We start from the raw sequence: 57,173 nt of genomic DNA, 5'->3' as shown, positions 1-57,173 counted from the left end.
TGGATCGTGGAGACCGGGGCGGACGTGGTGGAGGTGGCGGAACTGGTCTATGCCAAGCATACCCGCCAGCCCCTGCGGTGGGTGCTGGCCGCGCCTGAGGCGTCGGACATCCACAGCGTCCAGGACCTGGAAGGAAAACGCATCGCCACGGAAGTCGTCAACATCACGGAAGATTACCTGAAGAAACACGGCGTGACCGCGAAGGTGGAGTTTTCCTGGGGCGCTACGGAGGCAAAGGCCCCGGAACTGGCGGACGCCATCGTGGAAATCACCGAAACGGGCGGTTCGATCCGGGCCAACAAGCTTCGGATCATCGATACCCTGATGGTGTCCACCAACCGGCTCATCGCGAACAAGACGAGCTGGCAGGATCCGGACAAGCGGCGCAAGATCGAGAACATCGCCCTGCTGCTCAAAGGCGCCATGCTCGCCGAGGAGATGGTCGGGCTGAAGATGAACGTGAAGCGTGCCGACCTCGACGCCGTGTCCGCCCTGCTGCCCGCGCTGCAGAACCCGACCATATCCCCCCTGGCCGATCAGGAGTGGGTGGCCATCGAAGTGATGATCGAGGAGCACACCATCCGGCAGCTGATCCCGGCGCTCAAGCGGGCCGGCGCCCAAGGCCTGGTGGAATATCCGCTGAACAAGGTGATTTACTGACGGTGGCCGCACCATGGATCAGAAGCTTCGAAAGGCCGACGCCCCCGGGGTGAAGTCAGCCGTCCGCGCCATGTCCGGTTACACCCTGGTCCAGCCGGACTGCCCGGTCAAGCTCAACCAGAACGAATGCCCCTTCGACGTGCCTGCAGAACTCAAGCGGGAGATCGTGGACGAGGCCCTGGCGAGCAACTGGGGCCGCTATCCAAGTTTTGTGCCCGACGAGGTCAAGGCGGCCATCGGCGAGCGGCACGGGCTGGATCCCGAGCACATCCTGATCGGAAACGGCTCCAACGAACTGATCCAGTCGATCTTCCAGGCTGCGGTCTCGACGGACGATGCAGTGGTGCTGCCCGCACCGACCTTCACCCTGTACGCGCTCATGGGCAGGATCGCGGGCGCTGACATAAGGACGGTACACCTCAAGCGCGATTTGAGCTTCGACGTCGATCGGCTGGTGGAAGAAAGCGCTCATCCGGACGTCAGGCTGGTGGTGCTGTGTTCTCCGAACAACCCCACCGGCTCGATGATATCACCGGACGATACGGCGCGGATTGCCGAATCGACCACGGGCCTGGTCGTGGTGGACGAGGCCTATTACGAGTTCGGCGGCGTATCGTGCATTGAACTGCTGGACCGTCATCCCAACCTCTTAATCACACGTACTTTCTCGAAAGCCCTCGGCGCGGCCGGCCTTCGGCTGGGTTACCTCGTCTCCGATCCTGCCGTGGCGCGGGAGATCGAGAAAGTCAAACTTCCCTACAACGTCAACATCATTTCCCTGATCACGGCACGAATGCTGATCGGCCAGGATGTACTGATCGAGGAACGTGCGTCGTTGATCCGGTCGGAAAGGCAACGGGTCTTCGAAGCCCTGCGGGACCTGCCGGGCATCAAGCCCTATCCTTCCCACGCCAACTTCGTCCTGTTCGAGACGGACCGGTTGGTCGCCGGGGTTTTTCACGGCCTCATCGAACGGGGCGTGCTCATCCGCGACGTCAGCCGCTATCCCATGCTGGAGCGGGGCATGCGCGTGACGATCGGACTGCCGGAAGAAAATGACGCCTTTCTCGAGGCGCTGCGGGAAGTGCTGGCCACGCAAGATTGAGTGCGTTCCCCCGAAGTCGGACGATTCCACATGCACGTCAGACAAGCCGTTCCAGAAGACACCGATAGCCTGCTCGAACTCATGAAGGGGCTGGCGCGATACGAAGACTACATCGACCAGTTCGCCGTGACGCGGGAGAGCATCCTCGAGCACGGTTTTGGGGATGAGCGGCTGTTCACCGCGTTCGTCGCCGAACACGAAGACGATCTCGTCGGGATGGCGGTCACCTATCCGATCCATTGGACCTACACGTTGCGACCGAAGCTCGTGCTCAAGGAACTGTTTGTCGCCGAGGCTGCCCGGAATATGGGCGTGGGGAAGGCATTGATGGCGTCGGTGACCGCGCATGCCCGGTCCATGGGTGCGTCCGAAGTAATCTGGACAGTCATGACCGGAAACGCCGACGCCGAGTCGTTCTACCGGTCCCTGGGGGGGCTGCCGGATCTGAAGTGGAACAACTGGACGCTGAGACTCGATACGTAGTGGTCGGCGGATCGGTGATCGCCAGCCCAAGATCGCCAAGATCGCAAGTCCAAGGTCGCCCGCTCATGATCCCCGGCAGTTACTTTTTCCGCGACCTTAGCCTTGCCTGAACGATGTAGATCGCGAGCGCCAGCACTCCACCGTAGATCGCGAAGGCGGGCGTATCCGCGCCTTGCTCGCCCAACATGAAATTGATCGCGCCGCCGGCCAGGATGCCGAACATCATGGCGACCAAAGCCTTCACGAACGCGGGCATTTGGGGCCGGGATCTGCGTTCTGTCATTTTGAATCCTCCTTTTTCACATCCTCCAATTCCGCTAGCCGTTCCTGTTGGGCCATCTCCAGCAGTCACTCCGGGAGTTCGGCAAGGTACGCGTCCACCTCGTCCGGGGCGTTCCTGGTCGGCTAGGCCTACTCATCGTCTAGGGCGATCGAGTAGGAGGTCATGGTCTTTATCTTCATGCTCGCCGCACTGGTGAATTGAACCACATCGCAGAAGGCGTGGGCCTGGTCCGAGTTCGATCGGATCACACCGTTGACAGCCGCCTCCCGGCCATGGGTGATGATGGATTCGATGACCAGGTCGCTCGTTCCAACGCCTTTCATCGCTTCTAGCAATGCGCGGATATTGTCTTTTCCCTCGATCACGCTGTCACCCACTAGGTTCCAGACGATATCGTCGCTCATCGGCGACAGGACCCCGTCGATATCGGCGTGCGCGAAGGCGGAGATGAAGTCACGCAACAGGGCCTTTTTCGGCGCGTTCTTGCAGTCGGGTTTAACGGTGATGTTGGGCATGACCTGGCCTTTCGATAATGGACCTGACATTCAGAGATTAGTAGACCGGCCCAGCAGACAGTTATCGACCGGACCAGCAAACTGTTTCAGTGTTCGATCAACGAATGCACGGCCTGGCGAACGGCGGACCACGTCACGGAACCCGGTACCATGAACTCGTGGTGTCCGGCGTTCGGGATGATGACGTGCTCGACAGGGTCACCGGCCGCGCGGGCCGCCGTGGCGTAGGCCTCACCCAGTTCGGGTGGAACGACCCAGTCGTGTTCCGTGCTGATCATAACCTGCGGAAGGCCCAGGGGCAACAAATCCGCGGGAGATCCGCACCTGAATCGCCCTTCCACGCGCTGCTCAAGCTCTTCGGATGATACGCCAGTACACCCAAGCAGTTCCGATACGACGCCTTGCCGGCACTCCGCGTCCGCTTGAGGAACAAATCGCTTCAGATCACCGGGGCCGCCCAGTACGACGGTGCCGCGCAATGGCAACGGGTCCGCGGTCCAGAGCGGGCTTTCCTCAGGCAGCCGGTGGCGTGCCGCCGTCCAGAGGGCAAGGTGTCCGCCCGCCGAGTGACCGATGGTGATGACGCGATCCAGGTCGAGGTCGTGATCCACGGCCAGCGTGCGCAGATGGTCCGTCGCACTCCCGGCGTCGAGAAAGGTCCCCGGCCATCCGCCGCCTTCCTGGTCCACGCACCGGTATTCGACGTTCCAGGTCGCGACGCCCTCGTCCCGAATTGCGTCGGCCAGCGCATCCGCGTTGCGCAGGTCCGCGTAGACCGAAAGCCAGCAGCCACCGTGCAGGACCACGGCTAACGGATACGGACCTCGCCCGGCCGGCAGCCGCAGTTCACCGAATTGGGGCGGCTCTGAACCGTAGGACGATCGGACATCCGCGGGCTTGCTCGGAAGCACGTTGACCCGGTCGGGGGTCACGAAGGGATGATTTTCGGAGGTGTATCTGGCGGTCATGATGGGAGGGTAGCGAGGAGAGTTACGACACAGATCGAATGTACAGGACACATACCGGTGTCGCCCGTCACGGTAGAATCCGACCCCGCTCCTCTGGCGTGGGCATCCTGCACGCGTCGCGCCTGCCGAACCAGCGGTACCGGTTGCGCGCGACGACGCGATATACGAAATCGCGCAGGGGACGTGGAAAAACGTAGAGCACGGCAATTAGCCGCCATGCACCGCCCAGTCGTACCATGGCGTGCAAAACGGCATTGGACTGTTCGAAACACCTGTCTGTATCGTGGAAAATGAATGATCGGGGTTCGACCGCCTCGCGGCCGGCCTGGTAGTCACCTGCCTTGCCGCCCTCGGGCTGGCGGTCCCCGTCCTCGCCGTCCACCCCCAGCAAGCGTCGGGCGGTTTCGCCCTGCAGTGGCGCGTACCGAAATCGGTGCCGGCTATCCGACCACAGCATAAAGTCGACGAACCGGTTGCAGAGGCCGCACACGCCATCGAAAAACAGGATCGGATGCCTGTGTTCCGACTCGCTATGGGCGGGCTCGTTCACCGGGCCCAGGTCTTGTTCTCGAGGACCGACTGGGTCTCGTAGATCGAACCGCCTCGTTCCGGTCCGGGCAGGGGCATGCGTACGGGCAGGTCGGCCATGCGCGGCGCGTTAGTCGGTTCGCCCCGGAGCAGGTTACCGTTGAAGGCTTCCCAATCGCCCGCTCCGGTGAGCGGCCAGGCGTCGGCGGCAGCGTACTGGAACAGAAGCAGGCGCCGCGGCGCGCCGGAATAGTTCGGCGCCGATCCGTGCAGTGTCCGGACGTGATGGATGGATATCCCGCCCGCGGGCACCTCCAGGGCAACGACGTTGTCCGGCGTGAAGTCGGGATCGTTCACCGCGCCGCAGAACCGTCCGTCCTGGTGGTGATCGTAGGTGGGACCTTTGTGGGAACCGGGAATCACCAGCAGGGCACCGTTGGCTTCGGTCATCTCATCGATGCAGACGCCCACGGCCAGGATGTCGTCGTTGGTGTGGGGATAAAAGGACCAGTCCTGGTGCCACTCCACCGGGCTGCCGTAGTCGGCGGACTTCATGTTCAGCTTGTTGCCGTTGGTCCGGATGCCGTCGCCGATCAGCTGCGCCACGATGTCCAGGATGCCGTCGTGCTTGATGGTGCGCATGTACACGTCGTGGTGATCGATCGGACTCTTGAGTCGACGCACCTGCGGATCGTGCGCCGAGTGACCGGGTTCGAGATCATAAAAATCCGTGTGCTCGCTAAAGGCGGCGGCCTTCTGGACGAATTCGTCCGTCACCCGCTGCAGGTCCGCGACTTCTGCATCGGAAAGTACTTTGTCGACAGTCAGGTAACCGTTCTCGTGGTAGAATTCAACCTGCTCCCTGGATATCATTTGGACCTCCGTAATGGGACTTTCGTCGTCCGCTCTTCGGCCTGATATCGACCGTCCCGCCCGCTCTCCGCGTTGTTCGTATTCGATGCTGCTCACTCTCAGCAGTACCGCTCCTCGTTCGGCCGCGGCAGGCGTTCTTCGACCGGCAGCAGGACCGGCCCGCCGCGCCGTGGATCGGAGAGATAGTAGTAGGCCGTGCTGGCGTAGTCGTTGCTCAGCTTGTTCGCATGGCCATGCTCGATGGACATGCGGAAACTTTTCTGAAACCGGATCGGATCTTCAATGTGATACCGGTAAACGGTGTTCTTGCCCTTGAATCTCCAGTCCGGGTTGCCGCTGTAAAGAATGATTCCGTGGTACGGCGCCTGGAACTCCGTCGTCGGGCCGTACGCGCCGTGATACCAGTCTTCGGTGCCCGTGCCGTGCAGCGAGGGCGGCCACGCCTCGCCGTCGATGAACATCATGTCGTCGCCTTCGCCGTACCAGTCGTTCGGGTTCCGCTGAAAGCAGTCGATGTCCAGGTGGGCGCCGCAGTAGATGCCGTCTCCCTCGACGTCGCAGATGACGTAGTTTTCCTTGTCGCTCGTATTCAGCCAGCGCGGGTCGTTCCGGTATTCGTCGGGCTTGAGTCCTTCCTCGAAGGCCCAGCCTTTCGTATCGGCTTCCCTTCGCCACTGTACGTGAAAATACGCCTGATCCGCCACCGCGTCAACGGTGGGATAGGCCTCGCAGTCGATGTAGAAGTAGTGGAAGTAGCCCTCATCGCCCTGGTTTTCCACTTCCAGCACGGCCTTTTCCTTGAATGGCATGGGCCACCATGCGTTGAATCCCTTGCCGTCCTGCGGGCTCATCTGCAGCGGGGCGGTGATGAAATCCTTGCGCATGCCGTGGCCCAGGCCGAAGAAATCGCCGATGGGACACTCCACGCTCGGTAACGCGCTGCCGTCCCAGTACATGCGCAGCACGATGCGGCGGCAGTAGTCCTCGGACGGGATCCCGAGCGTCATCCAGATGTGCTTGATGCAACCGGGCCCGTCGATCTGTCCGATGACGCGTTTCTCACCGGCCTCGATCCGCCAGGCGTCGGTGTTGGCGCCCGTCGTGTCCCAGCTCGAAATCCGGTGGCTCCTGTACGTGCGCAGCGTGGGCAGCGACGCCAGGCTGGTCTGACCGATCATGGATCCTCCTTTGTGCCGTACCGCGGCTCGTCCGGGCGCAGCAGTGCCGAAATTCGTCCGTCACTCTCCGTATTCAGGTTCGTCCGGCCTCGGCAGACGTTCTTCGACCGGCAACAGGCCGGGGCCGCCCCGCCGCGGTTCGGACAGGTAGTAGTACGCCGTGCTCGAATAGTCGTTGCTCAGCTTGTTCGCATGACCGTGCTCGATGGAAATGTGGAAGCTTTTCCGAAACCGGATCGGATCCTCGATGTGGTATCGGTAGACCGTGTTCTTGCCCTTCCACCGCCACTCGTCGTTGCCGCTGTAGAGGATGATGCCGTGATAGGGCGCGTTGTACTCGTCGGTCGGGCAGTAGGCGCAATGGTACCAGTCCTCGGTGCCGGTCCCGTGCAGCGACGGAGGCCACGCCTCGCCGTCGATGAACATCATGTCGTCGCCTTCGCCGTACCAGTCGTTCGGGTTCCGCTGGAAGCAGTCGATGTCCAGGTGGGCACCGCAGTAGACGCCGTTGCCTTCGACGTCGCATATGACGTAGTTTTCCCGCTCGCTCAAGTTCGCCCAGCGCGGATCGTTCCGGTAGGTTTCCGGCTTGAGTCCTTCCTCGTAGGCCCATCCCCGGGTGTCGGCTTCCCGGCGCCACTGCACGTGAAAATACGCCTGGTCCGCCACCGCGTCGACCGTCGGGTACGTCTCGTAGTCGATGTAGAAATAGTGGTTGTATCCCTCGGTCCCCTGGTTCTCCACTTCGATCACGGCCTTGTCCCTGAAGGGCATGGGCCACCAGGAATTGAACCCCTTGCCGTCCTGCGGGCTCATCTGCAGCGGCGCGGTGATGAAGTCCTTGCGCATGCCGTGGCCGAGACCGAAGAAATCGCCGATGGGGCACTCCACGCTCGGCTCCGCGCTGCCGTCCCAGTACATGCGCAGCACGATGCGGCGGCAGTAGTCCTCGGCCGGCAGCCCAAGCGTCATCCACAGGTGCTTGATGCATCCCGGTCCGTTGATCTCGCCGATGACGCGTTTCTCGCCGGCTTCGATGCGCCAGAAATCGGCGTTTTCTCCGGAGGTATTCCAGCTGGATATCCGGCGGCTGTCGTAGTCACGCATCGAAGGCAGCGACGCCAGGCTGGTCTGACCGATCATGGATCCTTCCTTTCAGGTTGATAAAGATACAATGAGTATACAAGACGTAACTTAGACGATCATCTCGGCCGACTCACCACTTCGGCATCCCCACCGTCACCAAAGCCTCGGTCACCTGCCCTAAAGGCCGTCCGCCCACGGTCAGGCTCAGCGCCACGGGCTGCCGCCGGCATCGCGTGCCATCCGGAACGTGCAGCACCAGGCGGATCTCCTTCTGTTCCCGCGGTCCCAGGGACAGGGTCACCGTCTCGCTCTGCCAACCTTCGGGGCCCACGAGGCGAATGCGGGCCGGCTGGTCCGTGGGGAAAGGATTGAGCACCCAGCCGCTGAACTCGATGGGTCCGCCCTCCGGTGAGTGGGCGCGATAGGGCACCAGCTTGCCGCCCTGGGACTCGGCGCCGAAGTGGGCACCGTCGTCCTCCAGCAGCATGAGGGTGGTGTGCACGTCGTCGAAGGCCTCCGCAGCCCGGCCGATCTCGGCGTACCATTCGGGTGACGTGCGGTAGGGACGGGTATGGCCCGTGATGACCAGTTCGGGCTCGAAGCGTTTCAGGTCTTCCAGGAACCGCTTGTAGCAGCCCAGGTCGAGCCCGTTCTTGTAGACGTGGTTGGTGAACATGCGCGCGCCGGCCTGGTAGCCCACCCCGCCCTCCGCGTCGAAGAAGGCCTGGTCGCCCGTGTGGGCCACGCGGGTTCCGTCGATCTCCATGCAGATCAAGGTGGCGAAGCGGGTGTGGCCCGACATGGGGTACAGCGTGATGGGGATGTTCTCCCATTGGACGGTCGTCCCGTTGGGGATGTGCCTACCCACCCGGATCGGCTCGTGCCAGAGACAGGGCCGGTCGTACTTCACCGGGTGCTCGAGCAGGTCGCTGAACTGCGTGCCCGCCAGGACCTCCGTCCCGTAGAGACGCTGGAGCATGGGGATGCCGTTGACGTGGTCGTCGTGGAAATGAGAGACGAGGGTCGCGTCGATCCGCTCGATCCCGAAGCGCTTCCTGAGCCCACTGATCCCGTGCAGGATCGGGCGGCGATTGGAAACGTGCGACTTGGCCGGCCTGAAAATGGTTTTCACGTTGTAGCCGTAGTCGATGGACATGACCTTGCCCGTGTCGCTGAGCACGAAATGGGTCTCCGCGCCGGCGTACTTCGAGCGGTAAAGGTGGGGCAGGACCTCTTCGATATCGTCCTCGTCCGGGTCCTCCATCGGTTCGGCGACCCCGGGCTGGATCTCCTCGAGGCGCTTCAGGTTCGCCTTGAAGGCCGCGATGGCGCCGGTCGGGTCCTCCACCGGGTCCCCCAAGCTCGGGAGCAGCCGATCCGCCCCGGCCTCGAGCAGGCGGTTGACGGCGTGGTACAGGTTCCACGTACCGGTGTAGTCGTTGTAGTCGTACTGCAGGGGCGCTAGGCGGGTCGTCTTCCCGGTCCCGCAGATCACCTCGCCGACGAACCCGATGCGCCGGCCATCGATGGTCACGACGTAGCTGCTCGCGCCGTTCGTCATGCCGGGCGTGGGCACGACCTCCCACGAAAGCCCCGCGATTTCGCGCGTCTCGTAATCCATCAGCCAGCCGTCGACCGGCACGGACCGGATGGGCGAGAAGCGGTCCCACCGGTTGTCGTAGGAGTTCCAGTGCTGCCGTTCTCTGAAGTGCTGTTCCGGGTCGACGAGATACTCCTGGTCCCAGTATGGTCCGAGTATCCGGACCCCCTTCTCGCGCAACCTGATGGCGCCGTCCGTGTGGTCGCGGAAGTGGTGGGTAAGGAGGACCGTCACCGCCCTGCCGCCCGCGATCTCGTCGAGATGGTCCGCGGCCTCGCCGGTGCCGGCGTTGACCAGCACGACGCCCTGCGGCCCTTCGACGGCATAGACGATGCAGCTGTCCTGAAATCGGTAGATACCTTCTTCGATTCGTTCCCAGTGGGAAGGCATGGGGAAAATCGCTCCTTGGTTGGTTTCGGCCGTTCGTCCCGGTCGTCGGCCGGGTCGTCTTCCGAGTCTGTGGTCTCGGTCAGTGGCTGCCCGGTTTGACGGGATTCTGGCCGGTTTGACCGGTTCCCAGGTCACGCGGCGGAAACGCCACGCACAACCTCGTCCATTATGCACGTGAACGAACCCGCGGGCAACACTTACCGCATGACACCGGTACAAATGTATTGTAATCCGTCCCTGAAACGTATAAGTTCAATGCAGCGATTGCTTTATTCCCCCGGAAACCGATGCGCGCCGGTACGGATTCCGGGCCGCATTCGTACGGAAACCGATACGTGTTCCCGCCACTGCCGGGGTCCGATCTTGGCCGATGTCGAAACCCTATACGACCGCTACTTCCTCGAATACGCCACCTACGTCGTCAAGAACCGGGCGATTCCGGAGATCGACGACGGCCTGAAGCCCGTTCAGCGCCGCATCCTGCACACCCTCTTCGAGATCGATGACGGCAAGTACCACAAGGTGGCCAACGTAGTCGGCCAGACCATGCGGTTCCATCCCCACGGGGACCAGTCCATCTTCGGCGCCCTGGTCTCGCTCGCCAACAAGGACCTGTTCATCGACAAGCAGGGCAACTTCGGCTCGGTGCTGACGGGCGGCCAGGCCTCGGCCGCGCGCTACATCGAATGCCGGCTCACGCCCCTCGCCCGGGAGGTGCTGCTCAGCCCGGAGATCACGGAGTACGTGGACTCCTACGACGGACGCGCCCGCGAACCCGTGGTCTTCCCGGCCAAGGTCCCGGTGGCGCTCATCCTCGGCGCCGAGGGCATCGCCGTGGGCATGTCCACCCGCATCCTGCCCCACAACCCCATCGAGGTCATGGAAGCCCAGGTGTCCTGCCTCAAGGGCGAACCCTTCCTCCTGTATCCCGACTTCCCCACCGGCGGGCTCATGGACGTAAGCGAATACGAGGACGGAAACGGGCGTGTGTATACCCGTGCGCGGCTGGAGCCCCGGGACAACGGCGTGGTCATGGTCCGCGCGTTGCCCTTCGGCGAAACGACGGAAAGCCTGATGAAATCGATCGAGGAGGCGGCCCGGGCGAAGCGCATCGCGGTGTCCGGAATGACCGACTACACCACCGGCGACGTGGAGATCGAGATCCGGACGGACCCCGACGCGGAAAACGCGGAAATCGACGACATCCTGCGGGGACTGTACGCCTTCACGTCCTGCGAGGTCGCCCTCACCGCCAACCTGCTGGTCATCTCAGGCGGCCATCCCCGCGTGATGACCGTGACGGACATGATCCGGCACAGCACGAACCGGCTGCGGGAGATCCTCGAAGCGGAACTGAAGATCGAGGAGCGGGACCTGCGCGCCCAACTCCGCGCCCGCAGGCTCGAGCAGGTCTTCATCGAGAACCGGATATACAAGGATATCGAGGACATCGACAACATCGAGGGTGTATACGCCGCCGTGCGCGAGGCCATTGCGAAGTATAGCCCGGTTTCGACCACGGCCCGCGCCGTGGACCGGGGCATGATCGAACTCAACGAGGCGCCGCCGGAGATCCGCGACGCGGCCCGCAGCCTGCTGACGACCGTCTACCGCAGCCTGGATTTCGAGCACTACGGACCGAGCCGTGAGATGATCGCCCGGAACCTGGACGCGGTCGGCCATGGACCGGAGCCGCATCGACGCCTGGTGCGGTCGCTTTTGGCGGCGATCCAGCACGAACTGACCGCGACGCGGCGCATGGCCGCCGTGGAAGACCTCATCACGGCCGACAACCTGACGAAGGAGGACCTGGACCGGCTCCTCGACATCCCGATCCACCGCATCACCCGGTACGGTATCGACCGGGCCGAAGCCGAGATGCGGGAGATCGAAGGCCAGCTCAGGACGGTGCTCCACAACCTGCATCACCTGACGGATTTCGCCATCGATTTCCTGGAGCAGCTCATCCGCACCTACCGAGACGAGCATCCCCGCCGATCGGAGGTCAAACCCTTCACGCCGGTGCAGGAACGCGACGCCGCGGCCCGCGACCTGGTGCTCCGTTACGACACCGAATCCGGGTACATGGGCTACACCATCGAGAGCGGCCGGCCGCTCTTCAACGTCTCCCTCTACGACCGGGTCGTGATCGTGCGTTCCGGGGGCGTCGCGGGCGTCCACAATACCCTTGACAAAATGTATGTCGATCTCGATATCCTGTACTGCGCCATGGAGGAATCGGGCCGTGTGTTCACCGTCGCCTACCGCGATCTCGAAGGCTTCGCCTGCATCAAGCGCTGCACCATGGACCGCTGCCGGATCAACCAGCTCTACGAACTCGTGCCGGGTGATTCGGAGTTGCTGGATTTCACGGCGGAGGCTGATCCGGAGATTGTGTTGAGTGTTTTGGGTGCGAAGGCCGGGGAGGAGACTCGCGAGATCCTCAAGGCGAACGATTTCTCCATACGAAGCCACCGGGCGAGGGGCGACCGGATCGAGCGGACCGATATCACGACCGTGGAGTTTGTGACCAATAGCAGCATCAACCAGGAAAGGTGATCTACATGTCTTCATGGAATCTGTTGAGCTGGAACGTGAACGGGGTAAGGGCGGTGGCGAAGAAAGGCTTCATCGAGTGGCTCAAGGGGGAGGCGCCGGACATCCTGTGCATTCAGGAAACCAAGTCCCAGGAGTCGCAACTGGACGCCAAGATCACGGATGTCGACGGATATACGAGTTACTGGTCGGAAGCGGAGAAAAAAGGATACAGCGGTGTGGGGGTATACACGCGCCACGAACCCATCAGCGTCGAGAAGGGGTTCGGCGAGGAGCGGTTCGATTCGGAAGGCCGGACCCTGGTGTTGGAGTACCCCGATTTCACCCTGTTCAACGTGTACTTCCCGAATGGCAAGCAGAACGCCCAGCGGCTGCAGTACAAGATGGATTTCTACGACGCGATACTAGCCCACTGGGAGTCTCTCCGCGCGGATGGCAAGAAACTCGTCATCTGCGGCGACGTGAACACGGCCCACCAAGCCATCGACCTCGCCCGCCCCAAGGACAACGAGAAGATCTCCGGTTTCCTCCCCATGGAACGCGAATGGATCGACAAAATCGTCGATAAGGGCTACGTAGATACATTCCGGCAATTCGACGAAGGGCCGGACAACTACACCTGGTGGCACCTCATGTCCGGAGCGAGAAAGCGGAACGTGGGCTGGCGCATCGATTACTTCTATGTGACTGAAGACCTGATGCCCTCAGTCTCCAACGCGTGGATCATGCCGGACGTCATGGGGTCGGATCACTGTCCGATCGGGATTGAGGTGGGGGTGGGGTAAGGGTTATCGGAAGGGATTCGGAAACCTGCTACGGCTTCCCAGTACTGGGCAACTGCAAGGCGACGTCATCGAAAGTGTAAACAATACTCAACTCGTCGCCTGCGGCAGCCAGCTTTTCTGCCTTGCACACGATCAGGGCATCGGCGAAGTCCGCCTCCGTCCTTCGAAAGGTCTGCAGGGCGCTCCAGACCACCTCGTCATCCTCAAAGCACAAATTTGCATCTTGCAGCAGGTTATTGACCAAATCGATCAGGTCGGCCCGGGTCGCGCGATATCGGCGGCCGGCTAACGTCCACACCGTTTCCGCCAGTACAACGTCCGTAATGAGCACGCGCTCGCCGCCTTCAATCACGCGACGCGCACGTGCAGCCTACGCCTTGTCGTCTTTCAGGAGATAGCCCAGCAGGACACTGTTGTCGATGGCGATCAAGGCGTCTGAACCCGCTTCCCTTCTATCGCGTCCTGACGCGATTCCTCTTCTAAAACCGTCGGATCGCCTTCGAGATGTGCCAGGCATCCCCAGGCGCTACCGGGCTCCTGGCGGACTATGGTAATGCGGCCGTCGGCCACGAAGCTCCGGCACTCGTCGCATGGCTTGATGCCGACTAAACGGCACTGTTCAGCCGGAAGCGTAATCTGTCGATTGGCGCTGATTTTGGGCATGTTACGCTCCAGTGATTTGGATCGACAAACAGACTATCAGCAAGATAAAACACGAGATAATCCGGTTTCTCTATGACCATTTACTATAGAAGACTCGAGTTTCTGCGTATATCGCACCGCCGATCTTACGGTGTGGATGTCCATTTAAGTTAGCACTCGTAACTCAAACTTGTAAAGGTCATGAATTATGAACACAGGTAATTCACGAGATACAGAAAAGCTCCTGGATGAAGTGTTTTTCAAAGATGATAATATAAAAAGCAGGTTATTCGGTCTTGAAAGAACCGAAATTAGCATATACAAGCTGATCGACCATTCCTACAAGAGGATGTCGGAGTTCGATGCCGAGTTCCGATTTCTGCGGAGGGTAGTCTATGGACTGGGTACTGCGATCATCGGCGGGTTGATAACCATCATATTCCAACTGTGGCGGGGCTGAAAGGAATCTTCTTATGGTAGACGACAAAGGTCGGCTGATTGACCCACGAAAGGCAGAGATACTGAAATGCAAGATACTGGATCTGTTAACCGACGAAGAGATCGAGGTGCTTGGTATTGAGGTCGAGATCAGACTGAAGAACGGATATCAGGATAAAGTCTGGTATGCATGGAAGAATCCACTTCCATCTACATGACCGTCCGTGCCGGTGATGCACGGGCGGCGCAGTCTGCACTTTATTGAAACTTGGGGTCGCCCGTTCAGCATCTCACTCCGACCCGTTATTCGCGCCGTCCAACCTGCCCAGCGCCTCCTCAAGCGCAGCGGCCAGGACCCTGGGTTCGTCCGTCCCGATGCGGCAGGACTTTCCGCTCTTCATCTTCAGTTCCACCGCCTCCAGTCCCGATACGTTGTATAGCCAGCCCCGCGGCGTAAGCCGGATCCCCCAACCATAGAGCCAGGAGTTTCTGACCGGATGGCAGGACTCGATCTGATCCAGGGGGAACCGCTTCCGGATCAGGCCGATGCCGAAACTGATGCGGAGGTCCTGGTCATCGATCGTGACGGTCAGGTTGTGGAACAGCGCGAGGACACCGAGCAGGAAAATCAATATCATCCACGCGAGGGGTGCCGCTCCGGCCAGCCATGTGGGCAGAATGACCAGCGGCAGGATGGCGATAATGATGACGACGTTGACCGTGCCGAACTGGGTGTGGCGATAGGTGCTCATTGCATTTCATCCTGCCAGGGTTTGATCCAGAGACCCGCCAGCCTGCCGTCCCGGTCGAGGACGACGCGCACTTCGGGTGGCCGGGACGCGGCCCCGTACCGCCCTTTGAAGCGGTGGATCAGCAAATGCGGCTGGCTGTCCATGTATCGGGTTTCGATGTAGTCCAGGCCCTCGAAGGCACCGAACAACAGCCGGATGGTCTGGTGGTTCTGGCGTTGTACCTCCGCGGTAAAGCCCACGCGAAAGTACTCGGCGGCCTCCTCCGTACTCAGGATTTCGAAACGGCCCTGTTCGTGGCCCTCGAGGATTCGTGTGGCCAGCTGCGCGGCCCGATGGTGCTGATCGGACTGGACGGGTACGCTGGCCACGGGCTGAGGGGCGATGGTGCCCTGCAGGAGCTGTCCCGTCGCACCGGTGGCCACCTCGCCCACGGCGATGGCGGCGATGAATGTACCGATCGCCCAGCCACCGGCGACATTGCACGATACGGCAAAGCCTCGGTACATCAGAAGCACGATCCAGACCAGCAGCAACACCATCACCGTACCAATCGCAGTGAGGCCAGCAAGCTGTGCGACCGAGAAATCAGAAGCACCCTGTGCAATCAGAGAGGTCGTGAGGTCGCGAAAGGGCGGTGACAACACGATGAGGGCCACGAGCAGGCCGGGCGCGCGCGCCAGTGCCTGAGTGCCGAAGACGTCGATGAGGCGCACGCGACTGCGGCTGAGTCCGCGGCCGGCGAGGTAGAGCAATGCGCTGGGTATGATCCACGCCGTAAGGCCCTGCGTTATGGCGAGCCAGATTGGCGTCGGCGTCGAAAGCTGGAAGGAAATCGTGCCCGTGTATCGGTAATCGAATGCGCCGCCGAGCCAGGCGGTCAAGACGATACATGCCAGTCCCCAGGCCAGCGCCGGCCCGCCGGCCAGGTAGTGGAAGGGATTGAACAGCCATGTGCGCCACGTGCGCTGGACTGAAGTCGTGCGTTTATGGGAATCGAGGGTGTGGGAAGCGTCCAAGACTGGCGTCCTTCTATCTATTGCGAGAAGCTACTTGCTTCGCCGAGTTCTTCCTCTGGTCGATCAGCCGCCGCCAGCGAATCCAGATGCTCGACCAGGTCATCGAGGCGGTTCCGCAGCGTGGGGTAGGAGACGCCGTAGTGTTCGGCCATGTCCTTGAGATTGCCGCCGGTCTGGAGGAAGCAGAGCACGAAGGCCTGATCCTCCGGGGCAAGCCGGGCTAACGGAGGCAGGTAGAAACCGCCTATCACGGCCGTATCGCACTCGGTGCAGTCCAGGCGGGTGACCTTCACCGCCGCGGCACAACCCGGGCACTGGGCGGGTAAACGCGGGTTCGGAATCCGATCCGTATCTTTATTCAAATCGCTATCGCTGGTCATAGGATATCCACGATTCGTTGTTCTTTCTCACTTTCGTTAAAAAGATAAATCAGTGTTCATATAAACGCAAGTGGATTTTATATAAACCAAATTTAGATTTTAATTATAGAAAATCAAAATCGTATTTGTGATGCGATGAGATGATCGCAAACATGATCTCCGCCGTGCCAACCGCCTTTAAATAAAGTAAAACACGAGATATCTCGAGCGCGTTACTACTGAAACATTTATAGGGCGTTGATCCGGAGGATTCACGGCGCCGATCCTCCAAGGTGGACTTCGGTACGAGCGAGTCAGAGAGCAGAATGCAACCCGAAGGCGTTGTCCGCGCCCGGTTTGCAATTCGGTATGATCAATGAGTCTCAATACTAACCCAAAAGGACAGGTGCGATGAACAATCCAAATAGCAAACGACCAACCGGCGGAACCGGGATGAGTTCGCGGGAAATCGAGGCGTCCATCAGGCGGATCGAAGATGATCTGTATTTCGGGTCCGACAACATCATGATCCGCCTGACCAGGATCGAGGAGAAGCTGGAGCGTGTCGTCACACGTGACGACCTGAAAGCATTCGCCACCCGTGATGATCTGAAAGCGTTTGTCACACGTGACGATCTGATGGTATTTGCCACAAAGGAAGATTTGAAGGCGTTTGCCACGCGGGAAGACCTTGCAGAATTGAGAACGGAAATGATCGCCCTAGTTCACACGCAATTTCGATGGACAATCGGCGTTGTTGTTTCCTGCATGGGGGTCATCTTGGCCGTATTGAAGCTAACCTGAACACACAGAAGTAATTGGGAGGGCCTCTAGACGCAAATGAACCACTCAAAAAACAAACGCAGGACCGGCAATACCGGGATGAGTTCACGGGAAATCGCGGAATCCATCAGGCGGATCGAAGGCGATCTGTACTACAGTTCAGACAACATCAAGATCCGATTGACCAGAATCGAGGAGAAACTGGAGCATGTAGCAACGCGTGACGATCTGGGTGTACTGAGAACAGACATGGAGCGGATGAGAACGGACATGCTGGCCCACTCGAATACGCTGTTTCGATGGTCTATTGGGATTTTCGTAACGGGTTTCGGCGCAATCTTGACCGTAATGAAGCTAACGTGACCGGGCAAGGCGACGACCCGTCACATCTCCGCCGTTCCTACGACGGTATCCGAAAACACCACGTGTCCCCACATCTCGGGGATGTGCATGTTGACCTCGCCCTGCGGCGACCAGACCCAGTTGTCGCAGGGCACGCCTTCTTTCCGCAGATAGCCGTCCTTGTAGCGCTCGAACTCCCACTCGACCCGCGAGAAGTTGACCCGCCAGCTGTCTCCTGCTTTCGGAGGGCAGTCCACCCCGGCGTACTCGGCCATGCTGGTCCAGGGGAAGGCGATCTCGGTGGACCAGCCGCGGTCCACGTCGTGGGAGCAGTTGACCGTTCCGTCGATGTGGACGGCGTGGCGCACGCCCTCGAAGTCCCAGTCGTGGTCGGCTTTCCCGCCCTTGTTGTAGGGCTTGGGCAGGTACAGGTCCCACACGGCGTTCAGGGGGTTGATCTCAAACTCCATGTAGTGGTTGGTGTCCCCGTCGGGATCGATGAACACCTCGAAGTCGTTGTCGTGGCAGATGATGGAATCCCGCTTGGTCAGGGTGCCCCAGACGTCCGGTTCCTCCATGTCCGCGGCGACGTAGAAGTACTCGTCGTCCCAGAGCATCATGGCGCGCGTGCCAAAGCGTGGGATGGGCTTGAGGTCGCCCTCGATGTCGACGAAGAGGTCCGTGCGAGGCGCCCGGATCCAGGACGGATCGCTCAGCTTTCCGTCGATCACGATGGGTCCGCAGGTGCGGTAACAGGTGTAGGTCTTGGGGACGATTTCCGGTGATGGTGAATCGGACATGATGGTTCTTTCTATTGGGTTGAAGGTGACGATTCAGTTGCGAATTGGACGACGTGCGAACCGCGGACTCAGGTCCGTGGCTCAGGTTCGCATGCCCGACTGCGACTCGAATCCCAGCAGACGCTTCAGGGTCGGCGTCGCCCGTTCGACGACTTCGGGGCTGGCCAGCCTGAACTGGTCCTGCTGGGGCTTCATGAACGAGCGGCAGAAGAACCCCAGCAGGATCATCCGGTCCTCCCGGGTTCGATTGGCGCCGCTGCTGTGCCAGGTCGCGCCGTGGATGATGACGATATCGCCCCTGCGGGCGTCCAGCTGGATGACGTCGTCGTACGATGCCTCAGGATCGGGAGGGGTTCCGCGCTTGTAGCTTCCCGGCACAAGCCGTGTCGCCCCGTTTTCCGGCGTGAAGTCGTCGAGCACGTAGATCGTATTGGAGCAGAATGCGAACGGAGGCGCGGGCTGCGGGAATCGGCCAAGCGGGAAGTCGACGTGCAGACCGCCGGCCGGTGCGCCGGGGCCGATGAGATTGACGGTAAAACTGCTTAAGATACAATCGTCGCCGAGCAGGTGTTCGTGGAGCGCAAGTACCTGGGGCAGCTGGATCATCTCCTCGTAGATGCGGCCCTTGTTGACCAGGTTCCACACCCGCTGCGCCTGCCCGTCGAAGTAGACGTGCTCGCCATCGTCCCTTTCCGCTGCGGCCAACTCGGCCGAGCGATCGCGCAGGGCATTGGCCTGATCCGGGGTCAACGCCTCTCTGAGCACGACATAACCGTGTTCGTCGAGATGGGCCTTGGCGTCCTCCAGCTTCATCCGGGATGCTCCTCCGGGTTCATCTACGATGCTCCGAACGGCCGCGCCCGACTCCTTTTGTTGGCTTGAGTTCTACTGGCTCGCGCCTTCGTACGGCACGGAAATGCCTTCGACGAACTCGGGCTCGTCCATGTCGGCCGTCATGTAGACGTGGCTGCCCTTCCGGTCGCTCGTGGTCCCCGCCATGTGGGCGCCGCTGGAGTCCAGAGAGATGATCTGCACGCCGCCCACGCGCTGGGAGTCCAGTTCGTTCATGTCCCGAAGCCCCTCGGCCGTCGCCTCTTCCAGCGACATGCCCATCTTCATGTAGGTCACCACGTTCCGGGCCGCGCCGGTCCGGATGGCCAGCTCTCCCGTGCCCGTGCAGGCCGCGGCGCCGTAGCGGTTGTCCGCGAATCCGCCCGCGCTGATGACCGGCGAATCACCCAGGCGGCCCGGGTACTTCCATCCCCAGCCGCTCGTGCTCACGCCCACGCAGATGTCGCCGTTGCCGTCCTGCGCGATGAAGTTGGTCGTGCCCCCGGCCTTCTGCGGATCGACGGCCAGGTGGCTCAGCTTCCACAGTTCTTTGGTGTGCTGGAGTTCCTCGGGGTCGTCGATGCCGAGTTGTTCGACCACGTGCTTCGCGTAGATCTCGGGCATCTCGGGGTCCACGAAGGAGCTCTTCTCGAAACCCATTTCGCTGGCGAACCGCTCCGCGCCGTCGGCGACGAGAAAGACGTGGATCAGCTTCTCCATGACGCAGCGTGCGATGGAGATCGGATGATCGTAGCCCGTCACCGCGCCCACGGCCCCCACGTCGCGCGTGCGGCCGTCCATGATGAGGGCGTCCAGCTGGGGATAGCCGAGGATATTCGGATAGCCGTGCAGGCCGACGCTGCGGTCGGGACGGTGCACCTCCACCTCCCGGATGCCGATCTCGATGGCGTCCACCGCGGTCTTGCCTTCCCTGAGCGCGGCCACCGCCTGCCGGATGCCCACGTCGCCGTTGTTCGTAGCCATGACGATCATTTCGTAGTCCTTTTCACATGATGGTTCTGATCTGTGTTTTATCTACGAGATTGGAAACTCGATTTGCGACTCTTAAGATATCAGCGTGAGATCAGCGGCGGTAGGCTTATTTGGATGAACTTTGGAAGGAGTCAGACATGACCATGATATCCCGTGATCATTGGGCCTTCGGCGCCCAGATCATAACCGCCGCAGGGGTCCTGGTCATTACCGTTTTTGCGTTTGTCAATCAGCTGAACCAGGAATTCAGGGATGAAGTCCGTTCAGGCTTCTCGGAAATGCGTACCGGGATGGCTGCTATACGTACCGAGTTATCCTCGATGCGGGAAGAGAAACACGACATGAATACGCACCTGGGACGGGTAGAGTGAAAATTGCGGATATCCCAGGATCAGTAACATGGACCTGCGAGTCCGGTTATGAAAAGAAAGGGGGAAATATCGAACGGTGAACATTGGGATAAAAAACGGCCTGGAAACTTCGATCTGATGGCATAGGAGGTGATAAGGCATGGATACACGAGTGTTGACGAGATGCCAACAAAATCGGCGTTGACAATTTGCCAACGATGTGACTTGATTCATGTAGTCACCCATACCAGGTGGCTTGATGGATACAACAGTTGAAACGACGACTTACGGGTCGCTCTCGTTCTGTGACGAATCCCTCGAAACAACCACCCCGGATAGGTTAGGAACCAGATGATGACTGTAATAGATGATACTCCCGATATGAAACGTCGAATGAGCAGGTTGGAACGCAGGGTATCCAGTCTTGAAGATACTTCGAGTTCGATATTGAATCACATCCTCAAAATCGACAACCGATTGGTTGGAATCGAAACCAACGTGGCGGACCTGAAAACCAACGTGGCGGACCTGAAAACCAACGTGGCGGACCTGAAAACCAACGTGGCGGACCTGAAAACCAACGTGGCGGACCTGAAAACCAACGTGGCGGACCTGAAAACCAACGTGGCGGACCTGAAAACCAACTCGGAAGGGATCAAAGAGAAACTTGATCTTGTTAGTGAAATTGCATCCGCTAACAAAGAATCGTTAGTCCATACAGGGGATACACTGGATAGGATTTTGAAGATTCTCAAGAAATAACCCTACGCAAAATCTTTGAAGGGCTGATCGGGTATCTCGAGTCAAGAAAAGAGGAAGATGTCTAGGAATAGAAGGTTGACTCTCTTTGAAATGTGCGTGTGTGGTTTCCAAACAGGACGGATGACTAATTGATCATCTGGATTCGCATCGGGACGCTGGAATCCTACAATAAAGACGGCCGGGATTTCCGGCTGAAGCGGCGGCTGGAAGAGATCTCCGGGCAACCGTGCCTGATACTGCACCAGGAGCAGATGACGCCGGAGATCGTCGAGCCACTGAAGCCCCGGGCCATGCTGCTCAGCGGTTGCGGGACCTTCTTCCAGCATTTCAAACCGGAGACGTTCTACGGCTTCGAAGATACGCTGAACGCCATGGCGGACGTGCCCACCCTGGGACTGTGCGCCAGCCACCAACTCATGGGGTTCATGTTCAATGACGGCTTTCGCAACCTGACGAAACTCGAAGACGAGATGATGCGGCCGCTGCGGCCCGGCGAACCCGACGTGCTCGATCCCAATCCTGATGCGCTCGGCTACTTCTGCGAAGAAGGCTTCTACCCGGTGCGTCCGGTGAAGGCCGATCCGCTGTTCGACGAGCTGCCGGATCCGGTGGTCGTCCGGCAGTCGCACTACGCGGAGATGAAGACCGTGCCGCCGGATTTCGATCTCATCGCCTCGAACGAGAATTGCCGGATCCAGGCGATCAGGCACCGGGAGCGGCCCCTGTACGGCACGCAGTTCCACCCGGAATACTACGTCGACGTCTATCCCCACGGCCGGAAGATCCTGGAAAACTTCTTCCGTGTGGCCGGGGTGTTGTAATAGAACGCATGGCACTTGCCGCCTGTCGCGCCACGCCAGGTTCATTAGTGGTGCGTCCTTGCCGACTGTAGCAGCGGTCCGCCTGGCTCGCACACTTCACCCGTCGATACGACGCAGAGGAGGAGGCAATGTCCAAACAGCAATTCGGCATGGGCGAACTGGCCCGGTTTGCCGAGGAAGGCTATCTGCGCCTGGGCCGGGTGGCTTCCGAGGAACACCTGCAGGCCATGCGCGACCGCATCGACGACATCATGCTGGGCAACGTCCGCTACGAGGGCATGCCTATGCAGCGCGACACGGATACAGGCGAGTACGGCGAACTGCCGACCAGGACGTTCGAGGAAAGCGAGGATACGCTCGCTTACCGGCGCATCGACGACCTGCAGCTGGATCCGCTGTACCTGGGATACATGCAGCACCCGTTTTTCCGGGAGGTCACGGAGGCCCTCGTCGGCCCGAACGTCTCCATCTTCCGGGCCATGTTCATGAACAAACCGGCCGAGCACGGTACCCATCTCCCCTGGCACCAGGACGTCGGCATCGGGTGGGGGCTGGATGCAAATCCGGAGACGACCGTCTGGACCGCCCTCGATGCGGCGACGGTCGAGAACGGCTGCATGGAGGTGGTGGTGGGCAGCCACAAGCACGGTGTGATCAACGAGATGCATTTCCCGTCGGAGTCCGACCAGGCCCGGTACGCGCGGGAGGAAGATTGTATCTACCTCGAGGCGGAGGCGGGCGAGGCGATTCTCTTGAACAACCTGCTCCTGCACCGGTCGGCCCGTAATCCCACCGGCAACCCCAGGCGTGCCATCAGCATCGCCTACATGGATGCGTCCACGCGGGCGGTCAAAACCGGCGAAACCTTCCCCGTCATCTTCGGTGAAGGCGCGCTGACCGGCGGCGAGTTGATTAATGGCGCACTGGCCGAGAGCCCGCTGACCGATGGCCGCTGATCAATGGCCGCTGACCGATGGCCGCTGACTGATGGCCGCTGACCGATGGCCGCTGACCGATGGCCGCTGACCGAGAACGCACTTTGGGAGAACCGGCATTGAAACTGGAAGAGCGTGTCGCGCTCATCACGGGCGGCGGAACGGGGATCGGGGCCGCTACGGCGAGGCTTTTTGCCCAGGAAGGCGCGGCCGTCTGCGTCACGGGCCGGCGCGAGGCACCGCTCGAAGAGGTGGTCGCGAAAATCACGGAAATGGGCGGCCGGGCGATCCAGGTTTCCGGTGACGTATCCGTTACCGCGGATTGCCAGCGTGTGGCCGACGAGACGATTGCCGCCTTCGGCCGGATCGACGTCCTGGTGAATAACGCCGGGACGGCGACGTTGATGGACGCCGACGAGACCACGGACGAGCTCTGGGACCAGACCATAGCCACCAACCTCTCCGGCGCGTTCCGCATGATCCGGACCGTCCTGCCCGGCATGATTTCCCGGGAGGCCGGAAGTATCGTCAATGTCAGCTCGGTCCTCGGACAGTCGGGCATGAAGCGGTCGGCGGCGTACGGCACGTCGAAGGCCGGGCTCGATCAGCTCACGCGCATCCTCGCCGTGGAATACGCGGACCGGGGTATTCGCGTCAACGCCGTGGCGCCGGCCTGGGTGGATACCCCCATGACCGAGTCCGTGCAGGCCCATGCCGCCATGTACGAACGGCTGAAGAAAAAGCACCCCATGGACCGCTTCGGAGCGCCGGAAGAGGTGGCGCAAGCCGTGCTGTTCCTGGCTTCAGACCAGTCTTCTTTTACGACCGGATCGGTGTTGATGGTCGACGGAGGATGGAGCGCGGCCTGACGGAATGAGGTTGCGCAAAGTCGACGGCGGACGGAGCGCAGCGAGGTCGGCCGCGGAAAAATGGGCGAAATTACTGAAATCATGAAACTGACCGGAGACCGAAAATGGGTTTGAGAACGGCCGAACAATACCTGGAAGGATTGCGGGACGGAAGGACGATCTACTTTCGCGGGGAGCGGGTGCCGGACCTCATGGAACATCCGGAACTGCGCGTAGGCGCCGAGCACACGGCCCTGGACTATCACCTCGCGGAGGACGAAGCGCACCGGGACCTGTTCACGGCGATATGTCCCGAGACGGGTGAGCGCGTCAGCCGCTACTTCATCCCGCCGGCCAACACGGAGGACCTGCTGAAGCGCAGGGAGATGATCGAGACGAGCACCCGCGAGGGCAGCGGGGTGGTCCTGCTCATCAAGGAGATCGGCACGGACGCCCTGTTCTCGCTCCGGCTCGTCGCGCGGCAGATCGACGAGAAGCATGGCACCGGATACCTGGACCGCGTGAAGAACTACCACGCCGAATGCCGCGACCGCGACCTGAGCATGGCCGTGGCCCAGACCGACGCCAAGGGGGACCGCAGCCGCCTGCCGTCCCAGCAGACCCATCCAGACTACTATGTGCGCATCGTGGAGCGCCGGCCCGACGGCATCGTGGTCCGCGGCGCCAAGGCCCATACCACGGGGACCGCCTTCGTGGACGAAGTGGTCGTGCTGCCCACCCGGGCGATCTCGGAGGAGGACCAGGACTATGCCGTGGCCTTCGCCGTGCCCGTCAACACGCCGGGGGTCCGGCTCATCGCCAGTCCCTTCGGGTTCTCGGGCGAGAGCACCTATCACCATCCGGTCAGCTCGAAACACCACCTGGTGGAGACCCTGACCGTGTTCGACGACGTGTTCGTGCCGAACGAGCGCGTCTTCCTGGCGGGCGAGTGGGATTTCGCCGGGGTGCTGGCGAACGCCTTCGTGGAGTTCCACCGGTACACGGCCGTGTCCTACAAGCCGCCGCTCCTCGACCTCTTCATCGGCGCGGCCTCGCTGATCGCCGTGTACAACGGGGTGGAGAAGGCCAGCCACATCCGCGACAAGGCCACGCGGCTCATCACCTACACGGAGACGGTCCGCGCGTTGACCCGCGCGGCCGCCATGGACTGCAAGGTGGTGGACGGCATCGCGGTGCCGGACACGCTCACGACCAACATCGCCAAGTACCATTTCGCCAACAACTACCACGAGGCCGTGCGGGATGTGCAGGACATCGCCGGCGCCCTGCTGGTCACGGGCCCGTCGGAAGCAGACTGGCACAACGAGGAAACACGGGGCGACCTGGACCGCTACCTGGGCGGCCGCAAGGGCGTGCCGACCATGGACCGGATGAAGGCCATCAATCTCATCCGCGACCTCACGGCTTCGGATTTCGGCGGGTACCACGAGCTGCTGGCCATCCATGCCGAGGGTTCGCTCGAGGCGCAGAAGATCACCATATTCCGTGGATACGACCTGCTACGGTGCATGGATGTGGCGAAGAAGGCGGCTGGGATCGAGTAGGGCCATGAAAGTACTGATTTCGATAGTAAAGCGATTGATATCTACATAGCTTAAGCAGGATAAAACAGTGCTCCAAACTTAACGCAAAGGCCGTCCGCGTGATTCACCGGAGGAGATCCCATGCGCACGTTGTACCGCCTGTTGTCCCTGTTTACCCTGTTTAGCGCCCTGTTCAAGGGTGGGCCGACACGGGCCGGAAAGCACCTGGCCCGACGCCAGGCCCACAAGACTCTCGCCAGGTGGATGAGGTGACGGAATGACCTGCAATGGCCCGGTCATCATGAGCGGCCGCAAGCTGGCCGACGAGATGCAGGGCAGGCTCGTGAAAGAGACGGCCGAAATGCGGGAGCGGGGCGTGACGCCTGGGCTGGCGACGATTCTGGCCGGCGACGACGGGCCCAGCGCGACCTATATCTCCATGAAGCACCGGGCGTGCGAGGAGATCGGCATCCGGTCCATCCATACCCACCTGCCCGCATCCACTTCACAGGAAGAGCTGCTGCAGACCATCGGCCGCATGAACGAAGATCCGGAGGTCGACGCGATCCTGGTTCAGATCCCGCTGCCGGATGGACTCGACGAGGACGAAGCGCTGCTCTCCGTAGCGCCGGACAAGGACGCGGACGGGCTCAATCCCATCAACCTGGGCCGGCTGGTGATCGGCAGGTCGGGGCCCCTGCCCTGCACGCCTAACGGCATCCTCGCCCTGCTGGTCCATTACGGCGTGCCCATCGAAGGCAAGAACGTGACGATCGTGGGCCGCGGACTGACCATCGGCCGGCCGCTGGCTCTTCTGCTGTCCTTGAAACGACCCCACTGCAACGCCGCGGTCACCGTACTGCATTCGGCCGTGCCCGACATGGCCGCCCACCTGCGCGAAGCCGATATCATCATCGCCGCCGCGGGTTCGCCCGGTTTGATCACCAAGGACATGGTGAAACCCGGCGCGGCCGTGGTGGCCGCAGGGATCACGCGCAAGGGCAAGAAGCTCCTCAGCGATGTGGACGACGATGTGGCCGAGGTCGCCGGATGGATCACGCCCCGCATCGGGGGCGTCGGTCCCATGACCGTGGCCATGTTGATGGAGAATACGGTGATGGCGGCGCGTCGGCGGGTTTAGTGCTGCCCGATCTCCCGATGTGAGTCCGGCCTCTACGCGATCTGCGCCCAGTTTCCCAGGTCTACCTCCCCAGGCACAGGTTCCCGTCCCGAATAAAAGTGTTCCAGCGCACCCAGCGTGATCTCGCCGATCTCGAGGTGGCCAAAGGCGCCGGTTCCAGAGCTGTGGGGCGTGATGACCACGTTGGGGAGCGCGCGCAGCCGATGGTCGGGCGGCAGGGGCTCGGGCGTGGTCACGTCCAGCTGGACCTGGATTCTGCCGGTCATCGCTTCTTCGTACAGCGCGTCGTGGTCCAGGACGGATCCCCGCGAGGTGTTGACCAGCACGCCGTCGTCTCGCAATAGCCGCAGTTGCTCCGCGCCGATCATCCGGTCCGTCTCCGGAATGGACGGCGCGTGGACAGTCACCATGTCCGACGATTCGAAGAGTGTGTTCAGGTCTACCCGTTCCACGTTCATGCGGCCGGCGTCCCAATCGCTCAGATAGGGATCGCAGACGAGCATGCGGACGTTGAAGGACCGGAGCAGCCGGATCACCTCCCGTCCCACCATGCTGGCGCTGACGATGCCCACCGTGGCGCCGCGCAGGAACTGGTTCGACCAGTTCTTGTCCGGGTCCCGCCACATGCCCCGCTCCCGGATGTTGAGGGCGTCGTGAACCCACCTGCGGCTCATCATGATCAGCGCACCGACCGCGTGCTCCGCCACGTTGAGGGCGATGGCGCCACGCGCGCTGATGACGCGGATCCCCCTGGGCAACAGTTGGCCGGTTACCATCTCCGAAGTGAACAGGTACTTGACCGATCCAGCGGAGTGGACGACGATCTTCAGCCGGTCCGCCCGCTCCAGCGCGGCTGCGCTGATCGGCATGACGCCCCAACCGGTGACCAGCCCGTCGAAGCCGGCGATCCCTTCCTCCACCTCTGAAGCGGTCAACGCGCGGTCCGTCCTGTTTTCCACCACGTCGAAGCCGGCCAGTAACCGCCGGTAGGTCTCATCCTTGAAAACCCCGGCGGTGTGGGAAGGCGTTGGCAGGTACCAGATGCGTGGTTTGCTCATGGGAACTGTCCTGCACTCAGAAAGACGCGAAGCCGGCCGTCAGTCTCGTTTCCGTACCAGGTACCGGCAGTGGTCGTCTCCGGCTATCTTGTGCTCGTCCCTGCGCACCCCGGCATCGAGCGTACGCTCGAACAATTCCTGTTCGAACTGGCAGACCTTCGGGAAACGGCGCGCTATCTCGTAGATCGGGCAGTGATGCTCCACCAGGATGTACTCATCGTCGTCCGCGTGGGATTCGGCCATGTATCCCTCCCGGTCCCGGATTTCTGCGAGAACGCGCACCTGTTCCGAGACGGGTTTCCCGGCCATCTGTTGTTTGTATTCCGCTTCAAGCCGTTCCGTGCGCAAGGCGAAGAGGCTGTCGACCTTCTCCGGTCCGTCGGTTTCGGCGATCTGTTCGAGCAGTTCCACCGCGAGTTGGCCGTACCGTACCGGGAACAGGTGCTCAGCGGCATCCGTCAGGACGAAATAGTGGGCGGGCCTGCCCCGGTCCTGCCGTACGACTCGCGTCTCGACCAGGTCGTCGCGCTCCAGTCCGCTGAGGTGCTGGCGAACGCCCATCGAAGTGATCCCGATCTCCCTGGCGAGTTGACCGGCTGTCATTTCGCCCTTGCGTTTGAGCAATTCCAGGATCTGACGGCGGGTGGTGCCTTCAGTGTGTGGCATGTTCCTTCTCCGCGAACGAAGCGGCTGATTATCCAATGCAGAACCAATGCGGTGCCGGTGCCTACTGCACGTGCATCTCTATCTATTGTAACATGCTATCCCAAATATGGAACAATAAAAATTAAATATATAATATAAATAATAATATTGATTTATTGGATTGGGTTACATATATTGAATGGTAACACGTATATTCCATTCAGATACAATGCACGATCATCGATAAAGCAGTATGAGGAGTATCATCATGAACAGCACCCCGACAACAGCCCTGCGCGATCCGATCCGGGTCGCATCGATGGACGAACTGAAGGAAAAGGGGAGCATCGTCGTCAACGGCCACGACGGCCCGATCGCCGTGTTCCACCACGGTGACGGGCAGGTGCACGCCGTGGACAACCGCTGTCCCCACATGGGCTTCCCACTGCACCGCGGCACGATCAAGGACGGCATTCTGACCTGCCACTGGCACCACGCGGATTTCGACCTGGAGAGCGGTTGCACCTTCGATCTCTTCGCGGACGACGTGCCGGTGTACGCGGTCGAGACCCGGAACGGGGACGTTTGGGTTTCGGGTTCGCGGGACCAGTCGGGCGACGCGGAGTACTGGCGCAACCGCCTGAGAGAAGGCCTGGAGCAGAACATCTCGCTGGTCAATGCCAAGGCCGTGATCGCCCTGCTGAAATCGGGGGTGTCCTACAAGGATATCGCCGAGACCGGCGGCCGTTATGGCGTGCGGTACCGATCGTCCGGTTGGGGTCCCGGCCTGACCATCCTCGCCGCGATGACGAACCTGTGCAGCTATCTGCCCCGGGACGAGCAGATCCTGCCGCTATACCAGGGACTGACGCATGTCGCCCGGGACAGCAACGGACAGCCGCCGAGGTTCGACCTGCAGCCCCTGGATACGGAGAACCTCTCGTTCGAGCAGTTGAAGCGCTGGTTCCGCCGCTTCGTCGAGGTGCGCGACACCGAAGGCGCTACGCGGTGCCTGCTTACGGCCGTGTCCATGGGCAGTGAACCTGCGCTGCTGGTGGACATGATGATGAGCGCCGCCACGGATCGCGTGTTCCTGGACGGCGGGCACGTCGCGGATTTCATCAACAAGTCCACGGAACTGCTGGACCACATCGGCTGGGAGCACGCCGATGAAGTGCTGCCCAGTACGGTCGGTCAGCTTTGCGCCGCGGCGCGCAGCGAGGAACGAAACGCCTGGCGCCATCCCGTCGACCTGGCCGCCATCCTGCGTGGGGCCAATGCCGAGTTACCCGGTGCGCTGGCATCGACATCCAATGGATACGCGTGGGACGGCCCCGGCGAACTGGCCGAAGTGATCCTGGGGGACGATCCCCAGGCCACAGTGGACACCATGCTGGCCCTCCTGCGCGAAGGCATGACGCCGCTGCAGCTCAGCCAGGCGGTCACCTACGCCGCGGCGCTCCGCATCGCCCGGTTCCACACGCAGAACGAGTTCAACGACTGGATCACGGTGCTGCACACCTTCACCTACGCGAACGCCCTGCACCAGGCCCTGAAGCGGACGGGTTCCCCGGAGCTGATCCGCGGCGTCTTTCACGGTGCCATGGCCGTGTACCTGGACCGTTTCCTCAACGTGCCGCCCGCGCGGTTGCCGGGCGATAAGGCCACGGCCGAACTGGCCGGCGAGACCGACGAGATACTCGACACGTTTCTGACCGAACTGGACACGCAGCAGCGGGTGGAGCCGGCCGCCAGGCTGGTCTACCGTTACCTGGCCGACGGACACCCGGTGGACCGGCTGTTCCGAACGCTCGCGATCTCGCTGCTTCGGGAGGATGCCGAGTTCCACAGCTTCCAGATGCTCGAGGCGGGCATTCGCCAGTACGAGGAACTGAAAGGACGCGCCGAGGCCGACCACGTGCTGATCGCCACGGCCCGGTATCTCGCCGCCCACGCCCCCACTCAGCGGGCGCTCAACCAGACCGCTCATATCGCGCTGCGACTGAGCCGCGGCGAGGCGATTTACGAGGAGGAATGACGATGCCCGATCTCAAAATCGTCGACTGCATCAATAAGACCTGCCCCTGGTCCGGCAAGCCGGTACAGGCCGATTCACTGACGGAATTTGGAGGTCACGTTGTGGGGTTTTGCAATCCCGGATGCCTCGAGAAATTCGAACGGGCCATCAACCGTTTCAAAGCGGCCATCGCTGGCGTCGAAAATCCCGCAGAAGTGAGTGGTACGGGCGGTGCGAGTGGTGCGGGCGGTGCGAGTGGTGCGGGCAGCGCGTGTGGTCCGGGCGGACCTGGGGCATCCGGTTCCTGATCACCGGAATAGCAAAAGGCGCGGTCCGTGGAATCCGTTTCGTTCCACTTACCGCGCCTTTTCGGTTAATGCGGTCGATTTGAACAGATCTTCGCCGGTCGTCAATCGGCAGCCGCCCAATCGGCAGTCGCCTACGCCGATCGCCGTTCCTCAGCCGCCTATTCCCCGGTGATGACGTACTTCCGCAACATGCGGGGTCCGACCTCGGCGCCGTATACGTTCCCCATGGCATCCACAGCCACGCCTTCCGCTCCGGTCGTTCCGGCGTTATCGGCGTCTACCACGGGATCGGGGATGAAGGCCGATATGAAGCCGCCGTCCCGGATGCTGCCGATGCGGATGCCCCGTTTCCAGCCGGGGTTGGCCCCCCAGGTCGCATTAGACTCGGAATCGGCGCTGTAAAGCACGTCGTTCGCATCAATGAAGAGGCCGCTCGGTCGGCCGAACTGGGTCCAGGTGGCGATATACTCGCCTTCCTGGTCGAAGATCTGGAGCCGGGCGTTACCCCGGTCGCCGACGTAGAGCCGGCCCTGGGAGTCCATGGCCAGCGCATGGGGATCCCGGAACTGGCCGGCAGCCTGTCCCGTTTCACCCCAGGCCTTGATGAACGATCCGTTCGGCGCCAGCTTGACGATGCGGTTGTTGCCGCGGGAACCGTGACCGTCCGCCACGAAAATGCTGCCGTCAGGCGCCACCAGGACGTCGGAAGGCTGGTTGAAGATGCCGTCCCCTTCGCCCGCCACTCCAGCGATGCCCAGGCTCATCAGCAACTCCCCATCCTCGCTGAACTTGTGTATCTGGTGGCCGATACCCACACCGCCCCGGGCGTCCGTCACCCAGACGTTGTTCTCCGTGTCCACGAAGATGCCGTGGGGCCAGACGAACATCCCCGCGCCGAAGCTCTTCAGCAGGTTTCCGTCGCTGTCGAAAAGCAGGATCGGCGGCACGTCCTCCTTGCCGACGCAGGAGTTCTGGCCGCATCTTTCCGCCACCCAGATGTTCCCGCTGCCGTCCTGGGCCGGGAAGACCGCGCTCGTGGAGCCCCAGGTCCTGTCCCCTCCCAGCTTGCCCCATATGCCTTCTACGGTGGTGTACGGATTCGGCGCGTGGTTCTGGGCCGTGGCGAAGCTGTTTAACAGCGCAATCGAAATGCTAACGGCCGAAAGTGCGACCCACCGGATCCAGGTCGATTTTTTCATGAGTATCCTCGCTTCTTAGTGAATAGGGATGGTCCCGTCCCGGACCAGTCGGACAACCAGTTCCAATGGTGACCAACCATGCCGGTCAAGGCCAGGTGGACCGGTCGGCCACGCAGTCAGACGGACCAACCGCGCCGGTCATAACCAGCCTGACCAGTCGGACGCACAACCAACCGGACCACTTTATCACCGGGATTTTCGCTTTATTGATATTATAGAAAACAGGCGCGTTTACGCAACGATTTTCGAATGCCTTTCCCATGTCCAACGGGCGCCGCGGGCCACGCCAACGGGCGTTGAGGGCCGGGCCAACAGCCGCCGCGGGCTGCGCCAACCACCGACGAAAGCCGCACCAACCGTCTTGACAACCGAAGGACGGCGGGACATATTTCAGCAGCAAATTCGGCGACCGAGACGACCCGGTGGCAAGTGTCAAACCAGCCGCGCGAGGCAGCACTGTCGTGTTATCGGGATTCCAGGCCACACAGTACCGCCGGATCATCGGGCTGATGTCGGGCACGTCCGCCGATGGGATCGACGCGGCCGTGATACGGCTGGGCGAAAAGGATGACGGGCTTTCCCTGGACGTGCTGGGCTTCGAGACGGTGGCTTTCCCATCCGGCCTGCGCTATCGACTGATGGAAGTCTCCGATGCGAAGACCGGCAGGATCGACGAGCTCGGCCGGCTGCATTTCGAGATGGGAGAACTCTTTGCCGGGGCGGCATTCATCGTAGCGGGTTCCGCCGGGCTGTCCATGGAGGAGATCGATCTGATCGGTTCCCACGGACAGACCGTCCAGCATATGCCCGAACGGGAAGAGAGATTCGGCGTGGAAACCGGGGCGACGCTGCAGATCGGCGATCCATCGGTGATCGCGCAGCGGACCGGCGTGGTGACGGTTGGTGACTTCCGGGCGGCGGACGTGGCCCGGGGCGGACAGGGGGCTCCGCTTGTGCCCTATGTGGACTACCTGCTCTTCAGGCATCGCGAAAAGGCCCGGGGACTCCTGAACCTGGGGGGGATCGCGAATCTCACCGTGCTGCCCGCGGATCCGAAACCCGGCGACGTGCTGGCTTTCGATACGGGCCCGGCCAATATGCTGATCGATGCCGTCGCCCGGGCGGAACTGGGACGCGACATGGATGAGGACGGCGAGGTCGCAAGGCGCGGAAAGCCCTCATCAGACCTGGTGGCGGACGTGCTGGCCATGCCCTACTTCGAGCGGCCACCACCCAAGTCCACGGGCCGGGAACTGTTCGGTGACCGTTGTGCGTCGGCCCTGGTCCGCGCGGGACGGGAGGCCGGGCTCAGCAGCGAGGATCTGCTTGCGACCGCCACGGAAATCACCGTTCGTTCCATCGAGGGCGCCTGTCGACGGTTCGTCATTCCCGTCGTCACGTGCCTGGACGAACTGATCGTGAGCGGCGGCGGCGCCAGAAACGGTTTCCTGCTCGAGCGACTCGCCCGGGTGCTGGCGCCTGCCGAGGTATCCACATCGGATGATCACGGCCTGTCTTCGGACGCCAAGGAAGCCGTGGCCTTTGCGGTACTCGCCGACCGGACGGTCCGAGGGCTGCAGGGTAGCCTTCCGGGAGCGACGGGCGCGGATCGGCCCGCGGTACTGGGCAAGATCTGCCTGCCCGGATGATGTAGCTTGCGGATGCGGCACGCTGACGCAGCGCGCAGACGCAGCACGCAGACGCAGCACGCAGATGCAGCCCGCAGATGCAGCACGTAGAGGGAAGTTCGTGATGTGCTTCAATACGTCAATCATGCGGAACAACGAAAGCCGGATCCCGGTCGGCATCGTGCCAGACCACGCCGGTACCAAGCCTGACCACGCAACGGTCCGCGTACGGTGCGCGCGCCGAACGTGGCGGCCAGCTCACGCGCTGATCCCCGGACAATCTTCCAGGTGGCCAGTTCACACGCCGGATGGCATACGGACCGCGTGTTGGCCGGCTCTATTGCCGATCCCCGGATGGGCCGCCTGTTGGCCGGTGCTTCTGTTGCTCCTGTTTATCCTGGGATGCGCCGGCCGGCCGCTTCCATCCGATCGTACCGCGCGGCCGGCTCCTTCCGAGACCGCGCCGACATCGGGGGCGTTCAAGCCCGGTCAGCTTCCGATGATCCGGATCGGCTTGCTGGTGAACCGGGACTCGGCAAACCTGACCGGAACAGGCCGCTTTCGCGTCGTGGACCGGGCCAGCGGCGAAGTGATCGGCACATCGTCATCCGGGCAGATCTGGCGAATGCAGGCGAAAGGCGCGTGGATCGACGTGTCCGCTCCGGGCGGAGCGGCCCAGGGACTGTATACCGGTCCGATCCAGGTGAATCCGCTCGCGCGGGAAGGACGTATCAAAGCCGCGGACCGGGAGTATCGCGGATCGATGGAGGTGGTTTCGAACAAGAACGGCAAGTTGACCGTCGTGAACATCCTCGACGTGGAGAACTACCTGCGCGGAGTCGTTCCCCCTGAGATCGGCAAGCTCAATGAAGACCGCATCGAGGCGCTGAAAGCCCAGGCTGTAGCGGCCCGGACGTATACGGTGTCGAACCTGGGCAGGCGCAAGGCCCTGGGATTCGATCTGTACGGGACCGTGGCCGACCAGGTATACCGCGGCTACAGCGCGGAATGGTCCGTCGCGGACCGGGCGATTTCGGAAACCCGCGGCATGATCGCTACTTACGAGGGCAAACCGATCGCCGCCCAGTACTCCTCGACCTGCGCGGGCGAAACCGAATCCATCGAGGACGCCTGGGGGGGCAATCCCATTCCGTACCTGCGCTCCGTGCGGGACCGGCACCGCGGAAGCGACGACTTCTGCAACCATTCGCCGGTCTATACATGGCGTGTGGAGTGGAACAAGAATACGCTGGAGAACATCCTGTCGACGAGGCTTCCCGGCCTGGATCCAAGCAAGCGGGGTGAGTATTCTCTACGCAATATATCCATAAAAAGTCGATCGCCGACCGGGCGCGTTCAACTGCTCGAGATACAGTCGAATCACGGGACGACTACGTTGCGAAGCGGGCAGATACGTTCCGCATTGCGCCGGCCTGTCCGGGGCCAGCCGATGCTACGCAGCACGAAGTTCGACTTGAAGTTCAGGCAAAACACAGTCGTGGCGGAAGGAGGCGGCTATGGCCACGGTATCGGAATGTGCCAGATGGGCGCCATTGGGATGGCCGGCCAGGGATACAAGTACGACCAGATCCTGAAACACTACTACCGCGGCATCGACCTGGACCGCGCGTACAACTGAATGAGTGGAGAAGGACATGATGAATCCGAAACCCCGCCGAAGTCCCGCCGTCTTCCTGATCCCGTTGTTTTCCGCCTGCATGGTGGTAATGGCGTGCTACTACTCCACTTCGCAGGGATCGCGCGCCGGAGACATACGCAACATCGTCATACCGCTGTTTGACAACACCACGGTGGAGACCGGCATTCAGGAATCGCTGACGGACACCGTGATCGAACGGTTTCTCACCAACGGCGAATTCAGGATCGTGGATCTGCGGCAGGCGGACGCGGCGATCATCGGCGTAATCACCGATTTGCAGGAGGAGTCCGTGGCGTTCTCCGCGGGAACGCTGGCCCGGGAAGTCCGCCTCTGGATCGTCGTGGACGTCCGTTTTGAAACCGTGGACAAGAAGGAAGTGATCTGGGAGGAAAGGCAGCTGCGTACCTTCGGCGACTACGCCATCGATACCGGTACGGACTCCGACCGCGAGCCGGCCCTTGAGACCGCCATCGAGAAAATGGCCGACGAGATCCTGAACCAGTCCATATCGGGGTGGTAGTCGTCGACGCCGGGACCTAACGCGCCCTGCGTGCCTGGCAGTGAGCACGAAACCTGCCGTGCCCAGCGTACCTGTTGGTTTGGACCTAACGCGCCCAACGTGCCTGGCGGTCCGGCCCGTCTGATCCGTTATTCTGATACCACTGACAGCGGTCTATCCAGGCTTCCGCCGTCCTGGCCACACTTCCCGAACCCACTAGCGCCGCCATGCGCCCAAAGGCTTCGGCCGACTGATCGTAGCGCTCCAGGTAGAATTGTGACATGGCTTCCAGGCGCAGACATTCCTGCCGTACGACCTCGTCCGGAAGTCCGATCGTCTCCGCTTTCGACAGGTACTCGAGCGCCTGTTCATAGGAACCTGAGCGGAACAGCCAGCGGCCCAGGAGGTAGTGGCCCGTCCCGTAATCAGGCGCGAGATCACCCGAGTCCCGGACGGACAGGACCAGGCGCCAGTGGCCGGTCACGGCGGTCAGGTAGGTCATGATCGTATCCCGGATCGACTCCCGGTCGAGCACCTCCAACCGGATGGACGCGGCGCGCGACATGGCTTCCGACGCCTGCAGGTCCACGACTGCTTTGTAACTGCGCCTGGCATCGTCGATCCTCCCGGTCTTCCACGCCGTATCTCCACGGACCAGTTGGGCGTCCGCCAGCAACCCGACGGTCTGGTCCGGTCGTTCGATTCGCTGGGCGACCGTCTCGATCCTTTCGTAGTTCCCCTGCCGGTAGATCCCGTACAGCAAACCCCTAAGGGCCGATGGGTTCTCGGGTTCCAGTTCGAGCGCGCGGTCGAAATCACGTACGGCGTCCCAGTAGCGTTGTGCATTGTAGGCCTGCCATGCCCGGTCGTTCAGCGCGGCCACTTCGTGAGGACAGTGCCGTCGGAAGATGGCGGGACGAATGAACCGCTGGCGGGCGATTCGGAGCTGGTCCTCTCGAAGCGTGATGCCGTCCACGAAGGTCTCCCACTCGGCGATGAGCTCCGCCGTCGTCCGGCCGTAGGACGTCTCGACCGCGCCGTCGGGGAAGGCCTGCTTGAACGCGGGCAAGCCATAGCGATCGATCAGGAACCGGACGAAAGATCCGCACAACGTGTAGCTGCGCGACGATGCGGCCGTCCAGAATCCCGTCATGCTCAGCAGGTTCTCCACGGGAGGGGCAAGGCCGAGTTCGCGCATGGCCCGGCTCCACTCGTGGGGATTCATGGGGTCGTCCTGCCAGTCCACCGCCTCGGCCAGACCCTCGTGGAAACCGATCCAGTAGCTGCCTCCGAACAGCGCGTTCCCGAAAGCGGCGGACATGACGTGCACCAGCTCATGTTTCAGGACGGGATGGGGAAAGGACGCGTTGTTGAGGTGCATCTCATCCGCCCCGGGGCGTTCGATGGACGTATACCGGGCGCCCATGAGCCGTTTCTTCTGGTCCGCGTTGCCGTAGATGTATGAAGCGATGCGTGCCTGAGGGGCCGGTACATCCAGGTAGGTGATGACCCGGTCGAGCTGGTATTCGTGTTCCCGGGCAATCAGGTCCATGTTCCAGGCCGTTATGGTGTTTGAATCGTAGTAGATGTCGAAGTGGGTCGTCTGCCGGTGGCCCCCCAGGGTCTGCTGGATATGCGCCCGATCGATCACGATGCCCAGGGGCGCCCGGTAGACGTAGGCCACCGCCAGCACAGCCACCGAAACCAGGAACAGCACCCGCATGGTCATGCCGGTCGCGGCACTGACGGCGCCCCCGGCGTTCGCAGGGCTTCCGCCGTTCGCAGCGCTCCCGCCGTTCGCAGCGCTCCCGCCGCTCTCAGCGCTCCCGCCGCTCTCAGCGCTCACGCCGTCCAGACCACCGTCCGGACTTCCGCCTCGGATCTTCCATAGCAGCGAGAGTTGGATCTTACGGGCCGACGGATCGAAACAGACGCACAGGCCGGTGACCATCGCAAGGACGCTGACGAGCACGATCGCTCGCGCCGCAAGCAGCGTCGAGGTGATGACCACCACTTCATCGTAAATCGGTCCGGGGAAATACCCGATGATCGGGTTGTAGGCGAAAACAGGCGGCTCGGTGGCCAGGCGAAACAAGCTGATGCCGAGGGAAACGAACATGACGCCGAGAAAAAGGAGCGTGGCGTGCCGTCTTCGCTCCGTGGCCAGCGTGCAGATCAACGCGACGGCGGTGGCCCACAGGACGCTGATGCCGGGAAGCAGCAAGTAGAACGCTAAACCCTCGGGTACGTTGCAGAACCCGCTGATCCAACTCTTGACGAACATCACAGCCATCGGCAGCAGGAGTGTCGAGAGGCAAAGCCCGAATAGCAGGGCGAGCAGCGCCGAATGGCGGGTGTTGCGCGGTTTGTCCCCTCGCCGATCATCCCCTCGCTGGCCGTCCCCTCGCAAACTGCCCCTTCGCCAGCCGCTCACGAGATGAACGGTCATCACGCCCGTGGCGAAGGTGGCGATGGCGGCGGTGAAGAAGGCGAACTCGAAACCGAGGTCATCCACCAGGGGCATCTGCGTCATCGCCGCCGCGGCTGCCGTAAGAACCGCGGTCGCCGCCAGATAAGGCTTGTGGCGCAGTACGCTTGTTATGAAGTGGTTGCCCGGGCTCATGAGAAGACCCGCAGTGGTGAATAGACCTGCAGTCGTGAAAAGACGTCGAGACGTACAGGCATTAAGTCGCGTTTCGAATCCGTGATATTTCAGGTATCCGTGGTTGAGCATGATATACCTGACGGCGCTTCAGGGCCAGATGATTCGAAGCGTTTTTCCTGTCCGGCCCGCCCGCGCGGCGGTATAATGACTGCGTTTCCGATGAACCCGAAGCAAGGAGGTATGTGAGATGAACATGGATCTGGAATACCGCCCCGTACTGGGCACGAAACTGGACTATGGAATCGGCATCATCGGGGCGGGCGGGATCGTAAACGCCGCGCACCTCCCCGCCTACCGGAAGGCGGGTTTCAACGTGATCGGGTTGACGGACAAGGATGTCGACAAGGCCAACCAGACTGCCCGGGTTTTCGAGGTGCCTAAGGTATTTCCTACCGTGGATTCGCTGCTCGACGACCCCGCTGTCGAGATCGTGGACATCGCCGTTCCGCCCTGGCACCAGAAGGAACTCGTCCGGAAGGCGACGGCGGCCGGCAAGCACCTGCTCTGCCAGAAACCACTTTCAAACGTATACACCGAAGCCGTTGAGATCGTGGAGATGGCGGAGGAACGCGGCGTAAAGCTGGCCGTGAACCAGCAGATGCGGTGGGACCAGGCGGTGAGGGCGTCCCGTACGCTGCTGAACCGCGGGTTGCTGGGTGAACCCGCTTCGGCCGTGATCGACGTGAGCATCCTGACCGAATGGCGGGCCTGGCCCTGGGTCCTCGAGGCCGAGGGACTCGACCTGATGTTCCACAGTATTCATTACTTCGACAGCATGCGTTCCCTTTTCGGAGACCCCGTGCGCGTCTGGTCGTCCGGCGCCTCCTATCCCGGGCATGTGGCGACCGGCGAAACACGGACCATCACGGTGTTTGAGTACTCGGACACCTTCCAGGCCCTGGTGTCCGTCAACCACAACAACTGGACGGAGGAGTGCTTTGCGACGCTGCGCATTGACGGGACGGAAGGATACGCCGCGGGGACTTTCGGCCTGCTGTACGACTATCCACACGGCCGGCCGGACACAATAGCATGGTGCAGCCGGAAGCTCGATGCCGGCAGGACCATCAATAACCGGTTCGAAGAGCGGTGGATACCCGACTCCTTCATCGGTCCCATGGGCGAACTGATGTCCTCCATCGAACAGGACCGGCTTCCCGAGACTAACGGGCGGGACAACCTCAAGACGCTTCAGCTGGTCAATGCCGGCTACCGGTCCATGGCGGAACACCGGGCTGTGGATCCGAGCGAAATTGGATAGCGGCGCAGGGTGTCCGGCCGGTCCTTCTGACTGCGCGATGCACAACCTTGCCGGGCTAGCCGGGCTAGCCGGGCTAGCCGGGCTATATTGTTTGTAAGCAGTTTTAATATATTGTCAATGTTGATCGAAACAAAAATCAACATATGGTTTTGATTTGGGATACCTGCCGGGCCCTGTAACATGAAAACGGACGTTGTCATCGTAGGCGCAGGCGTGATCGGACTATCCATCGCCTACGAACTGCTGTGCCGCGGGACGAGCGTAACTCTCGTAGATCCGGGCGATCCGGGCAAGGAAGCTTCCTGGGCCGCCGCCGGTGTACTTGCGCCGCAGGGCGCCCGTCCGGTTAACCGGGCCTATCTCGACCTGTGCCTGGCGGGCCTGGATATGTACGCCGACTGGTCCGCCGTACTGCTCGAGGAAACCGGCATAAACGTCGAGTACCGGACCGAAGCAGGGCTGCAGGTCGCCTTCGACGACGAGGAATCTGAAGAGCTGGACCGGAGATACCGTCATCAGCAGGATCTGGGTCTTCCGGTCGAGCAACTCACCGGCGAAGAGGTACGCGCGCTCGAGCCCATGCTGTCGCCCGATACACGGTGCGGCCTGCGCTTCGAAAGGATGCACCAGGTGGAGAACCGGCGGCTGGTCCAGGCCCTGGTCGCCGCCGTCAGGGCCCGTGGAGGGGTATTCCGAATCGGGAACCCGGTCGTCGACCTGATCGTACGGAGGAACCGGGCGGCCGGCGTCGTCGTCCCCGGCGAACGCATCGGAGCCAAACGCGTGGTGGTCGCGGCCGGCGCCTGGTCCGGCCTGCTGAAGTGGATCCAGGACTCACCGCCGCCGGTCCAGCCCGTGCGGGGCCAGATGGTCTGCGTCGACGGAAGTGCCATCCCACCCCTGGGCCGCGTCGTCTACGGCATGGAACAGTACCTTGTTCCCCGCAGGGACGGCCGCGTGTTAATAGGCGCCACGGTGGAGAAGACCGGGTTCGACGCCAGCGTGACCGCGGGTGGTGTGTCCGATGTGATCAAGGAGGGGCTGCGCATGGCGCCCGTACTGGCGGAAGCACCGGTCGTGGAAACCTGGGCGGGACTGCGTCCCATGGCAAAGGACGGTAAACCCATTCTCGGCCCGGCGCGGTGCCCGCTTCCATGGCTCCGTTCCTGGCGGATCGTTTCGACCGGTAGAAAGCGCGGCGCGCGGTGTGCGGCGCGCGGTGCGTGGCGCACGGTGCGCGGCGCGCCTTGACACGGCGCTGGCAGCCACGTCGGCGCGCTCCCGTACACGGTGCCCCCAGCAATTAGAAGAACGAGAAGTCGATTTCCTTGCTGGTCATGAACTCCAGCAGGGCCGGCACCCCTTCCTCCGTTTTCCTGATCCCCCGCTTCAGCGCCGGGATGATCTCGTCGGGAGACTCGACCCGCTCGCCGTAGCCGCCGAAGGCCTCCGCCATCAGGGCATAGTTCCCCGAAATATCGGTCGCCCCGTACTTCGCCTGCGACGTGGGCATGACGGGGATCTCGATGGCCATGGAGTGGTTGTTGAACAGCACGGAGAGGATGGGGATGCGCTCACGCACGGCCGTCTCGAAGTCCATGCCCGTGAACCCGATGGCCGCGTCGCCCCACACGTTGATGCAGAGCCGGTCCGGGTGGACCAGCTTCGCGCCCATGGCCAGCCCGAGCCCGTAGCCGAGCTGGGTGGTCTTGCCCCAGCCGATGTAGCTCAGGGGCGTGGTCGAGGGCCAGAAGGGGGTCAACTGGTCCCGGGGACTGCCCGCGTCGTGGGTGATGATCGTCCTGTCGATGTCGACCGTGTCGATCATGTCGCTGATGACCCGGTAGGGGGAGAAGGGCGTGGAGGCATCTTTGAGTTTCGGCGTCCAGGCGTTCATCCAGCGCTGCCTGATCGCCTGGATTTCGGTCACGATCCCTTCGTACCGGCCGCGCGGCTTGTTCTTCAACCGGTCCGCAACCTCGTCGATGAGGGCCCGGAGGGTGAGCGCGGCATCGCCCACGATCGGATAGTGGCACGCAACGTCCTTGTTGATGTCGCCGGGATCCAGTGTGGCGTGGATGTAGGTCTTTCCCTCGGGCATGGTCAGGCCGAAGTTCGTCCGGGTGAAGCTGCACCCGATGCCGAAGATCACGTCGGCGTTCTGCACGAAGACGTGCACAGGTTCCGGCATCGACCGGCCCCCGTTTCCCAGGGAGAGCGGGTGGTTCTCCGGGAAAGCGCTCTTGCCGTCCAGGCTGGTGGTAACCGGCGCCTCGAGCAGTTCGGCCAACTGTTGCAGCTCGGACCAGGCCTCCGCGTAGTGCACCCCCTGTCCAGCGTAGATGACCGGCCTTTCCGCCGCGACCAGGGCCTCGGCGGCGTCGCGCACCGCGTCCGGATCGGGTCCGACGCGCACGGACGGCGTCGGCCGGTATTCAAAGGGACCGGGAACCTCTTCGCCCAGAATGTCAGTCGGGAACTCCACCAGCGCCGGGCCGGGCCGCCCGTTCCTCACCTGCGTGAAGGCCCGCCTCATGACCTCCGATACGGTCTCGGGGAGCACCAGGTACTCGCAGGACTTGGTGATGTGCTGGAAGTTGAGATAGGCGTGGAAATTCGGCGACAACTGGGCGACCGTCCTCCGGTACCCCATGGGGAGCACCACGATGGGCACCGATTCCCCGAAGGCCTGTGCCACGCCGCCGTAGGCGTTCTCCGTCCCCGGCCCGCTCTGCATGCAGAACACCCCGATTTTGCGGCCGGAAGTCAGCCGGCTCATGGCATCGGCCATGTGGAGACCGATCCGTTCCTGCCGGACGATCACCGTGCGGATGTCCAACTCGGCCGCCGTCTCGATCAGTGGATTGACCGGGTACGCGAACAGGTACTCGACGCCTTCCTGCTTCAATACGTGGGCAACCGCCTGCGCAACGTTCATATCGTTCTTACTCCTCTTCATTCGGGTAGTTGGATGCCATGCTGGATGCTTTGCGTTCGGATAGGGGACCTAAGCAGGCCGCTGTTCGTTCAAGCTCCGGATCATATCGCGCACGCCGTCCATCCCGAGATTGCCGCCGCTGAACAGCGCGGCGACGCGCTGGCCCCGCCACGACGACGCCTCGCGCATGCACAGGGCGAACACCGCCGCGGCCGCACCTTCCGCGATGAACCCGGTGTGTTCCAGGACGACGGGGATCGCCTGCTTCATCTCTTCCTCGGTGACGAGATGCATTTCGTCGACCCGGTCTTTCAGGACGTCGAAGGCCAGGCCGCCTGGATAGGTCGTCGCCAGTCCCCCGGCGAAGGTGTCGCAGGTCGCCGTGGTCACGGTCCGGCCTTCCTGCCAGGACCGGTAAACCGACGGCGCGTTGTGCGCCTGGACGCCGATGAGACGAACGTCCGGTTGGGTGGCCTTGATGGCCGCGCCCACACCCGCGATCAGGTTGCCGCCGCCCACGGGCAGCACCACCGCGTCCACGTCCGGCAGATCCTCCACGATCTCCAGGCCGATGGTGCCCGCGCCCGCCATGAGGCCGAAGTCCTCACCGTCTTCGATGTACACCATGCCGGTCTCTTCCGCGATCTCCCGGGACCGCGCGAATCCGTCGGCAATCGTTTCCCCGTGGACGACCAGCTCGGCGCCGAGGCGGCGGATGGCGTCGCTCTTCACCTCGGGTGTTCCGTGGGGCACGACCACCGTGACGGGAACGCCCATCACGCCTCCGCCGTAGGCAATGCCCTGGCCATGGTTGCCGGTGGACGCCGTGGTGACGCCCCTGGCGCGCTGCGCATCGTCGAGCAGGGACATGGTGTACAACCCGCCCCTCACCTTGAAGGAGCGGATCGGCTGGAAATTCTCGTACTTTATGTGGAGTTCCAGCCCCAGGGCCTCGCTGAACGCGGCGGACCGGTACATGGGCGTCGGAGACAGGTGTTGGTTGAGGAAACGGTGTGCCTTTTGGATATCGGCCAGCGTGGGGTGGGTGGGCATGGGGTGCGGTAGTTGATGAATACAGGTCGTGTACTCACGTCCCTGAAGTTAGAGAACGCTAGGTGAACTTGGCAGATTCTGCAATCTGCTTATTCTGCCCTAAAGAAGCAGTATGTCAAGATACAAAGGAGTTGACAGTTATACCAATGTGCTCTTACTATAGACTGAACCAAGGGACAATATGTATATCTAAAATAACCTATATATAACAACTTCAATATTTTATATAGGACAACTTGATGGACAAAAAAGGTGTCAACAATGAGACGATTTGAAACTACCCATCCGTGGCTGCGAAGCTTCGACACGGACTATTTGGTTCACGCCCCACCAAGGATCTGGATGTTACTTGGTGAGATCAAGGCTAAATGCGAGCAACTGACAGGAATTCCGTTGATGAGACAGACGGCGCATGAACTGTACCAGGTGTACCTGGCCAGGGGCGTACTTGGTACAACCGCGATCGAAGGCAACACCCTTTCGGAAGAAGATGTACGTGCGCATATGGAAGGAAAACTGAGACTTCCGGAGTCAAAGGAGTACTTGAAACAGGAGATCGACAATATCCTGGCGGAAATAAGAAGAATGTTGTCACGTCGTAGTCGAAGTAAACTTCCACCGTGGTCAACAAAGGAAATATGCCGGCATAACAAGGTGGTGTTAAAAGGTCTCGAGTTGCCGGACGAGGAAACGGTACCAGGCGAGATACGTAAGCACTCCGTTGGTGTGGGCAGGTATCGCGCGGTTCAGGCGGAAGATTGCAATTACTTGCTTGAACAACTATGCAAATGGTTGAATTCGTCTAACAACGACACAAACGAAGACAGTAGAGTCGCGATTGGCTTAGTCAAAGCGATCGCCGCCCACCTTTACTTTGCTTGGATTCATCCTTTTGGAGACGGGAACGGAAGAACAGCCAGGCTGATCGAGTTCAGAATACTCATTGAAGCGGATATTCCAATCCCTGCGACATTGCTTCCCAGCAATTTCTATAACCAGACCAGAACGGAATATGCCAGACAACTTGACAGGGCATCACAGTCTGGAGGGAAAATGGACCAATTCATGGAATATGCGATTCGAGGTTTCTCTGAAGGCCTAACAGAACAGCTTGCATCGATCAGAAGTCAACATCTTCAAATATCCTGGATCAATTTCGTGCATGAGCAATTCCAGGGTATGACCGGTGCAGCTGCGAAACGTCGTAGGAATCTGGTCCTGGCTCTCTCGGAACAGGATCAACCCGTTCCCAGGTCGCAGATCGGTGAAGTCAGCCCCAGGGTCGCCAGGGAATACGCGAATGCTTCACAGAAAATGATCAGTCGAGACTTGAATTATCTGAGGAAAATGGATCTTGTCGAACGAACCAGACGAGGTTACAGTGCGAAGAAACAGATTATGCAAGCCTTCTTGACCTGAGCTTAAGTCGATCTGATCCACGTGGATGGGAAACATGCAAAGACACACCTGCAAGCGCATCACCCCCGCGGAAGTCGCCGCGAAGATTCCTGCTCCGAACGGGGATCGGTTCCACGTCGCCCTTGAGCGCGGCGAACTGCAGATCGAGCTGTACATCCCCCGTGATGTGGACGATCAGAAGCCCCACAGCCGAGACGAGTGCTACGTGATCGTCGAAGGGAAGGGGAAATTCGCAATGGGGGGAGAGGTCGTGCCATTCGAGGCCGGGGATTTCTTCTTTGTGCCCGCGGGCGTCGAGCACCGGTTCCTTGATTTCGGCGAGTCGATGACCACCTGGGTCATCTTCTACGGACCGGAAGGCGGCGAGCAGATCTGAAAGTCACCCATCCCCGCTGTCCGCATCCGCCCACCCGCGCAGAGACTTGAGCCGTCTCGACAGTTTCTGGATCTCTTCCTCGATCAACCCGATTTCATCCCCCACACTGATCCGGCCGTCCCGCTCCAGGTGCCTGCGCCTTTCCTCCGACTCCCGGTCGGCCTGGGCTTCGGACATGGAGTTGATGATGACCCCGATGAAGAGGTTCAGCATGATCATGGTGCCGAGCATCACGAAGGAAACGAAGAATGCGGCGCCGAGGAGGGGCATGGCCCGGGAGGCTTCGCGGAGGTGGGCCTGGGCGAAATCGGCGTAATTCGGATAGGCGTCGCTGCCGTACATCTGGATATACATCACATCGGTCCAGTCCTCCAGGGTCACGACCCGGAAGAGGGTCAGCAGCGCCGTCGCCAGGTCCTGGAAGTGCACGGGGTCGTTGCCGCGGAAGAGGTAGACGCCCAGCACCGCGTAGACGTAGAACAGCACGGCCAGCAGCAGGCCGACGTATCCCAGCGACGTGACCGACTTGAGCAGCGAGTTGACCAGGAGCTGCAGTTTCGGCACCGCGGTCACCAGCCGCAGCGCCCGCAGCACCCGGGCCAGGCGCAGCACCGCCGCGTACTGTCCGCCCGCGGGCATCAGGCAGGCCACCACGATGAGGAAATCGAACACGTTCCAGCGGTCGCCGAAATACCGGTACCAGTGACGGCCGTGGCGCGCCATCTTCAGCAGGGCTTCCACGATGAAGAACAGCAGGACCAACTGGTCGAGCCGGTGCAGCCAGTCGCCGTACCGGGCTACCATTTCCCGCGAGGTTTCCAGCCCCACCAGGATGGCGGCCGCCGTGATCACCCCGAGTACGGTGTGCTGAAACGCCTTCGAATCGACCAGTCTACCGATTTGCGCTTGCAACGTTGACCTCATTTACCTCGCACGCAGGATCTGGTAGTAGAAGGTGCCGGTGATCTCCAGGAATGGATGGAGGAAATCGGCGGGAAGGGGCGGGAAGGGGCTGGCCGACTCGATGGCGTTGCGGCTCGAGGCCACGAGGGACTGGTAGGGGATGTCGTTGTCGCGGTAGGACAGGACTTCGAGGTCGCGCAGCGCGCCGTCGGGCATGATCTTGAACCGTATGATGACCCGCCCGCTCACCAGGCCGAGGTTGAAGGCCTCGGGGGCGAACCAGCGCCGTCTCACCCTTTCGCGGAGGATGTACAGGTAAGGCGCGTAGTCCCAGGCGTAGGTGCTGAGCGAGAAATCGCCGTAGTCCCTGACCGAGGTGTGTCGGTTGTCCGTTCTGGGCACCCGCGGCCCGGTACTCCCGAAGCCAAATCCGAAACGCCGGTGCCGCTCATACGTGGGTTGGCGGGATTCCTGGGCCAGTTCGTTCAGGTCGTCCTGGGGGATGAAGACCGGGGCTTCCGGTCCGGTAGGCCGGGGCGCCGAAGCGATGATTTCGCCTTCCATCCCGCCTTCGCCGCGGCCCGTGCGTCCGCCGCTGCCCCGGAATTCGGGCCGGATAATCATGTCCGAGGTCCACATCGGCGGGTCTACCAGCTCATTGAAATCCTCGATGCCGCCCTCCCGTGGGGTGAGCGGGACGCCGCCGGCGAAGGGGTCGTGCTGTTGATCTTCCTCTTCCTCGGAATCCTCCATCGTCCTGATCTCCAGGTCGCCCTCGGAATAAGCCAGCCCCTCGGGCAGCTCCGTATCCTCCATCAGGTCGCTCGCGACGGCGTTCTTGTCCGCCACGTCGGCGTCGGGATCGTCCGGTGGTTCCTCCACGCGGGCTTCTTCCGGCACGTCGACCAGGGTCGGCGGATTCTGCATTTCCATGTAGGCCTGTTCGAGCTGCTCCAGGCGCTCGTAGGGCGCGAGCGTGAGTTCGATCATGTTCCGGTCTTCGAGCAGGCCGGTGGCCAACAGAAACATCAGGGATAGGCTATGGAGCAGTCCCGCGGCTACGAAGGCGATCAGCAGGTACTTGGCCGTACTGCGGCGAAAGGTTACGGTCCGTCCCAGGAGCCGGGAATGGTGGGCGTATTCTTTCGAGTGAATATCCATGCATGATTCTTATGGGCGGGGAGGGGATTCAATCACGTTGTAATGAACGCGTTGAAGGGCAAGGGGTTCCATTCGGTGTAGATACATTGTATCATCTGGTACCTACCGGTCGCCGTCGGCCTACGCCGTCGGTATATGCCTTCGGCCTATCTCAGACCCAGGCTCTCCCGGACCTCCGACATGGTGTCCGACGTCAGCGTTCTTACACGGTCGGCGCCCGTGGCGAGGGCGTCCCGCACGTCGTCGGGCCGGGCGGTCAGGTCTTCGTACTTGTCCTGGATCGGCGTCATGGCGGTTTCCATGTTGTCGCCCAGCTTCTTCTTGCAGTCGACGCAGCCGATGCCCGCGCTCCGGCATTCCGTGTCGATGGCCGTCACTTCGTCGGGACTGGAGAAGGACTTGTGCAGCGTGAAGATGTTGCAGATGTCCGGGTTGCCGGGGTCCGATCTCCGCAGCCGGTTCGGATCGGTATAGGCGGTGCTGAGCTTCTTCCTGACCGTATCGCTACGGTCCTTCATCGCGATGTAGTTGTCCTGGCTCTTGCTCATCTTGGACTGGCCGTCCAGGCCGAGGATGCGCGGCGCGGGGCTGTAGAGCGTTCTGGCCTCGGGAAACACCGGTCCGTACAGGTGGTTGAACCGCCGGGCGATCTCGCGCGTCAGCTCGAGGTGCTGGGACTGGTCGTCGCCCACGGGCACGCCGTCGGCCTTGACGCCCAGGATGTCCGCCGCCTGGAGCACGGGATAGGTGAACAGTCCCGCGTTGATGTTCTGCTTGTGCTGGGCGGCCTTGTCCTTGAACTGGGTCATCCGTTCCAATGCGCCCAGCGCGGTGACCGTGCTGAAGATCCAGGCCAGCTCCATGGTTTCGGATACGTGGGATTGCACGAAGACGGTGCAGCGTTCCGGGTCGAGGCCGCAGGCGATGCCCATCGTGGCCGTGTCCAGCACGGCGTCCCGCATGGTGTCCGGGTCGTATTCAATGGTGATGGCGTGGTAGTCCACGACGCAGTAGATACAGTCATACTTTGGGATGAGCTTGACCCAGTTGGCCACGGCACCCAGGTAGTTCCCGATGTGGATGTCGCCGGTGGGCTGAATGCCACTGTACAGCCGGGTCGGTTCGCTCGAACCGTTGCTCGATCCGTTTTCCGAACCATTTCCCGCCGAAGCGATGGACTGCGTCCTTTCGTCCAGGTTCATACCTGATCGTGCTCCTTCGCGCGCGGTCGCGTGACTGCAAGGACCTCCCGGCCCCTTCGTTCACGGCGATTTACCGCAAAAAACCGTTGTCCCGAATCTGTGTCCGCCGTATCTTTAACCTACCAGAAACAGACGTGTTAAATTGCGGCGGAACCCCCATTCTGTCAAGCGAAAACATGGTGGGCGTTCCCTTGCGGGCGAGGGCCGGAAAGGCGTTTTAAACGAGATCGATACCGGTGCTCGCCTTCGGTAAGTTCGGGTTCTATCGGGGAACATGTCGTGACCAGGAACAAGGCCTCCACGCTGGACGAAAAGTACCAATCGCTCCAGGATGATCTGCGCGCCATGGGCAGCGTCCTGGTGGCTTTCTCCGCCGGCGTGGACAGTACGCTGCTGCTGAAGGTGGCCTCCGACGTGCTGGAGGACCGCGCCCTGGGCGTAACCGGCGTGTCCGAATCGCTGCCCGAGGAGGAGAAGAACGAGGCCGCCGAACTGGCCGAATGGATGGGCGCCCGCCACCGCTACGTGGACACGGAGGAAATCCACAACGCGGAGTACATGCAGAACAACCCGCGAAGGTGTTATTTCTGCCGGGATGAATTGTATTCGCGCCTCGAGGTGATCGCCCGGGAAGAAGGCGCCGCTTTCATCTGCGAAGGCAGCATCCTGGACGACATAAGCGACTTCCGCCCAGGCATGCTGGCCATCCGGGAACACGGCGTGCGCAGCCCGTTGAAGGACGCCGGGTTCACCAAGGCCGACGTCCGCGCGCTGTCGGAGAAACTCGGCCTGCCCACGGCGGACAAGCCGTCCCTGGCCTGCCTGTCGTCCCGCTTTCCTTACGGCGACCCCATCACGATCGAAGCGCTCGAACAGGTCGGCCGGGCCGAAGCCTTCATCCGCGGCTTGGGATTGAGGCAGTTCCGGGTGCGGCACCACCGGAACATGGCCCGCATCGAGACGGAGCCCGCCGACCTCCCGAAGGTCGTCGAACACCACGACGAGATCTCGGCGTACTTGAAGGAAATCGGCTACGACTACGTCACGCTGGACCTGGAAGGATACCGCACCGGGAGTATGAACGAGGTGCTGAAGAAACGGAAGGCGGCGCCCGCCGGGACTCCGTGACTTTGGGATCGGCGCCCGCCGGGACCCCGTGACTTTGGGATCGGCGCCCGCCGGGACTCCGTGACTCCGGGGCCGACGCCTCCCAGGCCTCGTGACCCCGTGATACCGGGCCTGCGCCCGCCAAAGCCCGCGACCCCGTGACCTGAAAAGCACCTGCATCACGAAAGGACCGATCATGTCTGCCTTCGACCCCGCAGCCTACGGACCCGTTTTCGCGGCACTGCTCAAGACACCCCGCATCATGGCGCTGGATCCGGGCGAGGAAAACAGTTCGGTGAAAGCGGACCTGGAAGCCCTGGACCTGGACGAGGCCTTCGCGCCGGACCGCATCAATGACCGGTCGATGGCCGAGGGATGCCGGTCCGCTCTTTGGCTTTACCACGACTTCCTGGTCACCTCGCATACCATCAGCCAGCAAATCACCACGCCCACGGGCAGCTACTGGCACGGGATCATGCACCGCCGCGAACCGGATTATCCCAACGGGAAGTACTGGTTCGGCCGCGTCGGCGACCACGACGTATATCCAGAGTTGAGAGACGAGGCGGCGACCATCGCCTCCGGTACGGACAACCTGCCCGGCGAGGCGGCGTACCTCATGTCCCAGTCATCCTGGGATCCTTACGCTTTCATCGATCTGTGTGAAGGCGCCAACGTGGGCGACGTCCCGGCCGGCGATCTCTGCCGCGGCATCCAGCAGCGCGAGTGGGAACTGCTCTTCGACTACTGCTACCGCAAGGCGACTGCGTAAAACGGCAAGTCATCCTCCGTCCCTGACCTTCCGCATCTTCTCCATCCACGCGCGGATCTTCTCTTCGCGGCCCCGGTCGGTGGGTTCGTAGTAGCGGTGCCCCCTGATGGACTCGGGCAGATGCTCCTGGTCCACGGACGCCCCGTCGTAATCGTGGGCGTACTTGTATCCCTTGCCGTGGCCCATTTCCTTCATCAGGCGGGTCGGCGCGTTGCGCAGGTGCATGGGCACGGGCTCGTCGCTCGTCTGTTCCGCGTCCTGCCGCGCCTTCGAAAAGGCCGCGTAGACCGCGTTGCTCTTCGGCGCGGTAGCCAGGTACACCACCGCGTGGGCGAGCATCAGGTCGCCTTCGGGCTGGCCCACGAAATGGACGGCCTGCTGGGCCGAGGTGGACAGGGTCAGGGCGAAGGGGTCGGCCAGTCCGATGTCCTCCACGGACATGCGGATGATCCGGCGCGCGATGTAGAGCGGATCGTCGCCGGCGATGAGCATCCGGGCGAGCCAGTAGAGGGCGCCGTCCGGATCGGAGTCCCGCACGCTCTTGTGCAGGGCCGAAATGGCGTCGAAGTGCCAGTCCCCGCCCTTGTCGTACTGCGGTGACCGGTGCTGCAGCGCTTCGTCGATCTCCTTCACGGTAAGCCGGATCCGGTTCCCGTCGCCGCGCGGCGTGGTCATGGCCGCCACTTCGAGGGTATTCAGGGCGATCCTGGCGTCGCCGCCGGCCACGGCAGCCAGGTGCGCGGCCGCCTCGTCGTCCAACTCGATGTTCCTCCCGCCCAGACCGCGTTCTTCGTCCTCCAGCGCGTTGCGGACGATCCGTTGCAGGTCCTCCTCCGAAAGCGGCTCCAGGCGGAGTACCCGGCAGCGGGACAGCAGGGCGTTGTTGACCTCGAAAGACGGGTTCTCCGTGGTCGCGCCGATGAGGGTCAGCGTGCCGTTCTCCACGGTCGGCAGCACGGCGTCCTGCTGCAGCTTGTTGAAGCGATGGATCTCGTCGATGAACAGGATGGTCCGCTTGCCGTGCATGCCCAGCCGGTCGCGGGCCTCGGCGGTTGCCTTGTGAAGGTCCTTCACGCCGGCGCTCACGGCGCTCAACGCGACGAAATGCGAATCCGTGGAGCGGGCGATGATGAAGGCGAGGGTGGTCTTGCCCGATCCCGGCGGACCCCACAGGATCATCGAGAAGGGCGTGTCCCGCTCGATGGACTCGTTCAGGAGGCGTCCCCGGCCGACCAGCCCCTGCTGGCCCAGGAAACCCTCCAGCGAATCCGGCCGCATGCGGGAGGCCAGCGGCGCTTCCCGCTGGAGTTGCTTTTCGGCCTGGTCGGAGAAGAGATCGGTCATGGTAAACTTACACAAGGGTGGAAACATGGGTGTAGATCGTGCGCCACAGTGTTATTATACAGTAGTACTTCTGCCAGGGTTAAGGGAATAAGGCGCTGATGCATCCCGAATTGTGAGAAAACGGTAACCTGTCGATTGTCCCGACGACTGGCCGATAGACTGACTGAAGGCATCCCATGTTCAGCAACTACTTCACGGTAGCGATCCGTCACTTTAACCGGCACAAGGGTTATTCATTCATCAACGTCATGAGCCTGGCGCTCGGAATCGCCTGCTGCCTGCTCATCCTGCTCTACATCCGCGATGAATTGAGCTATGACCGGTTCTACGATCGCGCGGACCGAACATTCCGCGTAACCGCCGAATACCGGCAGGGAGGCGAGGTCGTTCGAAATGCGGACGTTCTGATCCCTACAGTCTGGTACATGAGGGAAGACTTCCCGGAAATAGAGGACATGGTCCGCCTCGTCCCGCCCGGGAATGCCTGGATGGTCAAGTACGGGGACAAGGGGTTCTACGAACGGAATTTCTATCTGGCCGATACGACCGTTTTTAACGTGTTCGACGTCCCCCTGCTGACCGGCAATCCGAAGACGGCGCTCACCGGAAACGACAAGATCGTGCTGTCCGAATCCATGGCCCGAAAGTACTTCGGCGACGAGGACCCCATGGGCAGGATCCTGGACGCCGAGGGCACTTTTCACCTCGAGGTGACGGGCATCATGCCCGACATGCCTTCCAACACGCACCTCGGATTCGATATACTCGCGTCCTTCAAGATCCAGGAAGCCTACTCCAACACCAAAGTCGACGAGTGGGGCTGGCGCACGGCCCATAGCTATATCGTGCTTCGGGACGGCAGCGACCCGGCCGAACTGGAAGCCAAGCTGCCCGCTTTCGTGGAGAAGCACCTCGGGAATCGCTACGAAGGCGGCGATGCATCCCTGACGTACAGGTTGCAGCCGGTGACGGATATCCACCTGCACTCCCGCCTGGAACGGGAACTGACGCCCAACAGCGACGTCAGATACGTCTATCTCTTTGCCGCCATCGCGGTTTTCATCATCGTCATCGCCTGCATCAACTTCATGAACCTGGCGACCGCCCGGTCCGCGGGCCGGGCCAGGGAAATCGGCCTTCGAAAGGTCTTCGGCGCGGTCCGCGCCCAGATGGCCCGGCAGTTTCTGATCGAATCGCTGCTCATGAGCGGAATGGCCGTATGCCTCGCCCTGCTTCTGGCGGTGGTCAGTCTGCCCTGGTTCAACCTGCTCACCGGCAAGTCGCTGGCCGTGGATCCGGGCACCACGTTGTTCGCCCTTGGCGCGGTGGTGGTCATCGGTGTCGTGGTAGGGTGCGTTTCGGGGAGCTATCCCGCGTTCTACCTGTCCGGCCTGGCGCCCATCGAGACCCTGAAGGGGACGCTTGCGTCGGGTTCCGGTACCGCGGGAATGCGCAGGATCCTGGTCGTCAGCCAATTCGTCATTTCGATCGCCCTGATCATATGCACCGGGGTCGTGTACAACCAGCTTGAATTCATCCAGCAGAGAAACATGGGACTGAACACGGACCAGGTCGTCGCCGTACCGCTGACTTTCGATCCGGTCCAGGAGACGGCCAGGATCTACAAACAGCGCGTGAAGGATAGTCCCTATGTAACCAACGCGACCTCCACCTATATACTTCCCGGCCACAGGAACGCCGTGATACCGATTACGTTACAGCGGCCGGGCGACGGTGACTTTGCGAAGATCGACATGAACCAGGCCTGGACGGATGAGGATTTTCTGGAGACGCTGGGCATCGAAGTGGTCACGGGCCGTTACTTCGATCCCTCCTTCGTCAGCGACTGGGGCTGGGAGACCGCGGGCGGCGGGGCTGTGCTGAACGAGGCCGCCGTAACGAGGCTCGGATTCGAATCACCGGAAGATGCCGTGGGCAAGGAAGTGAACTGGATGAGAGAGCTGCGGCAGGGATGGAACGAGGAAGGCGTTCAACTGCGCCGGATCGTCGGGGTCGTAAAGGATTTCCATTTCGCGTCCTTGCACCAGCCCATAGCCCCCCTGGTCCTGTTCGCCGACTTTCAGGGCGGTCACGTCGTCGTCAAGATCAAGCCGGAATTCATGGCTGAAGGGCTCGCCGCAATCGAGGAAACCTGGCATGAGGTCAACCCGGAGTTCGCCTTCGAGTACTTCTTCGTGGAAGACAACTTCGCGCGCCTTTACGACGCCGAGCAGCGATTCGGCCAGGTATTCGTCAGTTTTGCCGTGCTCGCCGTCCTCATCGCGTGCCTGGGTCTCTTCGGACTCGCGTCTTTTACGGCCGAACGGCGCACGAAGGAAATCGGTGTGCGCAAGGTCCTGGGCGCTTCCACGCCGAAACTGTTCCGGCTCCTGTCCAACGAATTCGTCCGGCTCGTAATCGTGGCCAACGTCTTCGCCTGGCCGGCCGCCTTCCTCGTGATGAACAACTGGCTCGAAAACTTCGCCTACCGCGTCGACCTGGGCTGGACGACCTTCGTCCTCGCCGGCGTCCTCGCCATGGCGATCGCCCTGCTGACGGTGAGTTACCAGGCCGTCCGGGCGGCCACCGCCAACCCGATCGAGTCCCTGCGGACTGAGTAGACCGCCTCTCTCGTTCCTTTTAATAGCGGTAAAGTTTCACCATGTTCAGAAACTACGTCACGGTTGCCCTCCGGCACCTGAGTCGAAGGAAGGGTTACTCGTTCATCAACGTGATGAGCCTGGCGCTCGGGATCGCGTGCTGCGTCCTCATCATGCTCTATATCCGGGACGAGTCGAGCTATGACCGTTATCACGGCAAGGCGGACCGCATCTTCCGCGTGATCTCCGAGGAATGGCAGGGCGGCGGGGTCGACCGGTCCATCCGGTCCGTGCGGTCTGCCGAAGTCATGACACCCACGGCCAGGTTCATGCGCGAAGACTTCCCCGAGGTGGAAGACATGGTGCGCTTCAACCCTCCCGTGAACGCCTGGATGGTCAAGTACGGCGACCGGGGATTCTACGAACGCGATTTCTACCTGGCCGACAGTTCTGTTTTCAACGTGTTCGATGTGCCGCTTCTGGCAGGTAATCCCCGGACCGCACTGAGCGGAAACGACCGGGTCGTGCTATCCCAGTCAGTGGCCCGCAAGTACTTCGGCGACGAGAACCCCATAGGGAAGATCCTGGACGCCGAAGGGACCTTTCATCTGGAAGTGACCGGCGTCATGGCGGACCTGCCGTCCAATACGCACCTCGGGTTCGACATACTCGCGTCATTCAGGATTCAGGAGGCGTTCGCGGACGAGTCGCTCGACGACTGGGGCCGGCGCAAGTCTTACAGTTACGTCCTGCTCCGGGAGGGAAGCGATCCAGCCGAACTGGAAGCCAGGTTGCCTGCTTTTGTGGAGAAGTATGTCGGCGATATCCACGACGGCGAAACGTCATCGCTGACCTACCGGCTGCAGCCCGTGACGGACATCCACCTTCATTCCCGGCTCGAGCGGGAACTGACGCCGAACAGCGACATCAGGTACGTGTATCTTTTTTCGGCGATCGCCGTGTTTATCATCCTCATCGCCTGCATCAACTTCATGAACCTGGCAACCGCACGGTCCGCGGGAAGGGCCCGGGAAATCGGCCTGAGAAAGGTCTTCGGCGCGGGCCGGGGCCAGGTGACGCGTCAGTTCCTGTGCGAATCCCTGATCATGAGCGGAATGGCGGTATGCGTCGCGCTGCTGCTGGTTGTGCTCGGTTTGCCCTGGTTCAATCTGGTATCGGGAAAATCCATATCCATGACCGCGGATACCGCATGGTTCATCATGGGCGCCGTGGCGGTGACCGGCATCGTGGTCGGCCTCGTATCGGGAAGCTATCCCGCGCTTTACCTGTCCGGACTCGCTCCGATCGATACCTTGAAGGGCGCGTTGTCCGGGGACTCCGGCAACGTGGACATGCGCAGAACGCTGGTCGCGGGCCAGTTCGTAATCTCGATCGCCCTGATCATCTGCACAGGCGTCGTGTACGACCAGCTCGACTACCTCCGAAACCGGAACCTGGGTATGGACACGGCACGGCTCGTCGCCGTGCCGCTGACGTTTACCCCGGTCATTGAGAAGGCGCGACAATATAGACAGCGGGTGCGGGAAATTCCATACGTGGAGGATGCCACGGCTACCTTTATCCTGCCTTTTCACAAGAACGCCGTGATCACCGCCGTTGTGCGCAGGTTGGGCGAAGGTGATAACGCCAAGATCGAAATGAACCAGGCCTGGACGGACGACCTGTTTTTCGATACGTTCGGCATGGAACTGGCCGCCGGCAGGTTCTTCGATCGCGCATTCGTCGCCGACTGGTATGGAGCGGGCGGCGGGACGGTTTTGAACGAAGCCGCAGTTTCCCGGCTGGGTTACGGTTCCGCCGAAGAAGCCCTGGATGGTCGGTTTGACTGGGTTTTCGACGAGCGACAGGGTTTCGATGAGGAGACCGCGGAACCGCGCAGTATCGTAGGCGTCGTGAAAGACTTCCACTACGCTTCGCTGCATCAACCCATCGAACCTCTGGTACTCTTTCCCGAGTCCGACGGCAGCCACGTGGTCGTCAAGATCAACGACAACCAACTTTCGGAAGGCCTTTCGGCGATCGAGGAAGCATGGCGCGAGACAAACCCCGACTTCGCCTTCGAGTACTTTTTCGTCGAAGATACCTATGCGCGCCTCTACGAAGCCGAGCAACGCTTCGGTCGGATATTCGTCAGTTTCGCCGTACTGGCCGTGTTTATCGCCTGCCTCGGTCTCGTGGGCCTCTCCTCCTACACCGCGGAACGGCGCACGAAGGAAATCGGAGTGCGCAAGGTCCTCGGCGCGTCCACGCCGAACGTGATCGGGTTGATATCGGGGGAATTCGTCCGGCTCGTGATCGTGGCCAACGTAATCGCCTGGCCGGCCGCCTATTTCGCGATGAATCGTTGGCTCGACGATTTCGCGTACCGTGTCGCCCTGGACGGGATGACTTTTGTCCTGGCCGGCGCGCTTGCCATCGCCCTCGCCCTCCTGACGGTGAGTTACCAGGCCGTGCGGGCGGCCACCGCCAATCCCGTCGAGTCCCTTCGGACCGAGTAGACGCGCCATGTTCCGCAACTACCTGACGGTGGCCGTGCGCCATCTGAACCGCGAGAAGGGTTACTCGGCCATCAACGTGATGAGCCTGGCGCTCGGGATCGCGTGCGCCCTCCTCATCCTGCTCTATATCCGGGACGAGTTGAGCTATGACCAGTTCCATGAAAAGGCGGACCGTATCTACCGGGTAATCTCGGAAGAGCGCGACCGCGACCAGGTGATCCGAACCGCCGAAGTCATGACGCCCACGGTCAAGTTCATGCGCGAAGACTTCCCCGAAGTGGAAGACATGGTGCGCTTCGTCCCGCCCGGAAACGCCTGGATGATCAAGTACGGGGACCGGGGATTCTACGAACGAAACTTCTACCTGGCCGACTCGTCGGTCTTCAAAGTCTTCGATGTGCCGCTGATCGCCGGCGATCAGCGGACGGCCCTGGCCGGTATCGACAAAGTCGTGCTGTCGGAGTCCATTGCC

The 57,173-nt window shown here is 61.7% G+C and carries 54 protein-coding genes and 2 pseudogenes (2 of these 56 cut by a window edge); 30 read left to right on the top strand and 26 right to left on the bottom strand.

Features of this window, described 5'->3' with window-relative positions; translation table 11 throughout:
• The 3 genes in view from hisG to OXH56_03135 are tightly spaced (at most 30 nt apart) and all read left to right on the top strand, a layout consistent with a single transcriptional unit that may run on beyond the window.
• Positions 1 to 660, top strand: partial view of an ATP phosphoribosyltransferase gene (gene hisG, locus OXH56_03145; protein ID MCY3554296.1) — the 3' portion only. The gene continues 210 nt to the left of window position 1, outside the view; only the last 660 of its 870 coding nucleotides appear in the window; the start codon falls outside the window, past its left edge; the stop codon is at positions 658 to 660.
• 13 nt (positions 661 to 673) lie between these two features.
• A complete protein-coding gene (gene hisC, locus OXH56_03140) occupies positions 674 to 1,765 on the top strand; it encodes a histidinol-phosphate transaminase (GenBank protein MCY3554295.1) in 1,092 nt (363 codons plus the stop codon).
• A gap of 30 nt (positions 1,766 to 1,795) precedes the next feature.
• Entirely contained in the window at positions 1,796 to 2,248 is a 453-nt protein-coding gene (locus OXH56_03135) for a GNAT family N-acetyltransferase (protein ID MCY3554294.1), read from the top strand.
• A 79-nt stretch (positions 2,249 to 2,327) separates the two neighbouring features.
• Here the strand turns inward: OXH56_03135 and OXH56_03130 are convergent, their stop codons facing one another.
• The 8 genes from OXH56_03130 to OXH56_03095 all read right to left on the bottom strand — a co-directional run bounded on the left by OXH56_03130 (position 2,328) and on the right by OXH56_03095 (position 9,669).
• Positions 2,328 to 2,531, bottom strand: coding sequence for a hypothetical protein (locus OXH56_03130; GenBank protein MCY3554293.1), 204 nt, complete (start codon positions 2,529 to 2,531; stop codon positions 2,328 to 2,330).
• Between the two features lie 128 nt (positions 2,532 to 2,659).
• Entirely contained in the window at positions 2,660 to 3,046 is a 387-nt protein-coding gene (locus OXH56_03125; protein MCY3554292.1) for a nuclear transport factor 2 family protein, read from the bottom strand.
• A gap of 86 nt (positions 3,047 to 3,132) precedes the next feature.
• The gene (locus OXH56_03120; protein ID MCY3554291.1) at positions 3,133 to 4,014 is read right to left on the bottom strand and encodes an alpha/beta hydrolase; all 882 of its coding nucleotides are present in this window, start codon (positions 4,012 to 4,014) and stop codon (positions 3,133 to 3,135) included.
• A 67-nt stretch (positions 4,015 to 4,081) separates the two neighbouring features.
• Positions 4,082 to 4,564 carry a DCC1-like thiol-disulfide oxidoreductase family protein gene (locus OXH56_03115; protein MCY3554290.1) on the bottom strand — a complete coding sequence of 161 codons (483 nt, stop codon included), beginning with the start codon at positions 4,562 to 4,564 and terminating at the stop codon, positions 4,082 to 4,084.
• Positions 4,561 to 5,415, bottom strand: a complete 855-nt coding sequence (locus OXH56_03110) for a phytanoyl-CoA dioxygenase family protein (protein MCY3554289.1) — start codon at positions 5,413 to 5,415, stop codon at positions 4,561 to 4,563. The genes OXH56_03115 and OXH56_03110 overlap by 4 nt, the downstream gene beginning before the upstream one ends.
• Before the next feature lie 98 nt (positions 5,416 to 5,513).
• Entirely contained in the window at positions 5,514 to 6,593 is a 1,080-nt protein-coding gene (locus tag OXH56_03105) for a DUF2961 domain-containing protein (GenBank protein ID MCY3554288.1), read from the bottom strand.
• Between the two features lie 60 nt (positions 6,594 to 6,653).
• Positions 6,654 to 7,736 carry a DUF2961 domain-containing protein gene (locus OXH56_03100; GenBank protein ID MCY3554287.1) on the bottom strand — a complete coding sequence of 361 codons (1,083 nt, stop codon included), beginning with the start codon at positions 7,734 to 7,736 and terminating at the stop codon, positions 6,654 to 6,656.
• Between the two features lie 73 nt (positions 7,737 to 7,809).
• On the bottom strand, positions 7,810 to 9,669 hold the full coding sequence (locus OXH56_03095; GenBank protein MCY3554286.1) for an MBL fold metallo-hydrolase: 1,860 nt from the start codon (positions 9,667 to 9,669) through the stop codon (positions 7,810 to 7,812).
• A gap of 363 nt (positions 9,670 to 10,032) precedes the next feature.
• Here OXH56_03095 and OXH56_03090 point away from each other — a divergent pair, with 363 nt between their 5' ends.
• Together OXH56_03090 and OXH56_03085 are read left to right on the top strand one after the other, a co-directional pair.
• On the top strand, positions 10,033 to 12,228 hold the full coding sequence (locus tag OXH56_03090; GenBank protein MCY3554285.1) for a hypothetical protein: 2,196 nt from the start codon (positions 10,033 to 10,035) through the stop codon (positions 12,226 to 12,228).
• A gap of 5 nt (positions 12,229 to 12,233) precedes the next feature.
• On the top strand, positions 12,234 to 13,010 hold the full coding sequence (locus tag OXH56_03085) for an exodeoxyribonuclease III (protein ID MCY3554284.1): 777 nt from the start codon (positions 12,234 to 12,236) through the stop codon (positions 13,008 to 13,010).
• Positions 13,011 to 13,038: 28 nt separating this feature from the next.
• Here the strand turns inward: OXH56_03085 and OXH56_03080 are convergent, their stop codons facing one another.
• Both OXH56_03080 and OXH56_03075 read right to left on the bottom strand, forming a co-directional pair.
• Positions 13,039 to 13,362 carry a PIN domain-containing protein gene (locus OXH56_03080; GenBank protein ID MCY3554283.1) on the bottom strand — a complete coding sequence of 108 codons (324 nt, stop codon included), beginning with the start codon at positions 13,360 to 13,362 and terminating at the stop codon, positions 13,039 to 13,041.
• Positions 13,363 to 13,436: 74 nt separating this feature from the next.
• Complete coding sequence (locus OXH56_03075) at positions 13,437 to 13,673, bottom strand: AbrB family transcriptional regulator (GenBank protein ID MCY3554282.1); 237 nt, start codon at positions 13,671 to 13,673, stop codon at positions 13,437 to 13,439.
• A 452-nt stretch (positions 13,674 to 14,125) separates the two neighbouring features.
• On the opposite strand from OXH56_03075, the gene OXH56_03070 reads away from it, so the two are divergent.
• Positions 14,126 to 14,308, top strand: a complete 183-nt coding sequence (locus tag OXH56_03070) for a hypothetical protein (protein MCY3554281.1) — start codon at positions 14,126 to 14,128, stop codon at positions 14,306 to 14,308.
• A gap of 72 nt (positions 14,309 to 14,380) precedes the next feature.
• Here the strand turns inward: OXH56_03070 and OXH56_03065 are convergent, their stop codons facing one another.
• The 3 genes from OXH56_03065 to OXH56_03055 are packed head-to-tail and all read right to left on the bottom strand — an operon-like array spanning position 14,381 to position 16,238.
• Complete coding sequence (locus OXH56_03065) at positions 14,381 to 14,842, bottom strand: hypothetical protein (protein ID MCY3554280.1); 462 nt, start codon at positions 14,840 to 14,842, stop codon at positions 14,381 to 14,383.
• Positions 14,839 to 15,858, bottom strand: a complete 1,020-nt coding sequence (locus OXH56_03060) for a hypothetical protein (protein ID MCY3554279.1) — start codon at positions 15,856 to 15,858, stop codon at positions 14,839 to 14,841. The genes OXH56_03065 and OXH56_03060 overlap by 4 nt, the downstream gene beginning before the upstream one ends.
• Before the next feature lie 17 nt (positions 15,859 to 15,875).
• Positions 15,876 to 16,238, bottom strand: coding sequence for a DUF2089 family protein (locus OXH56_03055; protein MCY3554278.1), 363 nt, complete (start codon positions 16,236 to 16,238; stop codon positions 15,876 to 15,878).
• A 390-nt stretch (positions 16,239 to 16,628) separates the two neighbouring features.
• On the opposite strand from OXH56_03055, the gene OXH56_03050 reads away from it, so the two are divergent.
• Entirely contained in the window at positions 16,629 to 17,021 is a 393-nt protein-coding gene (locus OXH56_03050; GenBank protein ID MCY3554277.1) for a hypothetical protein, read from the top strand.
• A gap of 78 nt (positions 17,022 to 17,099) precedes the next feature.
• Complete coding sequence (locus OXH56_03045) at positions 17,100 to 17,363, top strand: hypothetical protein (protein MCY3554276.1); 264 nt, start codon at positions 17,100 to 17,102, stop codon at positions 17,361 to 17,363.
• Positions 17,364 to 17,383: 20 nt separating this feature from the next.
• Here OXH56_03045 and OXH56_03040 read toward each other — a convergent pair whose 3' ends face one another.
• The 3 genes from OXH56_03040 to OXH56_03030 form a co-directional block, all read right to left on the bottom strand.
• Positions 17,384 to 18,142 (bottom strand): carbohydrate-binding family 9-like protein, encoded by a 759-nt coding sequence (locus tag OXH56_03040; protein MCY3554275.1) that lies wholly within the window; start codon positions 18,140 to 18,142, stop codon positions 17,384 to 17,386.
• A gap of 81 nt (positions 18,143 to 18,223) precedes the next feature.
• Positions 18,224 to 18,955, bottom strand: a complete 732-nt coding sequence (locus tag OXH56_03035) for a phytanoyl-CoA dioxygenase family protein (protein ID MCY3554274.1) — start codon at positions 18,953 to 18,955, stop codon at positions 18,224 to 18,226.
• Positions 18,956 to 19,027: 72 nt separating this feature from the next.
• Positions 19,028 to 19,957 (bottom strand): isoaspartyl peptidase/L-asparaginase, encoded by a 930-nt coding sequence (locus OXH56_03030; GenBank protein MCY3554273.1) that lies wholly within the window; start codon positions 19,955 to 19,957, stop codon positions 19,028 to 19,030.
• Between the two features lie 146 nt (positions 19,958 to 20,103).
• Here OXH56_03030 and OXH56_03025 point away from each other — a divergent pair, with 146 nt between their 5' ends.
• The 8 genes from OXH56_03025 to OXH56_02990 all read left to right on the top strand — a co-directional run bounded on the left by OXH56_03025 (position 20,104) and on the right by OXH56_02990 (position 26,367).
• Positions 20,104 to 20,337 carry a hypothetical protein gene (locus OXH56_03025; GenBank protein ID MCY3554272.1) on the top strand — a complete coding sequence of 78 codons (234 nt, stop codon included), beginning with the start codon at positions 20,104 to 20,106 and terminating at the stop codon, positions 20,335 to 20,337.
• 372 nt (positions 20,338 to 20,709) lie between these two features.
• Positions 20,710 to 21,078, top strand: a complete 369-nt coding sequence (locus tag OXH56_03020; protein ID MCY3554271.1) for a hypothetical protein — start codon at positions 20,710 to 20,712, stop codon at positions 21,076 to 21,078.
• A gap of 128 nt (positions 21,079 to 21,206) precedes the next feature.
• Positions 21,207 to 21,899 carry a hypothetical protein gene (locus OXH56_03015; protein MCY3554270.1) on the top strand — a complete coding sequence of 231 codons (693 nt, stop codon included), beginning with the start codon at positions 21,207 to 21,209 and terminating at the stop codon, positions 21,897 to 21,899.
• 128 nt (positions 21,900 to 22,027) lie between these two features.
• The gene (locus tag OXH56_03010; protein MCY3554269.1) at positions 22,028 to 22,855 is read left to right on the top strand and encodes a phytanoyl-CoA dioxygenase family protein; all 828 of its coding nucleotides are present in this window, start codon (positions 22,028 to 22,030) and stop codon (positions 22,853 to 22,855) included.
• Positions 22,856 to 22,953: 98 nt separating this feature from the next.
• Positions 22,954 to 23,703 (top strand): SDR family oxidoreductase, encoded by a 750-nt coding sequence (locus OXH56_03005; protein ID MCY3554268.1) that lies wholly within the window; start codon positions 22,954 to 22,956, stop codon positions 23,701 to 23,703.
• 104 nt (positions 23,704 to 23,807) lie between these two features.
• Positions 23,808 to 25,247 (top strand): gamma-aminobutyrate dehydratase, encoded by a 1,440-nt coding sequence (locus OXH56_03000; protein ID MCY3554267.1) that lies wholly within the window; start codon positions 23,808 to 23,810, stop codon positions 25,245 to 25,247.
• Positions 25,248 to 25,367: 120 nt separating this feature from the next.
• Positions 25,368 to 25,499 carry a hypothetical protein gene (locus OXH56_02995; protein ID MCY3554266.1) on the top strand — a complete coding sequence of 44 codons (132 nt, stop codon included), beginning with the start codon at positions 25,368 to 25,370 and terminating at the stop codon, positions 25,497 to 25,499.
• A gap of 4 nt (positions 25,500 to 25,503) precedes the next feature.
• Positions 25,504 to 26,367 carry a bifunctional 5,10-methylenetetrahydrofolate dehydrogenase/5,10-methenyltetrahydrofolate cyclohydrolase gene (locus OXH56_02990; GenBank protein MCY3554265.1) on the top strand — a complete coding sequence of 288 codons (864 nt, stop codon included), beginning with the start codon at positions 25,504 to 25,506 and terminating at the stop codon, positions 26,365 to 26,367.
• Between the two features lie 32 nt (positions 26,368 to 26,399).
• Here OXH56_02990 and OXH56_02985 read toward each other — a convergent pair whose 3' ends face one another.
• Both OXH56_02985 and OXH56_02980 read right to left on the bottom strand, forming a co-directional pair.
• Positions 26,400 to 27,425, bottom strand: coding sequence for a hydroxyacid dehydrogenase (locus tag OXH56_02985; protein ID MCY3554264.1), 1,026 nt, complete (start codon positions 27,423 to 27,425; stop codon positions 26,400 to 26,402).
• A 39-nt stretch (positions 27,426 to 27,464) separates the two neighbouring features.
• Complete coding sequence (locus OXH56_02980) at positions 27,465 to 28,091, bottom strand: transcriptional regulator (protein MCY3554263.1); 627 nt, start codon at positions 28,089 to 28,091, stop codon at positions 27,465 to 27,467.
• 247 nt (positions 28,092 to 28,338) lie between these two features.
• Between OXH56_02980 and OXH56_02975 the strand changes: the two genes are divergently transcribed.
• A complete protein-coding gene (locus OXH56_02975; GenBank protein MCY3554262.1) occupies positions 28,339 to 30,108 on the top strand; it encodes a Rieske (2Fe-2S) protein in 1,770 nt (589 codons plus the stop codon).
• A pseudogene (locus OXH56_02970) lies at positions 30,105 to 30,278 on the top strand (glutathione S-transferase). Before OXH56_02975 ends, OXH56_02970 begins: the two are co-directional and overlap by 4 nt.
• Before the next feature lie 275 nt (positions 30,279 to 30,553).
• On the opposite strand, the gene OXH56_02965 reads toward OXH56_02970, so the two are convergent.
• Positions 30,554 to 31,594 carry a peptidyl-alpha-hydroxyglycine alpha-amidating lyase family protein gene (locus tag OXH56_02965; protein ID MCY3554261.1) on the bottom strand — a complete coding sequence of 347 codons (1,041 nt, stop codon included), beginning with the start codon at positions 31,592 to 31,594 and terminating at the stop codon, positions 30,554 to 30,556.
• Between the two features lie 461 nt (positions 31,595 to 32,055).
• Here OXH56_02965 and OXH56_02960 point away from each other — a divergent pair, with 461 nt between their 5' ends.
• The 3 genes from OXH56_02960 to lptE all read left to right on the top strand — a co-directional run bounded on the left by OXH56_02960 (position 32,056) and on the right by lptE (position 35,402).
• Positions 32,056 to 33,243, top strand: coding sequence for an anhydro-N-acetylmuramic acid kinase (locus OXH56_02960; GenBank protein MCY3554260.1), 1,188 nt, complete (start codon positions 32,056 to 32,058; stop codon positions 33,241 to 33,243).
• Between the two features lie 361 nt (positions 33,244 to 33,604).
• Complete coding sequence (locus tag OXH56_02955; GenBank protein MCY3554259.1) at positions 33,605 to 34,861, top strand: SpoIID/LytB domain-containing protein; 1,257 nt, start codon at positions 33,605 to 33,607, stop codon at positions 34,859 to 34,861.
• A 16-nt stretch (positions 34,862 to 34,877) separates the two neighbouring features.
• Positions 34,878 to 35,402 carry an LPS assembly lipoprotein LptE gene (lptE, locus tag OXH56_02950; protein ID MCY3554258.1) on the top strand — a complete coding sequence of 175 codons (525 nt, stop codon included), beginning with the start codon at positions 34,878 to 34,880 and terminating at the stop codon, positions 35,400 to 35,402.
• 85 nt (positions 35,403 to 35,487) lie between these two features.
• Here lptE and OXH56_02945 read toward each other — a convergent pair whose 3' ends face one another.
• Positions 35,488 to 38,004: a hypothetical protein gene (locus OXH56_02945; protein MCY3554257.1), complete on the bottom strand. Its 2,517-nt coding sequence runs from the start codon at positions 38,002 to 38,004 to the stop codon at positions 35,488 to 35,490.
• 229 nt (positions 38,005 to 38,233) lie between these two features.
• Here OXH56_02945 and OXH56_02940 point away from each other — a divergent pair, with 229 nt between their 5' ends.
• Together OXH56_02940 and thiO are read left to right on the top strand one after the other, a co-directional pair.
• Positions 38,234 to 39,307, top strand: coding sequence for a Gfo/Idh/MocA family oxidoreductase (locus OXH56_02940; protein MCY3554256.1), 1,074 nt, complete (start codon positions 38,234 to 38,236; stop codon positions 39,305 to 39,307).
• A 180-nt stretch (positions 39,308 to 39,487) separates the two neighbouring features.
• A complete protein-coding gene (gene thiO / locus OXH56_02935; protein ID MCY3554255.1) occupies positions 39,488 to 40,558 on the top strand; it encodes a glycine oxidase ThiO in 1,071 nt (356 codons plus the stop codon).
• A 52-nt stretch (positions 40,559 to 40,610) separates the two neighbouring features.
• On the opposite strand, the pseudogene OXH56_02930 reads toward thiO, so the two are convergent.
• Positions 40,611 to 42,287: pseudogene (locus tag OXH56_02930) on the bottom strand (thiamine pyrophosphate-requiring protein).
• Positions 42,288 to 42,314: 27 nt separating this feature from the next.
• On the bottom strand, positions 42,315 to 43,298 hold the full coding sequence (locus OXH56_02925) for a threonine/serine dehydratase (protein ID MCY3554254.1): 984 nt from the start codon (positions 43,296 to 43,298) through the stop codon (positions 42,315 to 42,317).
• A gap of 261 nt (positions 43,299 to 43,559) precedes the next feature.
• Here OXH56_02925 and OXH56_02920 point away from each other — a divergent pair, with 261 nt between their 5' ends.
• Together OXH56_02920 and OXH56_02915 are read left to right on the top strand one after the other, a co-directional pair.
• Positions 43,560 to 44,717 carry a Fic family protein gene (locus OXH56_02920; GenBank protein ID MCY3554253.1) on the top strand — a complete coding sequence of 386 codons (1,158 nt, stop codon included), beginning with the start codon at positions 43,560 to 43,562 and terminating at the stop codon, positions 44,715 to 44,717.
• Positions 44,718 to 44,751: 34 nt separating this feature from the next.
• Positions 44,752 to 45,093, top strand: coding sequence for a cupin domain-containing protein (locus OXH56_02915; GenBank protein ID MCY3554252.1), 342 nt, complete (start codon positions 44,752 to 44,754; stop codon positions 45,091 to 45,093).
• Positions 45,094 to 45,096: 3 nt separating this feature from the next.
• Here the strand turns inward: OXH56_02915 and OXH56_02910 are convergent, their stop codons facing one another.
• The 3 genes from OXH56_02910 to trpS form a co-directional block, all read right to left on the bottom strand.
• Positions 45,097 to 46,005, bottom strand: a complete 909-nt coding sequence (locus tag OXH56_02910; GenBank protein ID MCY3554251.1) for an ion transporter — start codon at positions 46,003 to 46,005, stop codon at positions 45,097 to 45,099.
• A 12-nt stretch (positions 46,006 to 46,017) separates the two neighbouring features.
• Positions 46,018 to 47,157, bottom strand: coding sequence for a hypothetical protein (locus tag OXH56_02905; protein MCY3554250.1), 1,140 nt, complete (start codon positions 47,155 to 47,157; stop codon positions 46,018 to 46,020).
• 146 nt (positions 47,158 to 47,303) lie between these two features.
• Positions 47,304 to 48,359 (bottom strand): tryptophan--tRNA ligase, encoded by a 1,056-nt coding sequence (gene trpS / locus OXH56_02900; protein ID MCY3554249.1) that lies wholly within the window; start codon positions 48,357 to 48,359, stop codon positions 47,304 to 47,306.
• 279 nt (positions 48,360 to 48,638) lie between these two features.
• Between trpS and larE the strand changes: the two genes are divergently transcribed.
• Both larE and OXH56_02890 read left to right on the top strand, forming a co-directional pair.
• Complete coding sequence (gene larE / locus OXH56_02895) at positions 48,639 to 49,487, top strand: ATP-dependent sacrificial sulfur transferase LarE (protein ID MCY3554248.1); 849 nt, start codon at positions 48,639 to 48,641, stop codon at positions 49,485 to 49,487.
• A 175-nt stretch (positions 49,488 to 49,662) separates the two neighbouring features.
• Positions 49,663 to 50,238, top strand: a complete 576-nt coding sequence (locus OXH56_02890; GenBank protein ID MCY3554247.1) for a hypothetical protein — start codon at positions 49,663 to 49,665, stop codon at positions 50,236 to 50,238.
• 9 nt (positions 50,239 to 50,247) lie between these two features.
• Here the strand turns inward: OXH56_02890 and OXH56_02885 are convergent, their stop codons facing one another.
• Entirely contained in the window at positions 50,248 to 51,582 is a 1,335-nt protein-coding gene (locus OXH56_02885; protein MCY3554246.1) for a replication-associated recombination protein A, read from the bottom strand.
• A gap of 176 nt (positions 51,583 to 51,758) precedes the next feature.
• Between OXH56_02885 and OXH56_02880 the strand changes: the two genes are divergently transcribed.
• The 3 genes in view from OXH56_02880 to OXH56_02870 are tightly spaced (at most 41 nt apart) and all read left to right on the top strand, a layout consistent with a single transcriptional unit that may run on beyond the window.
• A complete protein-coding gene (locus tag OXH56_02880; GenBank protein ID MCY3554245.1) occupies positions 51,759 to 54,203 on the top strand; it encodes an ABC transporter permease in 2,445 nt (814 codons plus the stop codon).
• A 41-nt stretch (positions 54,204 to 54,244) separates the two neighbouring features.
• Complete coding sequence (locus OXH56_02875; protein ID MCY3554244.1) at positions 54,245 to 56,701, top strand: ABC transporter permease; 2,457 nt, start codon at positions 54,245 to 54,247, stop codon at positions 56,699 to 56,701.
• Between the two features lie 7 nt (positions 56,702 to 56,708).
• Positions 56,709 to 57,173: the 5' portion of an ABC transporter permease gene (locus OXH56_02870; protein MCY3554243.1), read on the top strand. The gene runs 1,971 nt beyond the window's last position; the window shows 465 of its 2,436 coding nt (coding positions 1-465); its start codon is at positions 56,709 to 56,711; the stop codon falls past the right edge of the window.

The organism is Gemmatimonadota bacterium, assembly GCA_026702745.1.
GTDB lineage: Bacteria > JAAXHH01 > JAAXHH01 > JAAXHH01 > JAAXHH01 > JAAXHH01.
This window is presented reverse-complemented; position numbering and strand designations above follow the sequence as displayed.

Coding starts and splice junctions, on each gene's coding strand:
- OXH56_02965 (MCY3554261.1), bottom strand. CDS start 31,594: ATGAAAAAATCGACCTGGATCCGGTGGGTCGCACTTTCGGCCGTTAGC.
- OXH56_02985 (MCY3554264.1), bottom strand. CDS start 27,425: ATGAGCAAACCACGCATCTGGTACCTGCCAACGCCTTCCCACACCGCC.
- OXH56_02945 (MCY3554257.1), bottom strand. CDS start 38,004: ATGAGCCCGGGCAACCACTTCATAACAAGCGTACTGCGCCACAAGCCT.
- OXH56_03135 (MCY3554294.1), top strand. CDS start 1,796: ATGCACGTCAGACAAGCCGTTCCAGAAGACACCGATAGCCTGCTCGAA.
- OXH56_02940 (MCY3554256.1), top strand. CDS start 38,234: ATGAACATGGATCTGGAATACCGCCCCGTACTGGGCACGAAACTGGAC.
- OXH56_02995 (MCY3554266.1), top strand. CDS start 25,368: ATGCGCACGTTGTACCGCCTGTTGTCCCTGTTTACCCTGTTTAGCGCC.
- OXH56_03010 (MCY3554269.1), top strand. CDS start 22,028: ATGTCCAAACAGCAATTCGGCATGGGCGAACTGGCCCGGTTTGCCGAG.
- OXH56_03110 (MCY3554289.1), bottom strand. CDS start 5,415: ATGATATCCAGGGAGCAGGTTGAATTCTACCACGAGAACGGTTACCTG.
- OXH56_02885 (MCY3554246.1), bottom strand. CDS start 51,582: ATGACCGATCTCTTCTCCGACCAGGCCGAAAAGCAACTCCAGCGGGAA.
- OXH56_03105 (MCY3554288.1), bottom strand. CDS start 6,593: ATGATCGGTCAGACCAGCCTGGCGTCGCTGCCCACGCTGCGCACGTAC.
- OXH56_03045 (MCY3554276.1), top strand. CDS start 17,100: ATGAGTTCACGGGAAATCGCGGAATCCATCAGGCGGATCGAAGGCGAT.
- trpS (MCY3554249.1), bottom strand. CDS start 48,359: ATGAACCTGGACGAAAGGACGCAGTCCATCGCTTCGGCGGGAAATGGT.
- OXH56_03120 (MCY3554291.1), bottom strand. CDS start 4,014: ATGACCGCCAGATACACCTCCGAAAATCATCCCTTCGTGACCCCCGAC.
- OXH56_03020 (MCY3554271.1), top strand. CDS start 20,710: ATGAGCAGGTTGGAACGCAGGGTATCCAGTCTTGAAGATACTTCGAGT.
- OXH56_03040 (MCY3554275.1), bottom strand. CDS start 18,142: ATGTCCGATTCACCATCACCGGAAATCGTCCCCAAGACCTACACCTGT.
- lptE (MCY3554258.1), top strand. CDS start 34,878: ATGATGAATCCGAAACCCCGCCGAAGTCCCGCCGTCTTCCTGATCCCG.
- OXH56_02980 (MCY3554263.1), bottom strand. CDS start 28,091: ATGCCACACACTGAAGGCACCACCCGCCGTCAGATCCTGGAATTGCTC.
- OXH56_02880 (MCY3554245.1), top strand. CDS start 51,759: ATGTTCAGCAACTACTTCACGGTAGCGATCCGTCACTTTAACCGGCAC.
- OXH56_03070 (MCY3554281.1), top strand. CDS start 14,126: ATGGTAGACGACAAAGGTCGGCTGATTGACCCACGAAAGGCAGAGATA.
- OXH56_02905 (MCY3554250.1), bottom strand. CDS start 47,157: ATGGATATTCACTCGAAAGAATACGCCCACCATTCCCGGCTCCTGGGA.
- OXH56_02990 (MCY3554265.1), top strand. CDS start 25,504: ATGACCTGCAATGGCCCGGTCATCATGAGCGGCCGCAAGCTGGCCGAC.
- OXH56_03095 (MCY3554286.1), bottom strand. CDS start 9,669: ATGCCTTCCCACTGGGAACGAATCGAAGAAGGTATCTACCGATTTCAG.
- OXH56_03125 (MCY3554292.1), bottom strand. CDS start 3,046: ATGCCCAACATCACCGTTAAACCCGACTGCAAGAACGCGCCGAAAAAG.
- OXH56_03035 (MCY3554274.1), bottom strand. CDS start 18,955: ATGAAGCTGGAGGACGCCAAGGCCCATCTCGACGAACACGGTTATGTC.
- OXH56_03065 (MCY3554280.1), bottom strand. CDS start 14,842: ATGAGCACCTATCGCCACACCCAGTTCGGCACGGTCAACGTCGTCATC.
- OXH56_03030 (MCY3554273.1), bottom strand. CDS start 19,957: ATGGCTACGAACAACGGCGACGTGGGCATCCGGCAGGCGGTGGCCGCG.
- OXH56_03025 (MCY3554272.1), top strand. CDS start 20,104: ATGACCATGATATCCCGTGATCATTGGGCCTTCGGCGCCCAGATCATA.
- OXH56_02875 (MCY3554244.1), top strand. CDS start 54,245: ATGTTCAGAAACTACGTCACGGTTGCCCTCCGGCACCTGAGTCGAAGG.
- OXH56_03075 (MCY3554282.1), bottom strand. CDS start 13,673: ATGCCCAAAATCAGCGCCAATCGACAGATTACGCTTCCGGCTGAACAG.
- OXH56_03000 (MCY3554267.1), top strand. CDS start 23,808: ATGGGTTTGAGAACGGCCGAACAATACCTGGAAGGATTGCGGGACGGA.
- OXH56_03130 (MCY3554293.1), bottom strand. CDS start 2,531: ATGACAGAACGCAGATCCCGGCCCCAAATGCCCGCGTTCGTGAAGGCT.
- OXH56_02915 (MCY3554252.1), top strand. CDS start 44,752: ATGCAAAGACACACCTGCAAGCGCATCACCCCCGCGGAAGTCGCCGCG.
- OXH56_02925 (MCY3554254.1), bottom strand. CDS start 43,298: ATGCCCACCCACCCCACGCTGGCCGATATCCAAAAGGCACACCGTTTC.
- OXH56_03050 (MCY3554277.1), top strand. CDS start 16,629: ATGAACAATCCAAATAGCAAACGACCAACCGGCGGAACCGGGATGAGT.
- OXH56_03100 (MCY3554287.1), bottom strand. CDS start 7,736: ATGATCGGTCAGACCAGCCTGGCGTCGCTGCCTTCGATGCGTGACTAC.
- OXH56_03085 (MCY3554284.1), top strand. CDS start 12,234: ATGTCTTCATGGAATCTGTTGAGCTGGAACGTGAACGGGGTAAGGGCG.
- OXH56_02975 (MCY3554262.1), top strand. CDS start 28,339: ATGAACAGCACCCCGACAACAGCCCTGCGCGATCCGATCCGGGTCGCA.
- OXH56_02890 (MCY3554247.1), top strand. CDS start 49,663: ATGTCTGCCTTCGACCCCGCAGCCTACGGACCCGTTTTCGCGGCACTG.
- OXH56_02920 (MCY3554253.1), top strand. CDS start 43,560: ATGAGACGATTTGAAACTACCCATCCGTGGCTGCGAAGCTTCGACACG.
- OXH56_03055 (MCY3554278.1), bottom strand. CDS start 16,238: ATGACCAGCGATAGCGATTTGAATAAAGATACGGATCGGATTCCGAAC.
- thiO (MCY3554255.1), top strand. CDS start 39,488: ATGAAAACGGACGTTGTCATCGTAGGCGCAGGCGTGATCGGACTATCC.
- hisC (MCY3554295.1), top strand. CDS start 674: ATGGATCAGAAGCTTCGAAAGGCCGACGCCCCCGGGGTGAAGTCAGCC.